The sequence below is a fragment of the Escherichia sp. KTE31 genome (assembly GCF_000407925.1).
In the GTDB taxonomy this organism is placed as follows: domain Bacteria; phylum Pseudomonadota; class Gammaproteobacteria; order Enterobacterales; family Enterobacteriaceae; genus Escherichia; species Escherichia ruysiae.
Map to the genome: position 1 here is coordinate 385975 of NZ_KE136725.1, position 57671 is coordinate 443645.

At 50.8% G+C, this 57671-nt stretch carries 48 protein-coding genes (2 of these 48 only partly in view); 17 read left to right on the top strand and 31 right to left on the bottom strand.

All coding sequences use genetic code 11. The features are described from left to right. On the top strand, positions 1-670 hold the end of the coding sequence (acrD, locus tag WES_RS06105; RefSeq protein ID WP_016158763.1) for a multidrug efflux RND transporter permease AcrD. It extends 2444 nt beyond the left edge of the window; 670 of the gene's 3114 nt are visible here — the last part of the coding sequence; the start codon falls outside the window, past its left edge; the stop codon is at positions 668-670. Between the two features lie 98 nt (positions 671-768). Here the strand turns inward: acrD and ypfM are convergent, their stop codons facing one another. After that, positions 769-828: a protein YpfM gene (ypfM, locus tag WES_RS23750; RefSeq protein ID WP_001386977.1), complete on the bottom strand. Its 60-nt coding sequence runs from the start codon at positions 826-828 to the stop codon at positions 769-771. Positions 829-1206: 378 nt separating this feature from the next. Between ypfM and WES_RS06100 the strand changes: the two genes are divergently transcribed. The 3 genes from WES_RS06100 to WES_RS06090 are packed head-to-tail and all read left to right on the top strand — an operon-like array spanning position 1207 to position 2923. Further along, entirely contained in the window at positions 1207-1557 is a 351-nt protein-coding gene (locus tag WES_RS06100; protein ID WP_000258261.1) for an ArsC family reductase, read from the top strand. Between the two features lie 10 nt (positions 1558-1567). Next, the gene (dapE, locus tag WES_RS06095; RefSeq protein WP_001277781.1) at positions 1568-2695 is read left to right on the top strand and encodes a succinyl-diaminopimelate desuccinylase; all 1128 of its coding nucleotides are present in this window, start codon (positions 1568-1570) and stop codon (positions 2693-2695) included. Between the two features lie 27 nt (positions 2696-2722). Continuing rightward, positions 2723-2923, top strand: coding sequence for a YpfN family protein (locus WES_RS06090; protein WP_000383836.1), 201 nt, complete (start codon positions 2723-2725; stop codon positions 2921-2923). 128 nt (positions 2924-3051) lie between these two features. Here WES_RS06090 and ypfH read toward each other — a convergent pair whose 3' ends face one another. The 8 genes from ypfH to dapA form a co-directional block, all read right to left on the bottom strand. Next, positions 3052-3750 (bottom strand): esterase, encoded by a 699-nt coding sequence (gene ypfH, locus WES_RS06085; RefSeq protein WP_016158764.1) that lies wholly within the window; start codon positions 3748-3750, stop codon positions 3052-3054. 73 nt (positions 3751-3823) lie between these two features. After that, positions 3824-5839, bottom strand: a complete 2016-nt coding sequence (gene tmcA, locus WES_RS06080; protein ID WP_016158765.1) for a tRNA cytosine(34) acetyltransferase TmcA — start codon at positions 5837-5839, stop codon at positions 3824-3826. A gap of 14 nt (positions 5840-5853) precedes the next feature. After that, a complete protein-coding gene (locus WES_RS06075; protein ID WP_001267512.1) occupies positions 5854-6717 on the bottom strand; it encodes a KPN_02809 family neutral zinc metallopeptidase in 864 nt (287 codons plus the stop codon). Between the two features lie 146 nt (positions 6718-6863). Then, the gene (locus WES_RS06070; protein WP_016158766.1) at positions 6864-7262 is read right to left on the bottom strand and encodes a type II toxin-antitoxin system tRNA(fMet)-specific endonuclease VapC; all 399 of its coding nucleotides are present in this window, start codon (positions 7260-7262) and stop codon (positions 6864-6866) included. Beyond that, positions 7262-7489, bottom strand: a complete 228-nt coding sequence (gene vapB, locus WES_RS06065; RefSeq protein ID WP_000450525.1) for a toxin-antitoxin system antitoxin VapB — start codon at positions 7487-7489, stop codon at positions 7262-7264. Before vapB ends, WES_RS06070 begins: the two co-directional genes overlap by 1 nt. 153 nt (positions 7490-7642) lie before the next feature. Continuing rightward, positions 7643-8356 carry a phosphoribosylaminoimidazolesuccinocarboxamide synthase gene (gene purC, locus WES_RS06060; RefSeq protein ID WP_001295467.1) on the bottom strand — a complete coding sequence of 238 codons (714 nt, stop codon included), beginning with the start codon at positions 8354-8356 and terminating at the stop codon, positions 7643-7645. 212 nt (positions 8357-8568) lie between these two features. Continuing rightward, positions 8569-9603, bottom strand: coding sequence for an outer membrane protein assembly factor BamC (bamC, locus tag WES_RS06055; protein ID WP_010349872.1), 1035 nt, complete (start codon positions 9601-9603; stop codon positions 8569-8571). Positions 9604-9619: 16 nt separating this feature from the next. Beyond that, positions 9620-10498, bottom strand: a complete 879-nt coding sequence (gene dapA, locus WES_RS06050) for a 4-hydroxy-tetrahydrodipicolinate synthase (RefSeq protein ID WP_010344577.1) — start codon at positions 10496-10498, stop codon at positions 9620-9622. Positions 10499-10644: 146 nt separating this feature from the next. Between dapA and WES_RS06045 the strand changes: the two genes are divergently transcribed. Together WES_RS06045 and bcp are read left to right on the top strand one after the other, a co-directional pair. After that, positions 10645-11217, top strand: a complete 573-nt coding sequence (locus tag WES_RS06045) for a glycine cleavage system transcriptional repressor (protein ID WP_000176182.1) — start codon at positions 10645-10647, stop codon at positions 11215-11217. After that, complete coding sequence (bcp, locus tag WES_RS06040) at positions 11217-11687, top strand: thioredoxin-dependent thiol peroxidase (RefSeq protein ID WP_001068679.1); 471 nt, start codon at positions 11217-11219, stop codon at positions 11685-11687. Before WES_RS06045 ends, bcp begins: the two co-directional genes overlap by 1 nt. A 75-nt stretch (positions 11688-11762) precedes the next feature. On the opposite strand, the gene WES_RS06035 is transcribed toward bcp, so the two are convergent. After that, the gene (locus WES_RS06035; protein ID WP_000892035.1) at positions 11763-12824 is read right to left on the bottom strand and encodes an AI-2E family transporter; all 1062 of its coding nucleotides are present in this window, start codon (positions 12822-12824) and stop codon (positions 11763-11765) included. A gap of 212 nt (positions 12825-13036) precedes the next feature. On the opposite strand from WES_RS06035, the gene bepA reads away from it, so the two are divergent. Beyond that, a complete protein-coding gene (gene bepA / locus WES_RS06030; protein WP_016158768.1) occupies positions 13037-14500 on the top strand; it encodes a beta-barrel assembly-enhancing protease in 1464 nt (487 codons plus the stop codon). A 20-nt stretch (positions 14501-14520) separates the two neighbouring features. Beyond that, positions 14521-14880, top strand: coding sequence for an arsenate reductase (glutaredoxin) (arsC, locus tag WES_RS06025; protein WP_000166460.1), 360 nt, complete (start codon positions 14521-14523; stop codon positions 14878-14880). A 137-nt stretch (positions 14881-15017) separates the two neighbouring features. On the opposite strand, the gene WES_RS06020 is transcribed toward arsC, so the two are convergent. The 3 genes from WES_RS06020 to upp form a co-directional block, all read right to left on the bottom strand. Beyond that, entirely contained in the window at positions 15018-15719 is a 702-nt protein-coding gene (locus WES_RS06020) for a DnaA inactivator Hda (protein ID WP_071599018.1), read from the bottom strand. Positions 15720-15813: 94 nt separating this feature from the next. After that, the gene (uraA, locus tag WES_RS06015; RefSeq protein WP_010354882.1) at positions 15814-17103 is read right to left on the bottom strand and encodes a uracil permease; all 1290 of its coding nucleotides are present in this window, start codon (positions 17101-17103) and stop codon (positions 15814-15816) included. A gap of 85 nt (positions 17104-17188) precedes the next feature. Beyond that, positions 17189-17815, bottom strand: coding sequence for a uracil phosphoribosyltransferase (upp, locus tag WES_RS06010; RefSeq protein WP_001295473.1), 627 nt, complete (start codon positions 17813-17815; stop codon positions 17189-17191). 325 nt (positions 17816-18140) lie between these two features. Here upp and purM point away from each other — a divergent pair, with 325 nt between their 5' ends. The 4 genes from purM (at position 18141) to ppx (ending at position 23600) form a co-directional block, all read left to right on the top strand. Then, positions 18141-19178, top strand: a complete 1038-nt coding sequence (purM, locus tag WES_RS06005; protein WP_016158769.1) for a phosphoribosylformylglycinamidine cyclo-ligase — start codon at positions 18141-18143, stop codon at positions 19176-19178. Continuing rightward, positions 19178-19816 carry a phosphoribosylglycinamide formyltransferase gene (purN, locus tag WES_RS06000; protein WP_001028604.1) on the top strand — a complete coding sequence of 213 codons (639 nt, stop codon included), beginning with the start codon at positions 19178-19180 and terminating at the stop codon, positions 19814-19816. Before purM ends, purN begins: the two co-directional genes overlap by 1 nt. Before the next feature lie 171 nt (positions 19817-19987). Continuing rightward, a complete protein-coding gene (ppk1, locus tag WES_RS05995) occupies positions 19988-22054 on the top strand; it encodes a polyphosphate kinase 1 (protein ID WP_010344570.1) in 2067 nt (688 codons plus the stop codon). 4 nt (positions 22055-22058) lie between these two features. After that, complete coding sequence (ppx, locus tag WES_RS05990) at positions 22059-23600, top strand: exopolyphosphatase (RefSeq protein ID WP_001121373.1); 1542 nt, start codon at positions 22059-22061, stop codon at positions 23598-23600. Between the two features lie 44 nt (positions 23601-23644). Here ppx and WES_RS05985 read toward each other — a convergent pair whose 3' ends face one another. Both WES_RS05985 and WES_RS24280 read right to left on the bottom strand, forming a co-directional pair. Next, on the bottom strand, positions 23645-25888 hold the full coding sequence (locus WES_RS05985; protein WP_016158772.1) for a bifunctional diguanylate cyclase/phosphodiesterase: 2244 nt from the start codon (positions 25886-25888) through the stop codon (positions 23645-23647). A gap of 181 nt (positions 25889-26069) precedes the next feature. Beyond that, a complete protein-coding gene (locus tag WES_RS24280; RefSeq protein WP_000019882.1) occupies positions 26070-26222 on the bottom strand; it encodes a hypothetical protein in 153 nt (50 codons plus the stop codon). A gap of 17 nt (positions 26223-26239) precedes the next feature. Between WES_RS24280 and WES_RS05975 the strand changes: the two genes are divergently transcribed. The 4 genes from WES_RS05975 to WES_RS05960 all read left to right on the top strand — a co-directional run bounded on the left by WES_RS05975 (position 26240) and on the right by WES_RS05960 (position 28540). Further along, on the top strand, positions 26240-26431 hold the full coding sequence (locus WES_RS05975; protein WP_000075999.1) for a YfgG family protein: 192 nt from the start codon (positions 26240-26242) through the stop codon (positions 26429-26431). 309 nt (positions 26432-26740) lie between these two features. After that, on the top strand, positions 26741-27259 hold the full coding sequence (locus tag WES_RS05970) for an outer membrane lipoprotein (RefSeq protein ID WP_010344568.1): 519 nt from the start codon (positions 26741-26743) through the stop codon (positions 27257-27259). Between the two features lie 15 nt (positions 27260-27274). Continuing rightward, entirely contained in the window at positions 27275-27814 is a 540-nt protein-coding gene (locus WES_RS05965) for a DUF5384 family protein (RefSeq protein ID WP_000756784.1), read from the top strand. 99 nt (positions 27815-27913) lie between these two features. Continuing rightward, a complete protein-coding gene (locus WES_RS05960) occupies positions 27914-28540 on the top strand; it encodes an SMI1/KNR4 family protein (protein WP_016158774.1) in 627 nt (208 codons plus the stop codon). Between the two features lie 87 nt (positions 28541-28627). On the opposite strand, the gene guaA is transcribed toward WES_RS05960, so the two are convergent. Continuing rightward, positions 28628-30205, bottom strand: a complete 1578-nt coding sequence (gene guaA / locus WES_RS05955; protein ID WP_000138265.1) for a glutamine-hydrolyzing GMP synthase — start codon at positions 30203-30205, stop codon at positions 28628-28630. Positions 30206-30273: 68 nt separating this feature from the next. Beyond that, complete coding sequence (guaB, locus tag WES_RS05950; protein ID WP_010349860.1) at positions 30274-31740, bottom strand: IMP dehydrogenase; 1467 nt, start codon at positions 31738-31740, stop codon at positions 30274-30276. Positions 31741-31901: 161 nt separating this feature from the next. On the opposite strand from guaB, the gene xseA reads away from it, so the two are divergent. Further along, the gene (gene xseA / locus WES_RS05945) at positions 31902-33278 is read left to right on the top strand and encodes an exodeoxyribonuclease VII large subunit (RefSeq protein ID WP_016158775.1); all 1377 of its coding nucleotides are present in this window, start codon (positions 31902-31904) and stop codon (positions 33276-33278) included. Positions 33279-33346: 68 nt separating this feature from the next. On the opposite strand, the gene WES_RS05940 is transcribed toward xseA, so the two are convergent. The 14 genes from WES_RS05940 to yfhM form a co-directional block, all read right to left on the bottom strand. Beyond that, positions 33347-39805: an adhesion domain-containing protein gene (locus WES_RS05940; RefSeq protein ID WP_016158776.1), complete on the bottom strand. Its 6459-nt coding sequence runs from the start codon at positions 39803-39805 to the stop codon at positions 33347-33349. Positions 39806-39920: 115 nt separating this feature from the next. After that, positions 39921-40886, bottom strand: a complete 966-nt coding sequence (locus WES_RS05935) for a SinI family autotransporter-associated protein (RefSeq protein ID WP_000683614.1) — start codon at positions 40884-40886, stop codon at positions 39921-39923. Positions 40887-40941: 55 nt separating this feature from the next. Continuing rightward, complete coding sequence (gene sinH, locus WES_RS05930) at positions 40942-43122, bottom strand: intimin-like inverse autotransporter SinH (RefSeq protein ID WP_016158777.1); 2181 nt, start codon at positions 43120-43122, stop codon at positions 40942-40944. A gap of 211 nt (positions 43123-43333) precedes the next feature. Then, the gene (locus tag WES_RS05925) at positions 43334-43549 is read right to left on the bottom strand and encodes a zinc ribbon domain-containing protein (protein ID WP_000422360.1); all 216 of its coding nucleotides are present in this window, start codon (positions 43547-43549) and stop codon (positions 43334-43336) included. Positions 43550-43611: 62 nt separating this feature from the next. After that, positions 43612-45084, bottom strand: a complete 1473-nt coding sequence (gene der / locus WES_RS05920; RefSeq protein ID WP_016158778.1) for a ribosome biogenesis GTPase Der — start codon at positions 45082-45084, stop codon at positions 43612-43614. Positions 45085-45201: 117 nt separating this feature from the next. Then, positions 45202-46380 (bottom strand): outer membrane protein assembly factor BamB, encoded by a 1179-nt coding sequence (gene bamB / locus WES_RS05915; protein WP_001177079.1) that lies wholly within the window; start codon positions 46378-46380, stop codon positions 45202-45204. Positions 46381-46390: 10 nt separating this feature from the next. Next, positions 46391-47011, bottom strand: a complete 621-nt coding sequence (gene yfgM / locus WES_RS05910) for an ancillary SecYEG translocon subunit YfgM (RefSeq protein ID WP_000409213.1) — start codon at positions 47009-47011, stop codon at positions 46391-46393. Between the two features lie 17 nt (positions 47012-47028). Continuing rightward, complete coding sequence (hisS, locus tag WES_RS05905; RefSeq protein ID WP_016158779.1) at positions 47029-48303, bottom strand: histidine--tRNA ligase; 1275 nt, start codon at positions 48301-48303, stop codon at positions 47029-47031. 110 nt (positions 48304-48413) lie between these two features. After that, positions 48414-49532 carry a flavodoxin-dependent (E)-4-hydroxy-3-methylbut-2-enyl-diphosphate synthase gene (ispG, locus tag WES_RS05900; protein ID WP_000551807.1) on the bottom strand — a complete coding sequence of 373 codons (1119 nt, stop codon included), beginning with the start codon at positions 49530-49532 and terminating at the stop codon, positions 48414-48416. Between the two features lie 26 nt (positions 49533-49558). Beyond that, a complete protein-coding gene (gene rodZ, locus WES_RS05895; RefSeq protein WP_016235250.1) occupies positions 49559-50569 on the bottom strand; it encodes a cytoskeleton protein RodZ in 1011 nt (336 codons plus the stop codon). A 284-nt stretch (positions 50570-50853) separates the two neighbouring features. Beyond that, on the bottom strand, positions 50854-52008 hold the full coding sequence (locus WES_RS05890) for a dual-specificity RNA methyltransferase RlmN (protein WP_000003311.1): 1155 nt from the start codon (positions 52006-52008) through the stop codon (positions 50854-50856). Positions 52009-52157: 149 nt separating this feature from the next. Continuing rightward, a complete protein-coding gene (gene ndk / locus WES_RS05885; RefSeq protein WP_000963837.1) occupies positions 52158-52589 on the bottom strand; it encodes a nucleoside-diphosphate kinase in 432 nt (143 codons plus the stop codon). A 148-nt stretch (positions 52590-52737) separates the two neighbouring features. Continuing rightward, positions 52738-55050 (bottom strand): peptidoglycan glycosyltransferase PbpC, encoded by a 2313-nt coding sequence (gene pbpC, locus WES_RS05880; protein WP_016158782.1) that lies wholly within the window; start codon positions 55048-55050, stop codon positions 52738-52740. Further along, on the bottom strand, positions 55051-57671 hold the 3' portion of the coding sequence (yfhM, locus tag WES_RS05875) for an alpha2-macroglobulin (RefSeq protein ID WP_016158783.1). 2341 nt of this gene lie beyond the right edge of the window; 2621 of the gene's 4962 nt are visible here — the last part of the coding sequence; its start codon lies off the right edge, out of view — the gene reads right to left on this strand; it ends in the stop codon at positions 55051-55053. It lies immediately after the preceding gene.

Here is a 57671-nt window from a genome sequence, read left to right on the forward strand (position 1 = left end):
ACGTTATAACGGCTATTCCGCAGTGGAAATTGTCGGGGAGGCCGCACCGGGCGTCAGTACCGGTACGGCGATGGATATTATGGAATCGTTAGTGAAGCAGTTGCCAAACGGCTTTGGCCTGGAGTGGACGGCGATGTCGTATCAGGAACGGCTTTCTGGCGCGCAGGCTCCGGCGCTGTACGCCATTTCATTACTGGTGGTATTCCTGTGTCTGGCGGCGCTGTATGAAAGCTGGTCGGTGCCGTTCTCCGTAATGCTGGTCGTGCCGCTGGGGGTCATCGGCGCGCTGCTGGCAACCTGGATGCGCGGGCTGGAAAACGACGTTTACTTCCAGGTGGGTCTATTAACGGTCATTGGTTTATCGGCGAAAAACGCCATCCTCATTGTCGAGTTCGCTAACGAGATGAACCAAAAAGGTCACGACCTGTTTGAAGCGACGCTTTATGCCTGCCGCCAGCGTTTACGCCCGATACTGATGACCTCGCTGGCGTTTATCTTCGGCGTACTGCCGATGGCAATCAGCAGCGGTGCTGGCTCCGGTGGTCAACATGCGGTGGGTACTGGCGTAATGGGGGGAATGATCTCCGCCACCATTCTGGCGATTTACTTCGTGCCTCTGTTCTTTGTGCTGGTACGCCGTCGTTTCCCTCTGAAGCCACGCCCGGAATAAGCAATAAAAAAGGCGACATGCCAACGTGTCGCCTTTTTCAACTTTCTGATAAAGAACCTGTTCATCAGGTTCTTTCATTTTACCTTCTGTCCTGGCAATTACTTGCGAAGCATAACTTCGATAAAGTCTTTCCAGTTCCCCAGTTCACGTTCAATCATAACAACCTCTCTTATAATTATGGGTATTCTACGGAAACAATATACCGTGGTGAAGCTAATTTATTCGATTGCAGTGATTACTACCTCCGGGGCAAAACCTATGTAAATACTATGGCCCTGAGACAGGGATTTTTATGTGATGCAAAGCAACATTTCAACAGATTCATACGGATTCTAATACTTGCTTAATTCTGTTTGAAATACATACAGATACCTAGGGGAATATTCTTAATAATTGCATTCAAAATGCTCACAATTATTTAATAATTGTTAAGTGAAACACCTTAATAATGTTATATTCCCTGATATTCATTTGCCGGGAAAATGTATTGACCGTTAAATGAGTATTTATTCTTATAAATCGAAAAAGGATTCATTATGGTTACACTTTACGGCATTAAAAATTGTGACACCATTAAAAAGGCTCGCCGTTGGCTGGAAACCAATAACATCGACTATCGTTTTCATGATTATCGCGTTGATGGGCTGGACAGCGAATTATTGAACGGTTTTATCAACGAATTAGGTTGGGAAGCGTTACTCAACACCCGTGGTACTACCTGGCGTAAACTGGATGATACCACGCGCAATAAAATCACCGATGCGGCTTCTGCGGCGGCATTAATGACTGAAATGCCTGCAATTATCAAACGCCCATTGCTCTGCGCGCCAGGGAAGCCTATGCTGCTGGGTTTCAGTGAATCCAGTTATCAGCAATTTTTCCTATGAGGTGTAGTCTATGTCGTGTCCGGTTATTGAGCTGACACAGCAGCTTATTCGCCGCCCATCCTTAAGTCCTGATGACGCAGGATGTCAGGCAATCATTACCGAACGTTTACAGGCGATCGGTTTTACCATCGAACGCATGGACTTTGCGGATACGCAGAATTTTTGGGCGTGGCGTGGACAGGGAGAAACGTTAGCCTTTGCCGGACATACCGACGTTGTACCGCCTGGCGATGCCGACCGTTGGATCAATCCACCATTTGAACCGACCATTCGCGACGGTATGTTATTCGGGCGCGGCGCGGCAGATATGAAAGGGTCGCTGGCGGCGATGGTGGTAGCAGCAGAACGCTTTGTCGCGCAACATCCCAACCATAAAGGTCGACTGGCGTTTCTGATCACCTCAGACGAAGAAGCCAGCGCCCACAACGGCACGGTCAAAGTCGTCGAAACTTTAATGGCGCGCCGTGAACGGCTGGATTACTGCCTGGTTGGCGAACCGTCGAGTATCGAAGTGGTCGGTGATGTAGTGAAAAATGGCCGTCGCGGATCGTTGACCTGTAACCTTACTATTCATGGCGTGCAGGGTCATGTGGCCTACCCACACCTTGCAGATAACCCTGTGCATCGCGCAGCCCCTTTCCTCAATGAGTTAGTGGCTATCGAGTGGGATCAGGGCAATGAATTTTTCCCGGCAACCAGTATGCAAATAGCCAATATTCAGGCAGGTACTGGCAGTAATAATGTCATTCCGGGTGAGCTGTTTGTACAGTTTAACTTCCGCTTTAGCACCGAACTTACTGATGAGATGATCAAAGCACAGGTGCTTGCCCTGCTGGAAAAACATCAACTGCGTTATACGGTCGATTGGTGGCTTTCCGGGCAGCCATTTTTGACTGCACGCGGTAAACTGGTGGATGCGGTCGTCAACGCGGTTGAGCACTATAATGAAATTAAACCGCAGCTACTGACCACTGGCGGAACGTCCGATGGGCGCTTTATTGCCCGCATGGGGGCGCAGGTGGTGGAACTTGGGCCGGTCAATGCCACTATTCATAAAATTAATGAATGTGTGAACGCTGCCGACCTGCAGCTACTTGCCCGTATGTATCAACGAATCATGGAACAGCTCGTCGCCTGATGAGTGGTTCTGCAAGAGGAAATAAGCATGGACTGGCTGGCTAAATATTGGTGGATTCTGGTGATTGTCTTTTTGGTAGGCGTCCTGCTGAATGTGATCAAAGATCTCAAGCGCGTCGACCATAAGAAATTTCTCGCCAACAAGCCGGAGCTTCCCCCACATCGTGATTTCAACGATAAATGGGACGATGACGACGACTGGCCGAAGAAGGATCAACCGAAGAAGTAAGCTGGAGGGGCCGGATAATGTCTGGCGCTCAACCGTAGGCCTGATAAGACGCGTCAGCGTCGCATCAGGCATCATAGCCGGATGCGGCGTGAACGCCTTATCCGGCCTACGCATCCGGCACCTGTCTTTTACATCATTTCAATCACATCATCATCGCCGGGCTTACCGCCGCTTAACGCTTCGTCGAAGTAATGTTTCGGAATGGTATAACGCAAGTGATCCAGGGCAAATTGCATACTGCGATTATCGATCGCATGACCTAAATCCTCCACGATATCCAGCGTCACATCTCCACCGGCGTTAATTAACGCTTCCTGTGCCGCGACCGCATGAGCCAGATCGATAACCGGATCTTCACCACCGTGGATCAGGTGAATTGTTGTAGCAGTAGAAGCTGTTTCCGGCAGGCTGGCATAGCGTCCGTTAAAGGCGATGACGCGTGAGGTAAGACCCGGTTCGGCTTTAATGCTCTCCAGCGCCATAATCGCGCCTTGTGAGAAACCGATCAGCGCCGTAGCGTTAGCCCCTACTCCGCTCTGTTTCTGCCAGTAGCGTACCGTCTCAATAAACGTCGGCATGATGGCATCCACCCGCGCCTGGCGATTCTCTTCCGTTACGCCCTGCACCGAAAACCATTGACGCCCCGCCGGATTACCGCTCGGCTCAGCACCACCGACACTTACCACCAGCGCATCTGGAAACAACGGTGCAAACCAGCTACCGATTTCCCCCATTGCCACCGGATTATCCCCGACACCGTGGAAAAGCAGTAACAACTGTTGGGCAGGTTTATCCGGGCTTTGAACAACAAAATGGTCATGTTTCATGGCGAACTCCTTAACTGATGTCATTAATTTTACGCCGCTGACTCACAATGACCATGGGATAAAATTGAAGGAGTCAGTGAAAAAATTGCCATTGTGTTATGCGATTGCGCAGGCGTTCAGTGCGGACATCATCAAGTGCGAATAGCGCCTGCGCGGCTTCTTCGCGTTGGCGAACCAGCAATGCCTTACGGCCTGAAAGTTTAAGTGTGGTACATAACTGCGCGTCGCTGATGTTTTTCTGCAACCGTCCTCGCAGCGCCGGTAATGCCAGTTCACTGGTTTGCAGCAGGCGTGTTAAACAACCTAACGACGTTAAAAGGGGACGATGAGCGAAAGCAAAACCGGTCAGTTCAAGCCAGTCATCATCAGAAAGCATGATGTCGTTTAACGGATCAACCGGGATGCTTTCACCATTCCACTGCATGAGAATTTGCACGTCGCGGCGTAAACGATAATGCTCACGTTGTGCCAGTTGTTTACCCGCTTCGCTCATTGGTAACAGCGCCATCGCCGTATAACAGCCGCTGCTGGCTTCGCGATGATTGCCCATCCGTACCAGCACAAAACCGCAGCGTTGCCAGAAACGCCATAATTCCTCGGTGTAGCCAAAACTCACTGAAAGATAGTCGAAGCTATGCATGTATTGCACTGCGTCAGCAATAAGTTGCTGCCCTGTGCCTTCCCGCTGACGCGCCGGATGGACTGCAATGCGGCTGACACGCCGCCCGCGTAACGTCGCCGCCAGTGGATTGCTGCCGTGTGCCGCCAGCGACTGAGCTACCAGGTTGCCACGCGGGCGACGAAAACCTGCCCAGACCGCCTGACTCAGTTCTTCAGATAATCCCCCTTCATCCACCAGCCACAGCGCCCCGGCAATCTCGTTTTCGCCTGCTGCCTGTAAAAAATGTTGCCCCGGCGCGTCCATCATCCGTCGTAAATCCAGCGGTGAAGTCCGGTAGTGCGCACCAGATAATAACTGGTAAACCTTTAACGGCGTTTCTGGCTCGCTTCGCCATAAAGTCTGTTCAAATGCAGAAATGACGATGTTGCCTTGGGGTACGCGCGTGAAGGTTTCATCGTCAAAAACCAGTGCCTCGCTAACCACTTTTTCCAGCGGGCATCCCTGTGCCCAACGGATCGGCTGTTGCAATTCAAAATGCTGCAAATGCGGGAAGCGGGCGCAAAATTTCAGCAAAAAACCCCGTCCGGTGCCTTCATAGCCCTGCACCGTAGTGGTTAACAAAGTACGCGGAAAGCGTGATACCAGTTGATGTAATAGTGGGGCGGGTATTGCAGCAGCTTCATCGATAACCAGCCAGTCGGCTTTTTCTTCACTGAACAGCAATGCATCCGGCGCAACAAAACGAAACTTATCTCCGGCAAACTGGGCCAGCACATCCGTTGCGGCTCTCGCAGGCGCAGTGACTATCGCACTGCCCGCAATACGGGAAATGAGTTGCCCTGCCAGCGCCGACTTACCGCGTCCGCGCGCAGCAGTTACCGCTGCCACGCCCGGTGGCATAGTCAGAAGCTGCTGTAGTATCTGTTGTTGTTTCGGTTGCGGTGCGCCGGTAGCGGATTGCCAGTCAGAACGGGGAACAAAATCCGCCAACATTAGTGGCTGGTCTTGTCGCCAGAGAATAGCGTCGTCATCTGCCGCAAGTACGCGTTTGAGATGCTGGACAAAATGCGGTGTAGCGATGGGACTGGCGCAATCACTCCAGCGCAGCGAATCAGCATCGGGATGGTTTTCCCATTCTTCCCATACAGGAAGTAACAAAACCAGCCAACTGCCCGCTTTCAGCGTTCCACCAAGCGCCGCAAAGGCTGCGGCATCAAAGCCCTGGCGGGCATCGAATACCGAATGCTGGAACTCGCGCCCAAGTAAAGTTTGTAGCGCCGCTGGCGTACAGTGGTTTTCAGAAGTTGGCTGCGGCGATACCCACAGCCAGTCGCCAGGTAATGCGTCACGCAATTTGAGCGCATGTTCACAACACCAGCACGCATCCCCGCTCAACACCAACAGGCGGCGAATCCCTTCGCGTTTCATTTGCGCTGTTAATGTGTGTAGCGCGGTCAGTTCAGCCATCCCTGCCCCGAAAGTTAAATGCTTTTACCGAAAGTATTGCATTGTGCCGGATCGCCGCTGTCGAAACCACGTTTAAACCAGCTATAGCGTTGTTGAGATGTACCATGAGTAAAGCTGTCCGGCACTACCCGCCCCTGACTTTGCTGCTGTAAGCGGTCATCGCCGATGGCTTGCGCCGCATTCAGCGCCTCTTCCAGATCGCCAGTTTCCAGAACGCCTTGTTGCTGCATACTGTGCCCCCAGACACCGGCAAAGCAATCAGCCTGGAGTTCCATACGCACAGACAAGCGGTTCACTTCCGCCTGCGTCGCGTTTTGTTGCAATTGACGAACTTTCGGCTCAATGCCTAACAGTTTCTGCACATGATGACCGACTTCATGGGCGATAACGTATCCCTGAGCGAAATCACCATCCGCACCCAGTTTGTCTTTCATGTCATCATAGAAAGAGAGATCGATATAGACCGTACCATCCGCCGGGCAATAGAACGGCCCCATAATGGACTGTCCGGCGCCGCAACCGGTGCGCGTCATTCCGCGATACATCACCAGCTTCGGTTGCTGATAAGTCTTACCCATTTTCTCGAATTGCTGCCCCCAGGTGTCTTCCGTGGTTGCCAGAATTACCGAGGTGAATTTTGCCGCTTCGTCTTCATTTGGGCTAATTGAGCGCGTTGATTGCTGTTGGGAAATCGGCTGTCCGGTCATCAACCCAGTTAAATCAACACCATAGTAGCCAGCGACCAGCACCACTACCAGTAAAATCAGCCCACCTTTACCGCTTGGCAGACGGAAACCGGGACCGCCCATTGACGGACCACCAGAGCTGTTTCGCCTGTCTTCAACATTGTCACTTTCACGACGCCCTTGCCAGCGCATAGATACCTCAACAATATATTCATTATAGTGATGATCGTAGGTGCTTCAGAGGAAGATTACCACAGAAAAACGGGAGGAAATGATGGAGGAATTAAGGCTTCATTCCTCGTTATATAATTTACGAATGTTAGAAGTAAAAGATAACGTTAGCTCCAGTCTTCTAGTCTGATTCCCGCTACTCGCTCAAACTCTCGGGTATTGTTGGTAACCACAATCAAACCGCGACTGCGAGCATGTCCCGCTATCATCTGGTCAAAAGGTCCAACGGGCCTTCCCTGCCGGGCAAGCTCGGCTCTGATTTGCCCAGTATGCGTCGCAGCAGCACTATCATAATCAAGCACTTCCAAACGAGATACGAAACCTTCAATCACCGCTAAATTGCGTTCTGGCATCTGACTTTTTTCTGCCCCATAGATAAGCTCCATCAATGTTACAGAACTTATACACATCCGGCCAGAATTCAGGTTAAAGCGATCCCTGACATGTACTGGTTTATTCTTAATAGTGAAAATACAGATATTGGTATCCAGCATGAATTTCAGCATCAGAATGATTCCCTTTCCTGCATTGCGGGTTGATCACGGATATCCATAAAATCCGCACTCACATTTTCACCATCAAACCAACTGTCCCAGGACTCACCAACGGGAGTAATGATTCTTGTACGACCAATCGCAATAATTTCTACTTTCTTAACGTCTTCTGGCAGAGCGACCGCTTTAGGTAATCTGACAGCCTGACTGCGATTACTTAAAAATACAGTAGTTTCCATAGCCCCCCCTTCTTTGGGATATACGTTATGTATATACATATTGGCTTGGTATTACTTTTCTGTCAAAGGGAGATAATGCGAAGTATTGTAGCGGGAGTAACGAAGACATTTAGCCGGAGCATCCTCCGGCTGAAAAATAAGCAATCAGAAAAATCAGTCCAGCTGTACACCCAGGCGGCGGGCGACGGCTTCATAGGCTTCAATCAGGCCACCGAGGCTCTGGCGGAAACGGTCTTTGTCCATTTTCTCCAGCGTTTCTTTGTCCCACAGGCGGCTACCGTCCGGGGAGAACTCATCGCCCAGCACGACTTCGCCTTTGTACAGACCAAACTCCAGCTTGAAGTCGACCAGAATCAGACCGGCATCATCGAACAGTTTTTTCAGCACGTCGTTCGCTTTGTAAGTCAGCTCTTTCATACGCGCCAGATTCTCTTTGCTTACCCAGCCAAAAGTTTCGCAATAAGATTCGTTAACCATCGGGTCATGCATGGCGTCGTTTTTCAGGAACAGATCGAACAGCGGCGGGTTCAGCTCAATACCTTCTTCAATTCCAAGACGTTTCACCAGAGAGCCAGCAGCACGGTTACGTACGACACACTCAACCGGCACCATATCCAGCTTTTTCACCAGACATTCGGTATCGGAGAGCAGACGCTCCATTTGAGTCGGGATACCCGCTTCAGCCAGTTTGCTCATAATGAAGTAGTTGAACTTGTTGTTCACCATACCTTTGCGATCAAACTGCTCAATGCGCGCGCCATCACCTGCTGACGTATCATTGCGGAATTCGAGCACCAACAGATCCGGGTTCTCCGTGCTGTATACGGTTTTCGCTTTACCACGATACAACTCAGCTTGCTTTTGCATCTTTATCACTCCTGGGTGTGAATTAACGTTTTAAAATCTTTTGCTGTCTGGTGTGCCGGATGTTTTGCCGAATGCGGCGCGAACGCCTTATCCGACCTGTGTCCGACAAACAAATTTCGTGCGAATTAACGCTAAAATCGCGTTTTTCTGCCGACGCACACGTTTGCGTATCATATCAGAAAAAAGGGCCGGATTACTCCAGCCCTGTATTTTTACTTGCTAAACGCTGCCTGGAAGACAGATACCAGTGCGTCGTTTTGGCTTTGAGTCAGCGTATGACCTTTCGGATCGATGAACTGCAAGCTGCTGCGGTTATCTAAATCACCGACCTGCAGTTTATAGTCACCGGATGCAAGACCTGGATCGCTCGCGCCCAGTTCCTGCCAGTCGTTGTCAGACAACGGCTTATAGGTCACGGCCATACTGCCCTGCGAACGGGTGCTGTCGGTCACTTTCATGCCCACTTTTTCCAGCGCCGCTGGCAGACGTTGCCAAACCACGTTGAACGGCCCGCGAACGACCAGCATTGGTAAGCCTGTGTCATCAGCAGCACTTTGTACGTCCATGGTGGTGGAAGCACGGTTTTGCGCCGCATTAGCCGCGTCGGTCACGGATTTATCCAGACCGGCAGAAATGACGTTCATCATCTCCGTGCTGTAACGCTGCATGGAAGCCGCGTCTGCAACCGGTTTGCCCGCCTGCTCCAGGTTCAGCAGTTTCACCGTTACCGCCTGCTGATAACCCTGCGGTTTAACAGAGATTTGATAACGACCGCGATACTGCTCGTCTTCGTCCAGACGGTTCCATTGCACCCAATCGGTAGTCAGCGTCTGACCAGCATCATCGCGTTGGGTAATGGTGTAGTTTTTCGCCTGCAGCACGCTAACAACCTGAGGCCACAAAGTATTGCCACGACCATTTTCTACCAGCAGCGAGGCGGTGTCGCCCGTAAACTGGGTACGTGCGCCGGAAATCAGCGCCAACGGCTGGGCTGGTGGACGAATGTCCAGCGCCTTACCGACAGCACCGCTACCGTTGGTCACCGGTATTGCATAATCACCGGAGGTCACCGGCAAAATCATTCCTGCCGGGGCATGAAGCTCCGCAAGCGGTGCCGCTTCCAGATAGGCTTCATCACCACTCACCTGACGCTTATAGCGTGAGTCAGAACTACAGGCTGCGAGTAACAGAACAAGCGATACACCCGCAACCTTTGCCAGGCGCGACTTTTGAACAGAGTAAGCCATCAAATCTCCCTAAACTTTACAGCAAACCGGCATACTTAAGCGCCGCTCTGACCGTCTCACGACCACTGTCGGTGATTGGAGTCATTGGCAGGCGCAGCGTATCGGTCGCCACAAGACCCAGTTCCTTACATGCCCATTTCACCGGGATTGGATTGGGTTCGACAAATAGTTTGTTGTGTAATGGCATCAGACGCTGGTTAATAACGCGTGCCTCGGCAAAATGCCCTTCTGCCGCCAGTTTGCACATCTGAGCCATATCACGCGCTGCGACGTTAGCCGTAACGGAAATAACGCCATGACCACCTAACTGCATGAAGTCCAGCGTGCTCGCATCATCGCCGCTCAGCAGAACAAAATCGTCTGAAACCAGCTCTTTGATCTGGTTAACACGCGTTAAGTTCCCTGTTGCCTCTTTGATTCCGATAATATTTTTTACTTTCGCCAGACGGCCCACCGTTTCTGGTAGCAGATCGCAGCCAGTACGGGACGGCACATTATACAGGATTTGCGGCAGGTCAGTATGTTCAGCGATGGCTTTGAAATGCTGATACAGACCTTCCTGCGACGGGCGGTTGTAATAAGGGGTCACCGTCAGGCAGCCAGCAATGCCACTGTCATTGAAACGCTGTGTCAGGCTAATGGCTTCCGCAGTAGCGTTAGCGCCAGTTCCGGCAATTACCGGAATACGCCCATCAGCCAGCTCCAGGGTCATCATCACCACATCAACATGTTCGTCATGATTCAGGGTAGCGGACTCACCAGTGGTGCCAACAGAAACAATCGCCGAAGTACCGCTGGCGACATGATAATCAATCAGTTTTTTTAAGCTAGCCCGACAGACATTACCTTTTTCATCCATCGGAGTAACAATCGCGACAATACTTCCCGTGAACATGGGCCATCCTCTGTGCAAACAAGTGTCTCAATGGTACGTTTGGTATGGCATTAAAAGCAAGCAGACAGAACCGTTCTGATTGTTGTATGCATGTTTTTTTTATGCTTTCCTTAAGAGCTACTCTCCCCCTTGAAGGAATAACCGGTTTGACACTGTCATCGCAACATTATCTGGTGATCACTGCGCTGGGTGCCGATCGCCCAGGAATTGTGAACACTATCACCCGTCATGTCAGTAGTTGCGGCTGTAATATTGAAGACAGTCGCCTGGCGATGCTGGGAGAAGAGTTCACCTTTATCATGCTGCTTTCCGGTTCATGGAACGCAATCACCTTGATCGAATCAACGTTACCGTTGAAAGGTGCCGAACTGGATCTTTTAATCGTGATGAAGCGCACGACGGCTCGTCCGCGTCCGCCGATGCCCGCATCTGTCTGGGTTCAGATCGATGTGGCAGATTCACCGCATTTAATTGAACGCTTTACCGCACTTTTTGACGCGCACCATATGAACATTGCGGAGCTAGTGTCTCGCACGCAACCTGCTGAAAATGAACGAGCTGCGCAACTACATATTCAGATAACCGCCCACAGCCCGGCGTCTGCGGACTCAGCAAATATTGAACAAGCCTTCAAAGCACTATGTACAGAACTCAATGCGCAAGGCAGTATTAGCGTCGTCAATTATTCCCAACATGATGAACAGGATGGAGTTAAGTAATGAATCCACTGAAAGCCGGTGACATCGCACCGAAATTTAGCTTGCCGGATCAAGACGGAGAACAAGTTAATTTGACCGACTTCCAGGGACAGCGTGTTCTGGTTTATTTCTACCCGAAAGCCATGACCCCCGGCTGTACCGTACAAGCTTGTGGCTTACGCGATAACATGGATGAGTTGAAAAAAGCCGGTGTTGATGTACTGGGTATTAGCACCGATAAACCCGAAAAACTCTTCCGTTTTGCGGAAAAAGAGCTGCTCAACTTTACGCTTCTGTCTGATGAGAACCACCAGGTGTGCGAACAATTCGGCGTCTGGGGAGAGAAGTCCTTCATGGGCAAAACTTACGATGGTATTCACCGCATCAGCTTCTTGATCGATGCTGACGGCAAAATCGAACATGTATTTGACGATTTCAAAACCAGCAATCACCACGACGTAGTGATTAACTGGCTGAAAGAACACGCCTGATTACTTTGCTCCATTCCGTGCTGGCTGCGCTTGCGGCCAGCACACCTCACATCCGGCGATGTAGCGGAATGAAGGTTAATCTTGCGCGATTTGGCCATCGGGCCAGGCATGGATTACCGCTTTAATTAGCGTAGCCAGAGGAATGGCAAAGAACACGCCCCAGAATCCCCACAACCCACCGAAGATCACCACCGATAAAATAATCACCAGCGGATGCAGGTTAACCGCTTCGGAGAACAACACCGGTACTAACAGGTTGCCATCCAGCGCCTGGATAATCAGATATACCGCGAAACAGCTCCAGAATTCAGTGCCAGCACCAAACTGGAATAGTGCCACGCCGACCACCGGAATAGTCACCACAAATGCGCCAATGTACGGAATAAGCACTGAGAAGCCGACCAGCACCGCCAGCAGCAGCGAATAGTTCAGTCCGAAAAGCAAGAACCCCAGCCAGGTGGCGATCCCCACCACAATCATCTCCAGCACCTTGCCACGGATGTAGTTGGTGATTTGCTGGTTCATCTCCTTCCAGACCTGACCTGCCAGCCCACGGTTACGCGGAAGCACCCGACGGACAGCATTCAACATTTGCTCTTTATCTTTCAGAAGGAAAAAGACCATCAGCGGCACCAGCACCAGATAGACGGCAATGGTCAGCAGGCCCACCAGCGAGGCGAGAGAGATTTTCACCACCGAATCGCCCATGGTGAGCATCCGACTGCGCATATTGTCGGCCATCGCATCAATAATGCCCGCATCCATTAACGCCGGATAACGGCGCGGCAACGTGGCGGCAAAATCAGACAGTTTATTGAGCATCCCCGGCATATCGCGGATTAAATAGATGCCCTGCTGCCAGGCGATAGGCAGTACCACGAACGCCATCAGCAGCAGAATGCCAACAAACAGAACCAGCACAATCGACGTCGCCCAACGACGGGAACAGCCAATAGATTGCAGGCGCACGGTTGGCCATTCCAGCAAATAGGCCAACACAATAGCCACCAGCAACGGCGCGAGCAGGCCACTAAAGAAAAAGATAATGCCAAATCCGGCAACTAAAATAACCAGCAAGGCAATCGCTTCCGGGTCGCTAAAACGGCGGCGATACCATTGCATCAACATTTCGAGCATAAAGACCTTCCCTGAACCTCAAGAGCGGGATTGCGATCCGCAATTGTATCGAAATGTCACAAAAAAGACTTCGCTTTTTATGACGGATTCAGGAAACTGAAAAGCCATTTGAGTGGGCTAATCTTCGCCGTTACACTCAAAGGCGGCGCGGTGGGAACGATATTTCACAGTATCGGTCAAATGACTATCTCCAGAAATACAGGACAGAGGTTATGTTCAGGCAGTTGAAAAAAAACCTGGTTGCAACCCTCATTGCTGCTATGACCATCGGTCAGGTAGCCCCGGCGTTTGCCGATAGCGCAGACACTTTGCCGGATATGGGAACCTCCGCAGGAAGCACGCTTTCCATTGGCCAGGAAATGCAGATGGGCGACTATTATGTTCGCCAGCTACGCGGCAGCGCGCCGTTAATTAATGACCCGCTATTAACGCAATATATTAATTCACTGGGGATGCGCCTGGTTTCACATGCAAACTCCGTTAAGACGCCGTTCCATTTCTTTCTGATCAATAACGACGAAATCAACGCCTTTGCTTTCTTTGGCGGCAACGTGGTGCTGCACTCTGCCTTGTTCCGTTATTCCGATAACGAAAGTCAACTGGCTTCGGTCATGGCGCACGAAATCTCCCACGTCACCCAACGTCACCTGGCGCGAGCGATGGAAGATCAGCAACGCAGCGCGCCGCTTACCTGGGTCGGGGCGTTAGGTTCTATTTTACTGGCAATGGCCAGCCCGCAGGCGGGGATGGCGGCGCTGACCGGTACACTGGCGGGAACGCGCCAGGGGATGATCAGTTTCACCCAGCAAAATGAACAGGAAGCGGACCGCATTGGTATTCAGGTGTTGCAACGCTCGGGGTTCGATCCGCAGGCGATGCCGACCTTCCTCGAAAAATTACTCGATCAGGCGCGCTACTCTTCGCGTCCGCCGGAAATTCTGCTGACTCACCCGTTACCGGAGAGCCGCCTGGCAGATGCCCGCAACCGTGCTAATCAGATGCGCCCGATGGTGGTGCAGTCGTCGGAAGATTTCTATCTGGCAAAAGCGCGCACACTGGGGATGTACAATTCCGGACGTAACCAGCTCACCAGTGATTTGCTGGATGAATGGGCGAAAGGTAACGTTCGTCAGCAACGGGCGGCGCAATATGGTCGTGCTTTACAGGCGATGGAAGCCAATAAATACGACGAGGCACGGAAAACGCTGCAACCGTTACTGACGGCAGAACCCGGCAACGCGTGGTATCTCGATCTGGCTACCGATATCGACCTTGGGCAAAACAAAGCCAATGATGCGATCAATCGCCTGAAAAATGCCCGTGATTTACGCACCAATCCGGTGTTGCAGCTCAACCTGGCAAACGCTTATCTGCAAGGTGGGCAGCCACAGGAAGCGGCTAATATTCTGAATCGCTACACTTTTAATAATAAAGATGACAGCAATGGCTGGGATTTGCTGGCACAGGCAGAAGCCGCGCTAAATAACCGCGATCAGGAATTGGCAGCGCGAGCAGAAGGTTATGCACTCGCAGGGCGACTCGATCAGGCCATTTCCTTGTTGAGTAGCGCCAGTTCGCAGGTGAAATTAGGCAGCCTGCAACAAGCGCGTTACGATGCACGCATCGACCAGTTGCGCCAGTTGCAGGAACGCTTTAAGCCTTATACCAAGATGTAATTTGCATTAAAGGAAGAACAATGACCAAACAGGTAAAAATCTACCATAACCCACGCTGTTCAAAGAGCCGTGAAACGCTGAACCTGCTGAAAGAAAACGGCGTGGAGCCAGAAGTGGTGCTCTACCTTGAGACACCCGCCGATGCGGCAACGCTGCGCGATTTGCTGAAAATGCTGGGGATGAATAGCGCCCGTGAATTGATGCGCCAGAAAGAGGAGCTTTATAAAGAGCTGAACCTGGCTGACAGTTCGCTTAGCGAAGAGGCGCTGATTCAGGCGATGGTGGATAATCCGAAGCTGATGGAGCGCCCGATTGTGGTCGCCAATGGCAAAGCGCGCATTGGACGTCCACCGGAACAAGTGCTGGAAATCGTGGGTTAAGATGTGCCCCATCGCTAGTTAAGGCACATTGCCGGATGCGACGCTTGCCGCGTCTTGTCCGGCCTGTGATTGCATTGGACGCGCTTCGCATAGATCGGATAAGGCGTTCGCGCCGCATCCGACAATAAACACCCTGCCTACAGCTTCAGAATCTCTTTCACAAACGGAATGGTCAGTTTACGCTGTGCGGTAATCGACGCATGATCCAGCTGATCCAGTGTCATAAATAGCGTGCGCATCTCTCTGTCGAGCCGCTTCAGCAAGAAGCGTCCCACATCTTCCGGCAGTTCAAAACCACGCAAACGCGCGCGTAACTGTAGCGCCTGCAACTTATCTTCATCAGAAAGTGGCTGCAATTTGTAGATCTGCCCCCAGTCAAGACGCGACGCGAGATCCGGTAATCCCAGATTCAACTGACGCGGTGGACGATCGCCAGTGATCAACAACCGTGTTTTACCCGACTCCAGAATCCGATTGTAGAGATCGAAAATCGCCATCTCCCACAACTCATCGCCGGCAATACACTCAATGTTGTCGATGCAAACCAGCGACAAATGCTCCATACCGTCGAGCACTTCAGGTACAAACCAGGTGCGTTTATCCAGCGGGACATAGCCCACCGCATCGCCACGCTGCGACAATTCCGCGCAAGCCGCGTGCAGCAGATGGCTGCGCCCCGCGCCTTCGCGTGCCCAGAGATAGATGTAACCGCTATGTTCCTGACGCAGCACGTTTTGCAGCGCGGCCAGTAGAGAGGAGTTATCCCCCGGCCAGAAACTTGCGAAGGTTTCGTCGTCAGGAAGATAAAGTGGCAAAGAGAGCTGTGCCGGTGTGTTCAGAGATACCTCAACCAGGATTTCACAAAATCGCGAGAAGTTTACCACAGAATCCCATGATGTTTGAACCGGGCAGCAACACTGCCCGGTCAGTACATTATTTGTCTGTTATATCCGCGTCTTCTGCGTCCAGCACCACTTCTTCAGGGCGCAGCACGCTAATCAGTTTGAAGATCAGACTTAAGCCGATACCGACGATAGTCGCCAGCGCCATGCCTTTCAGCTCTGCCGCGCCAATGTTTACCTTCGCGCCACTGACGCCGATGATCAAAATCACGGAAGTCAGGATCAGATTCTGTGCTTTGTTGTAATCCACTTTCGATTCGATCAACACACGAATACCGGAAGCACCGATGACACCGTAAAGCAGCAGCGAAACACCGCCCATTACTGGCAGTGGGATCATCTGGATAGCGGCAGCCAGTTTACCTACACAGGAAAGCAGGATAGCGAGAATCGCCGCGCCGCCGATAACCCAGGTACTGTAAACGCGAGTGATCGCCATAACGCCAATGTTTTCCCCGTAGGTGGTGTTTGGCGTGGAACCAAAGAAGCCGGAGATCACGGTCGACAGGCCGTTAGCAAACATCGAACGGTGCAGACCCGGATCGCGCAGCAGATCTTTTTTGACAATGTTAGCCGTTACTACCAGGTGCCCTACATGTTCGGCAATAACCACTAACGCCGCTGGCAGAATAGTCAGAATGGCGAACCACTCGAAGCGCGGCGTATAGAGAGTTGGCAGAGCAAACCAGTGAGCATTAATAATCGGCGTGGTATCGACAATTCCCATTGCGAAAGAGAGCGCGTACCCCACCAGCACGCCAATTAAAATCGGGATAATGGCCAGGAAACCACGGAACAGCACGGAACCTAAAACCGTGACCGCCAGCGTGGTAATAGAAATGATGATGGTTTTGGAATCTGGCGTTTGCCCTTCAGCCGGGAGTAAACCGGCCATACCAGCAGCTACGCCCGCCAGCTCCAGACCAATGACGGCAACGATTGCGCCCATTGCCGCAGGTGGAAACAACACGTCCAGCCAGCCAGTTCCCGCTTTCTTCACGATGAAAGAGACCAGACAGAACAGCACGCCACACATAATAAAGCCGCCCAATGCGACTTCATAACCCAACGGCAACAGTAACAATACCGGTGAAATAAAGGCAAAGCTGGAGCCGAGATAAGCCGGGATTTTACCTTTACAGATGAAGAGATACAGCAGCGTCCCGATACCGTTAAATAACAGTACGGTCGCCGGGTTAATATGAAATAAGACGGGCACCAGGACGGTTGCACCAAACATGGCGAACAAATGTTGCAAACTAAGCGGGATTGTCTGTAAAAGTGGCGGTCTTTCACTCACCCCGATAGCACGGCGCGTCATAGTATATTCCTCTGTATTATGTGTTATAGGCGCTTTACTCAAAAAAAAGCCGACTCTTAAAGTCGGCTTTAATTATTTTTATTCTTTATTTTGTACCAAAGATTTTGTCACCGGCATCGCCAAGCCCCGGAATAATGTATCCGTGCTCGTTCAATCCCTGGTCAATTGATGCGGTATACAGCTCGACGTCCGGGTGCGCTTTTTCCAGCGCAGCGATACCTTCTGGCGCAGCCACCAGCACCAGCACTTTAATGCTGCTGCAGCCCGCTTTTTTCAGCAGGTCGATGGTCGCGATAACGGAACCACCAGTTGCCAGCATTGGGTCAACGATCAGCGCCATACGCTCATCGATGTTAGAAACCAGTTTCTGGAAGTACGGTACTGGTTCCAGCGTTTCTTCATTACGGTACATACCGACTACGCTGATGCGCGCGCTCGGAACGTTTTCCAGCACGCCGTCCATCATCCCCAGACCGGCGCGCAGAATTGGCACCACGGTAATTTTCTTACCTTTAATCTGGTCGATTTCCACCGGGCCATTCCAGCCCTCGATGGTTACTTTTTCAGTTTCGAGGTCAGCGGTCGCTTCGTAAGTCAGCAGGCTACCCACTTCGGAAGCGAGTTCGCGAAAGCGCTTGGTGCTGATATCTTGCTCACGCATCAGTCCCAGCTTGTGTTTGACGAGTGGGTGTTTGACTTCCACGATCTTCATACTCTTTCTCCTTTGAGGGGCAGCCACAAAAAAAATCGACGGATTATACCTCCTTTCTTTAAGGCGGCAATATTATTTTCGTTGATTTTAGTCAAAACCATAAAAATTTTAGATAAAGTTATTTCATAATCAAACAGTTAATAACGATAATTATCCTGGAAAAAAATCATTCATCCCCTCTATGTACACCTTTTTTTGTCACTCTCTCGGTAAAAAGAGGTTAAAAAAGGTTGTGTAAAGCAGTCTCGCAAACGTTTGCTTTCCCTGTTAGAATTGCGCCGAATTTTTATTTTTCTACCGCAAGTAACGCGTGGGGACCCAAGCAGTGACCGATAAAACCTCTCTTAGCTACAAAGATGCCGGTGTTGATATTGACGCGGGTAATGCTCTGGTTGGAAGAATCAAAGGCGTAGTGAAGAAAACGCGTCGCCCGGAAGTGATGGGCGGTCTGGGCGGCTTCGGTGCGCTGTGTGCGTTGCCGCAAAAATATCGCGAACCCGTGCTGGTTTCCGGCACTGACGGCGTGGGCACTAAACTGCGTCTGGCGATGGACTTAAAACGTCACGACACCATTGGTATCGATCTGGTCGCCATGTGCGTTAATGATCTGGTGGTGCAAGGCGCTGAACCGCTGTTTTTCCTCGACTATTACGCAACCGGAAAGCTGGATGTTGATACTGCTGCATCAGTGATCAGCGGCATCGCCGAAGGTTGCCTGCAATCGGGCTGTTCGCTGGTGGGGGGCGAAACGGCAGAAATGCCGGGGATGTATCACGGTGAAGATTATGACGTTGCTGGTTTCTGCGTTGGCGTGGTAGAAAAATCAGAAATCATCGATGGTTCTAAAGTTAGCGACGGTGATGTGCTGATTGCGCTCGGCTCCAGCGGCCCGCACTCGAACGGCTATTCGCTGGTGCGCAAAATTCTCGAAGTCAGCGGTAGTGATCCGCAAACCACAGAACTTGATGGTAAGCCATTAGCCGATCATCTGCTGGCACCGACCCGCATTTACGTGAAGTCAGTGCTGGAGTTGATCGAAAAGGTCGACGTGCACGCTATTGCGCACCTGACCGGCGGCGGCTTCTGGGAAAACATTCCGCGCGTATTGCCGGAAAACACCCAGGCAGTGATTGATGAATCCTCCTGGCAGTGGCCGGAAGTGTTCAACTGGCTGCAAAGGGCAGGTAATGTCGAGCGCCATGAAATGTATCGCACCTTCAACTGCGGCGTCGGGATGATTATCGCCCTGCCTGCTCCGGAAGTGGACAAAGCTCTCACTCTGCTTAATGCCAACGGTGAAAACGCGTGGAAAATCGGTATCATCAAAGCCTCTGATTCCGAACAACGCGTGGTTATCGAATAATGAATATTGTGGTGCTTATTTCCGGTAACGGAAGTAATTTGCAGGCAATTATAGACGCCTGCAAAACCAACAAAATCAAAGGCACCCTACGGGCAGTTTTCAGTAATAAGGCCGACGCGTTCGGCCTTGAACGCGCCCGCAAAGCCGGTATTGCAACGCATACGCTCATCGCCAGCGCGTTTGACAGTCGTGAAGCCTATGACCGGGAGTTGATTCACGAGATCGATATGTACGCTCCCGACGTGGTTGTACTGGCCGGTTTTATGCGCATTCTCAGCCCGGCGTTTGTCTCCCATTATGCCGGGCGTTTGCTGAACATTCACCCTTCCCTGCTGCCAAAATATCCCGGTTTGCACACCCATCGGCAGGCGCTGGAAAATGGCGATGAGGAACACGGTACATCGGTGCATTTCGTCACCGATGAACTGGACGGTGGTCCGGTTATTTTACAGGCGAAAGTCCCGGTATTTGCCGGTGATACGGAAGATGACATCACCGCCCGCGTACAAACCCAGGAGCACGCCATTTATCCGCTGGTGATTAGCTGGTTTGCCGATGGTCGTCTGAAGATGCACGAAAACGCCGCGTGGCTGGATGGTCAGCGTCTGCCGCCGCAGGGCTACGCTGCCGACGAGTAATTCCCTCGTAGTTAAAGCGCCAGCCCTGCCGTTGGCGTTTTTCAATTCACCTGTAAATCGCAGGCTCCAGCAGTTTTTTTCTCCCTTTTCTGGCATAGTTGGACATCTGCCAATATTGCTCGCCATAATATCCAGGCAGTGTCCCGTGAATAAAACGGAGTAAAAGTGGTAATGGGTCAGGAAAAGCTATACATCGAAAAAGAGCTCAGTTGGTTATCGTTCAATGAACGCGTGCTTCAGGAAGCGGCGGACAAATCTAACCCGCTGATTGAAAGGATGCGTTTCCTGGGGATCTATTCCAATAACCTTGATGAGTTCTATAAAGTCCGCTTCGCTGAACTGAAACGACGCATCATTATTAGCGAAGAACAAGGTTCCAATTCTCATTCCCGTCATTTGCTGGGTAAAATTCAGTCCCGCGTGCTGAAAGCCGATCAGGAATTCGACGGCCTCTACAACGAACTGTTGCTGGAGATGGCGCGCAACCAGATTTTCCTGATTAATGAACGCCAGCTCTCCGTCAATCAACAAAACTGGCTGCGTCATTATTTTAAGCAGTATCTGCGTCAGCACATTACGCCGATTTTAATCAACCCTGACACTGACTTAGTGCAATTTCTGAAAGATGATTACACCTATCTGGCGGTAGAAATTATCCGTGGTGATACCATTCGTTATGCGCTGCTGGAGATCCCCTCAGATAAAGTGCCGCGCTTTGTTAATTTGCCGCCGGAAGCACCGCGCCGACGCAAACCCATGATTCTTCTGGATAACATTCTGCGTTACTGCCTTGATGATATTTTCAAAGGCTTCTTTGATTATGACGCGCTGAATGCCTATTCAATGAAGATGACCCGCGATGCCGAATACGATTTAGTGCACGAGATGGAAGCCAGCCTGATGGAGCTGATGTCTTCCAGTCTGAAGCAGCGTTTAACCGCAGAACCGGTGCGTTTTGTTTATCAGCGCGATATGCCCAGTGCGCTAGTTGAGGTGTTGCGCGAAAAACTGACTATTTCCCGCTACGACTCCATCGTACCCGGTGGCCGTTATCATAATTTTAAAGACTTTATTAATTTCCCCAATGTTGGCAAAGCCAATCTGGTGAATAAACCACTGCCGCGTTTACGCCACATTTGGTTTGATAAAGCCCAGTTCCGTAACGGTTTTGATGCCATTCGCGAACACGATGTGCTGCTCTATTACCCTTATCACACTTTTGAACATGTGCTGGAACTGCTACGCCAGGCCTCGTTCGACCCAAGCGTACTGGCGATTAAAATTAATATTTACCGCGTAGCGAAAGATTCGCGCATCATCGACTCAATGATCCACGCCGCTCACAACGGTAAGAAAGTCACCGTGGTGGTTGAGTTACAGGCGCGTTTCGACGAAGAAGCCAACATTCACTGGGCAAAACGGCTGACTGAAGCGGGCGTACACGTGATTTTCTCTGCGCCGGGGCTGAAAATTCACGCCAAATTGTTCCTGATTTCACGTAAAGAAAACGGTGAGGTTGTGCGTTACGCGCATATCGGAACCGGGAACTTTAATGAAAAAACCGCGCGTCTTTATACCGACTACTCGCTGCTGACCGCCGATGCGCGCATCACCAACGAAGTACGCCGGGTGTTCAACTTTATTGAAAATCCATACCGTCCGGTAACTTTCGATTATTTAATGGTGTCGCCGCAAAACTCCCGTCGTTTGCTGTATGAAATGGTTGACCGCGAGATAGCCAACGCTCAACAAGGGCTGCCTTGCGGTATTACCCTGAAACTGAATAATCTGGTCGATAAAGGTCTGGTCGATCGTCTGTATGCGGCCTCCAGTTCCGGCGTGCCGGTGAATCTCCTGGTACGCGGGATGTGTTCGCTGATCCCCAATCTGGAAGGCATTAGCGACAATATTCGTGCTATTAGTATTGTCGATCGTTACCTTGAACATGATCGGGTTTATATTTTTGAAAACGGCGGCGATAAAAAAGTTTACCTTTCTTCCGCCGACTGGATGACACGCAATATTGATTATCGTATTGAAGTGGCTACACCGCTGCTCGATCCCCGACTGAAGCAACGGGTGCTGGACATCATCGAAATTCTGTTCAGCGATACAGTCAAAGCGCGTTATATCGATAAAGAACTCAGTAATCGCTACGTCCCCCGTGGTAACCGCCGCAAAGTACGGGCGCAATTGGCGATCTACGACTACATCAAATCACTCGAACAATCTGAATAACCCTATGCCAATACACGACAAATCCCCTCGTCCGCAGGAGTTCGCTGCGGTCGATCTTGGTTCAAACAGTTTCCACATGGTCATTGCCCGTGTGGTGGATGGCGCAATGCAGATTATTGGCCGCCTGAAACAACGGGTGCATCTGGCAGATGGTCTGGGGCCAGATAATATGTTGAGTGAAGAAGCGATGACGCGTGGCTTAAACTGCCTGTCGCTGTTTGCCGAACGCCTGCAGGGGTTTTCTCCTTCCAGCGTCTGTATTGTCGGAACCCATACGCTACGTCAGGCGCTGAATGCCACTGACTTTCTGAAGCGAGCAGAAAAGGTTATTCCCTACCCGATTGAAATTATTTCCGGCAACGAAGAAGCGCGTCTGATTTTTATGGGCGTGGAGCATACCCAGCCGGAAAAGGGCCGCAAACTGGTTATTGATATTGGTGGCGGCTCAACAGAACTGGTGATTGGTGAAAATTTCGAACCGATTCTCGTGGAAAGTCGCCGGATGGGTTGCGTCAGCTTTGCCCAGCTTTATTTCCAGGGCGGCATCATCAATAAAGAGAATTTTCAGCGCGCACGCATGGCGGCAGCGCAAAAACTGGAAACCTTAACCTGGCAATTCCGTATCCAGGGCTGGAATGTGGCAATGGGCGCTTCCGGCACCATTAAAGCTGCTCATGAAGTGTTGATGGAAATGGGCGAGAAAGACGGGATAATTACCCCGGAACGTCTGGAAAAACTGGTAAAAGAAGTTTTACGGCACCGTAATTTCGCATCGCTGAGTTTACCGGGTCTTTCCGAAGAGAGGAAAACTGTCTTCGTTCCAGGACTGGCGATTTTATGCGGTGTGTTTGATGCCTTAGCCATCCGTGAACTGCGACTTTCTGACGGGGCGTTACGCGAAGGCGTGCTGTATGAAATGGAAGGACGTTTCCGCCATCAGGATGTGCGTAGCCGCACCGCCAGTAGTCTGGCTAACCAGTATCACATCGACAGTGAACAGGCCCGACGGGTGCTGGATACCACCATGCAGATGTACGAACAGTGGCGGGAACAGCAACCGAAACTGGCGCATCCACAGCTCGAAGCATTGCTGCGATGGGCCGCTATGCTGCATGAAGTCGGGTTGAATATCAACCATAGTGGTCTGCATCGACATTCTGCATATATTTTACAAAACAGCGACTTACCGGGATTTAATCAGGAGCAGCAGCTGATGATGGCGACACTGGTACGCTATCACCGTAAAGCGATTAAGCTCGACGATCTGCCGCGCTTTACCTTGTTTAAGAAGAAACAGTTCCTGCCACTGATTCAGCTATTGCGCCTTGGCGTATTGCTCAACAATCAACGTCAGGCGACTACCACGCCGCCAACATTAACGCTGATTACCGATGACAGCCACTGGACCTTGCGTTTTCCGCATGACTGGTTTAGCCAGAACGCGCTGGTATTGCTTGATCTGGAAAAGGAACAAGAATACTGGGAAGGCGTGGCTGGCTGGCGGTTAAAAATTGAAGAAGAAAGCACGCCTGAAATTGCGGCTTAATATGAAATGAAAACGGGCCAACATGTTATGTTGGCCCAAATAAATTACGCGCTTTCCCGGACCGGTTCTCTTTCACCCAACATCGCCACTAACGGCTGCGGTTCACCAATCAAAAAGCCTTGCAGGTAATCAATACCCAAAGAGTGAACCGCCTGGCGAATCTCTTCATTTTCAACATATTCCGCAACCACTTGCATTTTCTTCATTCGCGCCAGATGACAAATTGATGCCACTATCTGGTAATCCAGACTATTCGAGACAATATTGCGTATGAAGCTGCCATCAATTTTTAATAAATTGGCATTCACATTTTTTAGCCGCGCATAACTGGCGTAGCCAGTGCCGAAATCATCAATTGCAATTTGGCATCCTAACTCCTGAAGATGCTGCAGCGTATTCTGTGCCTGCTTAACATTGGTCAGGGTATTACTCTCGGTTACCTCAAAGATAAGCTGCCACGCTTCTATTTGATATTTATTCAAAAATTTACTGACATCTAAAGGGAAACTCGCCTGACAAACGGAAGTGGGCGACAGGTTAATAGCAAATCGGCGAGCAGGCATTTTTTCTCTATTTTCCGCCATAAATTGCAGTGTATGCTCGATAACCCACATGTCGATGCTGGACGATAAGCCAAATTCATGCGCGACCGGTAAGAAATTGTCAGGATTGATGAGTTCGCCATTCTCTCCTTTCATGCGCAGCAGAATTTCATGATAAACATCACCGCGCACCCCTGTAATCGGCTGAGCCATCAGGCAAAAATCGTTATGCTCGAGCGCCTGTTGTAGCCGATTCATCATCGCCACCTTGTCTTTCAATTCACGTTGTAAATACATTGCCCCGCGACGCTGCATATTTTCCGGGGTATTGGTCACGATAGAAAGTTCGGCAACCGTATTTAGCTCCCCCAGCAGCAGATATATATGATTAACCGGTGAGCGGACATAGCAATAACTGACGCCAATCTGAGGCTGTAACGGCATTCCATCCCAAAAGAAACGAAACTGCTTCAGATGATTATCCAGCGTGGTAATGCGCTCCTGGTATGATTCTGTATTCAGTCGCAACGCAAGGTCGTTACCGGAAAGCTGATAAACAGCTTCGCCCGGTTCCAGCAACGGTGTCAGCCAGTGTGAAAGTTTTTGTTTATATTGAATGCGTAGCATGATGCCATAGTTCTTTACCAGCATTTCCATGCCAGGGATGCGTAAATAACATAGCGCGGACCATGGTGCATCACGCAACGCACGGTTCAGGGCGCGAATATTTGGCAGATGAACAACCGGATCCACATATGCAAGCCGCTGAATGCGTCTGACCACCGCTCGCTGACGGGTTGCCAGAACAGCCATGTAATTGACAATAAAAGAAAATACCAGATAACTGGAGGAAGTTATGGTCAGTTGCGTGGTATATCCAGGATAAAGGGGAATGTAGTTCTGATAGCTGTGAATGCTGATCATCAGCACTACCGCCCAGAGCAGCGATATAAACTTATAGCCATAGCGCATTGCTCCCCACATCATCAGCGGTAGCAATAACGATAACGTATAGTTGGTGCTAAAAATTGTGCTTTTTTCATTTAACGGCATACATAGCAACAACAACAACGCACCCAATGCAAGCAACCAGATCGCAAATTCTTTTTTGGTAACCTTTTTGTCAACCTGCTGTTTTAATTGCGAATAATAGCTACGTAAATAAAACGGATTCCGCACCACCCGAATGATGAAGTAGCACAATGGGACGCCGATAAGATTACCTACCAGCAAGGCCTGGTAATTGATTAATGTCCCGAGGTTAAAGGGCATAACCCCTACCAGATTGTCTCTGCTTGCCAGTAACCCTACAAACGCAGCAAACTGGAAAAGTACCAGGAACAACGTTGCCGGAAAAACAATCTGCCAGAAAATTCGCTGGGAAATTAAGCGGGTATCCCCATGTGCAACGTTGTTACGCCGGGGAGAAAAAACTCTGTAACCACCCCAACAAATAATGACAATGATAATAAAATTAGTCGTTAACGAAAGCGTTTCATACAGGCCAAGCTCCGCATACTTACGAACAAAAATGCCTAATGCTATACCCGGTAATGCTGCCCAGTTAAAAAACATCATCATGCTGATCATCAGAGCCAGGGGCAGATAAAAGAGAAAAACTTCACCGGAGGAAATATGCGCAAAAGTATTTATTTGTGCGAAAACGGGCAAGATTAAAGAAGGCAGGATCAGCGGAAGCCCCCACCATTTATCACGTATTTTTATATAAGTTGCATTCAGTTTCATAGATGCTCAACAGAATTCCCCACATCCTGAAAGGGGTGTATTCAGACAGGCATCCCACCTGAATTCGACGGATGATTATTCATCACTATAGAGAGTATCGATTCTAAGTGTCATATGAAAGTTCCAATTGATATATATCAAACAAAACAACCCTGACTAATGAATTATTACGTTTATCATGTTAAGCCATCATTATTACATCATTATTGTAAATAATTAAATTAACTTCCATAACATTGGAATATGTATCCACTGACGCTTTTTTACATAATGAAGAATTGACCATTTTGCCCAGGTGTGCCTTAATGTAAGTACCGTCCACAGAGTGGGACATACTTCAAGGAACCTTTTGTGAGTCAGGCAACCAGTATGCGAAAACGACACCGATTTAACAGTCGCATGACCCGTATCGTACTACTCATCAGCTTTATCTTCTTCTTTGGTCGCTTTATCTACTCGTCTGTTGGTGCCTGGCAGCATCATCAGAGCAAAAAAGAAGCGCAGCAATCCACACTCTCTATCGAATCCCCGGTACAACGTTAGCGGTTACCTTCTCCATTTTAACTTAGCAAGACGGCGCATTGCTGCCCGATGTTTTTGCTCTTTGTAGTTAACAAAGCGGCAGGCATTCTTTCACCTTAAATTTCACCCATTGTCCTGACTGACGTAGATCCTGCCTAAGAAGTAATACGCTCTAAATTAATACATATATTTAAATTATATTTCTTTAATAATTTATTTTCCGCGTGAATTTTAATAAATTTAATCTATTAGTTTATACACAATACATTTACTTTCCTCTTTTGATGATCTTAAATATCTTATTTTTCGTAATGTGTATAACAAGGAATAGTGATGAAATTCAAAAAATGTCTTCTGCCTGTGGCAATTTTAGCGTCATTCACCCTGGCAGGATGCCAGTCAAATGCTGACGATCATGCCGCCGATGTTTATCAAACCGATCAACTGAATACAAAACAAGAAACCAAAACCGTTAATATTATTTCCATTCTTCCCGCCAAAGTTGCCGTAGACAACTCACAAAATAAACGGAACGCACAAGCCTTCGGCGCACTTATTGGGGCCGTCGCTGGCGGCGTTATCGGCCATAACGTCGGCTCCGGCAGTAACTCCGGAACGACGGCAGGTGCAGTTGGCGGCGGAGCCGTAGGTGCGGCGGCTGGTTCTATGGTGAATGATAAAACATTAGTGGAAGGTGTTTCTTTAACATACAAAGAAGGCACCAAAGTGTATACCTCCACCCAGGTGGGTAAAGAATGCCAGTTCACGACGGGTTTAGCCGTTGTTATTACCACTACGTATAACGAAACGCGTATTCAGCCAAATACAAAATGTCCTGAAAAAAGCTAATAATCAGGAGGATTCATGAAGAAGGTTTTACTTTGCGCCATCTTAGCCGCCTTAAGTAGTTCAACTTTCGCCTCTTCATTACAGGATCAACTCTCTGCTGTCGCAGAAGCGGAACAACAAGGTAAAAATGAAGAGCAAAGGCAGCATGACGAATGGGTAGCGGAGCGCAACAGGGAAATCCAGCAAGAGAAGCAACGGCGTGCAAATGCGCAGGCTGCAGCAAATAAAAGAGCGGCAGCAGCAGCAGCGGATAAAAAAGCTCGCCAGGATAAACGGGACGCCGAGGCCACTGCGGATAAAAAGCGCGATCAAAGTTATGAAGATGAGCTACGCAGCTTAGAGATTCAGAAGCAAAAACTGGCGCTGGCAAAAGAAGAAGCCCGCGTTAAGCGTGAGAACGAATTTATCGATCAGGAACTGAAGCACAAAGCCGCGCAAACCGATGTTGTGCAATCTGAAGCTGACGCTAACAGGAATATGACTGAAGGCGGCCGCGATTTGATGAAGAGCGTGGGTAAAGCAGAAGAGAATAAATCGGACAGTTGGTTTAATTAATTGATGTCAGTAACTTCAAGCCTATGATTTGTGAGGATTATGGGCTTTTTTATTGCAATATACGTTTCTAACTCTCCTTCATTTAGAGCAGGGTATGACATGGATACAAATGCTACAACTCCACAATTTGACAATGATATACCTCCTCTGATTTGGCCCGAATTTATTGATCTTAAAGCACGCATAGGCTGGTGGCGCGCCTGTGCCCTTGCCTGGAGTGCAGAGTGGAACCGACTCTCGCCCATTTCCCCTGTTCCCGCCAGTGAAATTGATTCACTCGAACAACGCTTGGGTTGTGCAATCCCCCCATTACTTCGCACGTATCATGAACACATTGGCACTCTTGAACTAGCGGAAACGCTTTGCAGTGTACAACCTGCCTCTTATGTGGCAATTGAACCATTAATCGACGCGTACCCAGGGATTACAGATCTTCTGGAAGATCTTCCTGATAGTGATGAACTGAGGAATCTTGTCGACCAACTTATCGCTTTTGGCGACTATTTGGGGAATGGAAATTTGTGGTGTTTTCACCGGGTAACAGGCGAAGTCTGGTATTTTGATCACGACTGTCCACCGATGCTGACACAAATGTTCAGTGATGTTGGTCAGTATCTCGACCTGGTCATGTTTAAATGTCTGCTCACAGTGCATGGTGAGGAAGATAATGAAGAAATGTTACGCGAGAAATTAGGTGATGCGTTGGTGGAAAAATGGATGTATTAAGACAGAGTAGTATCTTAATTCAGATGTGAAGAATATTTAATAATGGCACTTATCCTTGTGCCATTATCATTAATCAATATAGGGAAATCATTCCCACTCAATAGTCGCTGGCGGCTTGCCGCTGATGTCATACACCACGCGGGAAATGCCGTTCACTTCATTGATAATTCGATTGGAAACGCGGCCGAGGAAATCGTACGGCAGGTGCGCCCAGTGTGCGGTCATAAAGTCGATGGTTTCGACAGCACGCAGAGAAACAACCCAATCATACTTACGACCATCGCCCATTACGCCAACGGAACGTACTGGCAGGAAGACGGTGAACGCCTGGCTGACTTTGTCGTACAGATCTGCTTTACGCAGCTCTTCAATGAAGATGGCATCCGCACGGCGCAGCAGGTCGCAGTACTCTTTCTTCACTTCGCCCAGCACGCGCACACCAAGGCCTGGTCCCGGGAACGGATGGCGATACAGCATGTCATACGGCAGACCCAGCTCCAGACCAATCTTACGCACTTCGTCTTTGAACAGCTCTTTCAGCGGTTCAACCAGGCCCATCTTCATCTCTTTCGGCAGGCCACCCACGTTGTGGTGAGACTTGATAACGTGCGCTTTACCGGTCGCAGACGCGGCAGATTCAATAACGTCAGGATAGATAGTTCCCTGCGCCAGCCACTTGACGTCTTCCAGTTTCAGTGCTTCTTCATCGAATACTTCAACGAAGACGCGACCGATGATTTTACGTTTTGCTTCTGGATCGTTTTCGCCAGCCAGTGCTGACAGGAAGCGGTCTTCTGCCGGAACGTGAACAATGTTCAGGCCGAAGCGATCGCCAAACATATCCAGAACCTGCTCTGCTTCGTTGAGACGCAGCAGGCCGTTGTCGACAAATACGCAGGTCAGGTTTTTACCAATTGCACGGTGCAGAAGCATTGCGGTTACGGAAGAGTCCACGCCACCAGAGAGGCCAAGGATCACTTTATCGTCGCCCACCTGCTCGCGGATGCGGGCTACCGCGTCGTCGATAATTTTCGCCGGAGTCCACAGGGCTTCACACTGGCAGATATCACGCACAAAACGCTCCAGCATACGCATACCCTGACGGGTGTGAGTCACTTCCGGGTGGAACTGCACACCGTAGAAGCGTTTTTCTTCGTTAGCCATAATGGCAAACGGGCAGCTTTCGGTGCTGGCTACAGTGACGAAATCTTGAGGAATTGCAGTTACCTTATCACCGTGGCTCATCCACACGTCAAGCAGTGGCTTGCCATCTGCGCTTAATGCATCTTCGATACCATGAATCAGCGCGCTATCAGTTTGGACTTCAACCTGCGCATAACCAAATTCACGTTCATTAGAGGCTTCAACATGACCACCTAACTGCATCGCCATAGTCTGCATACCATAGCAAACACCGAATACCGGTACGCCTGCTTCAAAGACATACTGCGGCGCACGCGGGCTGTTTTCTTCGGTGGTACTTTCCGGGCCGCCGGAAAGAATAATGCCGCTTGGATTGAAGTCACGAATTTGTGCTTCTGTCACATCCCACGCCCACAGTTCGCAGTAAACACCCAGTTCACGCACGCGGCGCGCAACCAGTTGAGTGTACTGAGAACCGAAGTCCAGAATGAGGATGCGATGCTTATGAATGTTTTCCGTCATTGACGCTTATTCCGAGGCAAGTGAAACAGATAATATAAATCGCCCGACATGAAGTCGGGCGAAGAGAATCAGGAGCCCAGACGGTAGTTCGGGGACTCTTTAGTAATGGTCACGTCGTGAACGTGGCTTTCCTGAATGCCCGCACCGCTGATACGTACAAACTCCGCTTTAGTACGCAGTTCGTCGATAGTACCACAGCCGGTCAGCCCCATACAGGAGCGCAGGCCGCCCATCTGCTGGTGGATGATCTCTTTCAGGCGGCCTTTGTACGCTACGCGACCTTCGATACCTTCCGGCACCAGTTTGTCAGCGGCGTTGTCGCTCTGGAAATAACGGTCAGAAGAACCTTTGGACATCGCGCCCAGAGAGCCCATCCCACGGTAAGATTTGTAAGAACGCCCCTGGTAGAGTTCAATTTCACCCGGAGATTCTTCAGTACCTGCCAGCATGGAACCTACCATCACCGCGCTTGCACCAGCAGCGATAGCTTTCGCAATATCGCCAGAGAAGCGAATACCACCGTCAGCGATAACCGGAATACCGGTGCCTTCCAGGGCTTCTACTGCGTCAGCAACGGCGGTGATCTGCGGAACCCCCACACCAGTAACGATACGAGTCGTACAAATAGAGCCAGGGCCGATACCGACTTTAACCGCGCTGCAACCTGCTTCTGCCAGCGCGCGGGCACCAGCAGCCGTTGCTACGTTACCGCCAATGATTTGCAGATCCGGATATTTAGCGCGAGTTTCACGGATACGCTGCAGAACGCCTTCAGAGTGACCGTGAGAGGAGTCGATCAGCAGAACGTCAACGCCTGCGGCAACCAGTGCATCAATACGCTCTTCGTTTCCAGCACCCGCGCCAACCGCTGCACCAACACGCAGACGACCTTGTTCGTCTTTACACGCGTTCGGTTTACGTTCCGCTTTCTGGAAGTCTTTCACAGTGATCATGCCGATCAGGTGGAATTCGTCATCAACCACCAGCGCCTTCTCAACGCGTTTTTCGTGCATTTTTGCCAGCACAACTTCGCGGGCTTCGCCTTCACGCACAGTCACCAGACGCTCTTTCGGCGTCATGTAAACGCTAACTGGCTGGTTCAGGTCGGTCACAAAACGCACGTCACGACCGGTGATGATGCCGACCAGTTCGTTTTCTTCGGTAACGACCGGGTAGCCCGCAAAGCCATTACGTTCAGTCAGTTCTTTCACTTCGCGCAGTGTCGTGGTTGGCAGAACTGTCTGTGGGTCAGTCACCACGCCAGATTCGTGTTTTTTCACACGGCGAACTTCTTCAGCCTGGCGTTCAATAGACATGTTTTTGTGGATAAAGCCGATACCGCCTTCCTGAGCCAGAGCAATAGCCAGGCGCGCTTCCGTTACGGTATCCATTGCTGCGGAGAGCATAGGGATATTCAGACGAATAGTTTTCGTCAGCTGGGTGCTGAGGTCAGCAGTATTCGGAAGAACGGTAGAGTGAGCAGGAACGAGGAGAACGTCGTCAAATGTGAGAGCTTCTTTAGCGATACGTAGCATGGGCAATATCTCGACCAGAGTGGTTAATAAATATTGCCGTGGCATTATACAGAGCGTAACCGATTGCATCTACCCCTTTTTGCAAAAAATGCTTGCTATCCCCAGAAGGCGGGTTACTATCGATTGAATAACCTGCTGATTTAGAATTTGATCTCGCTCACATGTTACCGTCTCAATCCCCTGCAATTTTTACCGTTAGCCGCCTGAATCAAACGGTTCGTCTGCTGCTTGAGCAGGAGATGGGACAGGTGTGGATCAGCGGTGAAATCTCGAACTTCACACAACCGGCCTCCGGTCACTGGTACTTTACACTCAAAGACGACACCGCCCAGGTACGCTGCGCGATGTTCCGCAACAGCAACCGCCGGGTGACCTTCCGCCCACAGCATGGGCAACAAGTTTTAGTTCGCGCCAATATTACGCTCTACGAGCCGCGCGGCGACTACCAGATAATCGTTGAGAGTATGCAGCCGGCCGGTGAAGGGCTGCTGCAACAGAAGTACGAACAGCTCAAAGCTAAGTTGCAGGCTGAAGGTTTGTTCGATCAGCAATACAAAAAACCACTTCCCTCTCCTGCGCATTGCGTTGGTGTGATCACCTCAAAAACCGGTGCTGCGCTACATGATATTTTGCATGTGTTAAAACGTCGCGATCCTTCTCTGCCGGTGATCATCTACCCCACCGCCGTTCAGGGCGATGACGCGCCGGGGCAAATTGTTCGCGCCATTGAACTGGCGAATCAGCGCAATGAGTGCGACGTGTTGATCGTTGGGCGCGGCGGCGGTTCGCTGGAAGATTTATGGAGTTTTAACGACGAACGCGTAGCGAGGGCGATTTTTGCCAGCCGAATTCCGATTGTCAGCGCCGTCGGTCATGAAACCGATGTGACGATTGCCGACTTTGTTGCCGATCTGCGCGCACCAACGCCCTCTGCCGCCGCCGAAGTGGTGAGCCGCAATCAACAGGAGTTACTGCGCCAGGTGCAATCTGCCCGCCAGCGGCTGGAGATGGCGATGGATTATTATCTCGCCAACCGTACCCGGCGCTTTACGCAGATTCATCACCGTTTACAGCAGCAACATCCGCAGTTACGTCTGGCGCGGCAGCAAACCATGCTGGAGCGACTGCAAAAGCGGATGAGCTTTGCGCTGGAAAACCAGTTGAAGCGGGCAGGTCAGCAACAGCAACGGCTTGAACAACGTCTGAATCAGCAAAATCCTCAACCACGCATTCATCGCGCGCAGACTCGCATTCAACAACTGGAATATCGCCTGGCGGAAACTCTGCGAACACAGCTTAGTGCCACGCGTGAACGCTTTGGTAATGCAGTGACACATCTGGAAGCCGTGAGTCCACTGTCCACGCTGGCGCGTGGCTATAGCGTCACCAGCGCCGCCGATGGGACAGTGCTGAAGCAAGTTAAGCAGGTAAAACCCGGTGATACATTGACCACGCGTTTGAATGATGGCGTGGTGGTCAGCGTGGTGAGCGACGTGACGAAAACACGCAAATCACGCAAAAAAGCGGTGAACTCGTAGGCCGGATAAGCTGCGCCTGCATCTCATCCAGCAATATCACCATGCCAGCACCAGATGCAACCAGGCCATTATTGGAAACAGGTGGCAAAACCTGGTGTTTTACCCGCCTCAATACCACAATCCTGAGTACTATTTTGTTCAAACATGCCGCAATATAATACCCCGGCTCGATCGGTTGAAAAGTAAGGGAAGTTTTTAGGGGATGAGGGCCACCCTAACGAATTAAAGCTGTTAGATAACACCTCTAACTCGTTATATGTCGGCGCACTATCCATGCTACCGCACTGTTTCTTGATATCCCATTTTGACGAATCAACGACATGAGCAAGACCCCACGTTTCGTTATTGATATCAGGTGTCCCGGCTGCTTGTGCCCCAGAGGGTAATTCCGTCGACAGCAATGGTCGATGTAATGTTTTTCCATTCACCCCCACCGTATCCGCCATATGTCCCCAGAAATGAGCCGAGGAGACGTTCGGGCTGGTGATAACAGTGAAAATAGTGTCCATCGTCGCGTTGATGCTGGTGTTATCGGTCAGCGTCACCGTCAGCGGCGTTTTATATCCAGGCGTATTATCCTGTTTAATCATAAATGTCGCTGTACCGTCGGAACCGGTGGTTCCCTGGAGTGAATTACCACTATCAGTCATTATGACCGTCGCGCCAGTTGGCGGCTGAACGGTCAGATCATCCATTGCCGCCACATCGCCATATAAAGTCGCACCTGGGTTGCGCGGCGCTGCATCACCGCGTTTCAGGCTAAAGGACACGTTTGACACTGGGTTCCCGGCGTTGTCTCTCACGGTGACAGTCACAGGCATAGATTCCCCTTTCTTCACTTTCGCAGCCTGAGTAGAAGAATCAAACGCTGGTGAGGTAAGTGTTACCGCAGACACCGAAGCGTTAGGGTTCAGCAGGCAAGCCTGCATTGCACGAGTTCTCTGAGGTTCAACGGCTCCGGTATAGAGACTCACCGATTCGCATGGAGGTGCCTCCTTAGTCGCGTCACAGCCTGCTTTTGACGTCCACCAGTAATATCCACTTTGCTCTACCGGCCAGCCCGTTTGAGCCATCATTGTTCCATTGGGGTAACGGTTGTAGAGAGAGACAAGTTGATCAGCCGATGGATAGCGCGCATCCTCACACGCCTGCGTGCCGCTTCTTTCCCTTTGCTGCACCGTCGGCATAATCCAGGTCTCACTATTGATAATCTTACTGTTCACACCCGCTGTATTCGAGAGTTCAGCCTGGATTTTTGGTCGCACAAATACAGAGCCATCCGCCGCTGTCAGCGTTTCCCCCATATGTCCCCACATATTCGCCACGCCGACATCCGGGCTGGTGATAACCGTGAAAATCGCGTCCAGCGTGGCTGTTGGCATAGGGCTGAAGCCCAGTGCTTTTACGGTTATCGGCGTTCTAAGACCGGTCGTACTATCCTGGTGAAGATTCAGCGTCGCTTTACCCTGAGCATCAGTCTGAATAACCAGATAACTGGTATTACTACGACCATTCATGCTGGCGCTTTGTATGGTTTGTGCTGGGTTGAACGTATCAGCCACCAAATCATCCGTCGTTACCGTTTCGCTGAGCGATGTGCCCGCACGATTGTAGCTGGCGGCACGCAAAATCCCTACCGACTCAAATGGTGCAGGCGAGCCATCCGCACGGGTCACAGTAATCGTCAACGGAAGCGGTGAGCCTTTATGTGCTTTCCCGGCCGGTAACGAACTATCCCAGTTTTCCTCCGCAGTGGTCAGGGTAATATTGCCCACCGACTCCACACTTTCCAGACAGGTCTGGAAGTTGAGATCTGCAGAATCCGACGCGACATGTCCAGTATTCCCCACCTTGAGGTTAATATACTGATAATTAGGATTAACAGCGCCTGAACTGGAGACAACGCTTCGTGACCAGAAGTACGGCTTTGGCGCTGTTGACTTGTCAAGCGGCCAGCCCTGTGCCGTTTCAATCGTTCCTGAAGGGTATGCCTCATATAACGATTGCAGATCGCCAATAGACGGCAGTTTATCTTTACAACCTCCCTGCATACCACTCAGCGCATTATTGATAGTCAGTCGCTGCCAATATTCATTGTTAACAATAAGCCCATTGGAAGAACCGACTTCATCTTTTAACTGTGGGCGATGGAAGACTTTGCCGTTTTTAGCCGTTAAGGTCTCCGGCATATGACCCCAGAAGTTAGCTTTTGGCGTATCCGGGCTGGTAACGGTCGTGAAAATCGCGCTCAGCGTATTCGAGATAATGCCGTTACCGTCATCAATTTCTGCGGTGAGCGGGATACGCGTACCGTCTCCCTTATATATCTGGCGTAGTATAAAAGTGACCGTACCGTCACCACTGGTCATGCTGTAATATTTATTTCCGTCATCAAAATAACCGTTGGAATTATTGTAACTGTCTTGCACATAAATCAGCCGTGACTGATTGGTAATCTTGCCGTTGTTGGTCGCATTTGAGGTTCGAGCCACGGTGAAACCATGATTCAACGTAATCGGCACATAACCTTTCGGATTTCCCTGGGCGTCGCGAGTGGTCACCGTCATGGTGATTTGATCCCCGGTATTGCTGTAGTCTGTTCTGACTTTTACTGCATCAAGGTTGTCATACTTTGCCATTTTATCAGACGTTAATTCGATGGTGCTCACCTTCGGATTTGCCGTTGTCTGGCAGGTCAGATACCCTAACTCCGTGGATGCCAGACTGTAGCTGGTCCCGTCGCTCAATTGTACGCTTTTATATTTGCGATCCTCGATACTGTCTTTTTCCGGTGTGCTGGAGTCGTAACCTTTTTTTAGCAAGACAGGCCAGCCATCTACCGCATGTCCACGCCATTCACTGGCGAGTGTGAGTAACGCGTCCTGAGTCGGAATATAATCCGCGCCACAGCCGCCATTACTGGCCTTCGTCGCCTGATCTTCGGTAAACAGAGCCCAGCTTTCGTTATCCTCTACATCAGACTTACGTTTGGCGGCAGGGCTATCGGTTAGTTCCGTAAACAGAATCGGCCGTTTAAATGTCAGTCCACCTGCGCTCAACGTTTCCGGCATGTGGCCCCACATATTCGCTTTATCGGTATCCGGACTGGTAACCACGGTGAAAATGGTATCCATTGCAGCCTTTTTTGTCGGATCGGAATAGAGCGCGGCGGTGAGCGCCGTTTTCGTGCCGTGGGTATCCGGACGCGTAATATTGAGAATTTTACTTCCGTCGCTACCGGTTAGTGCCACATATGCTGTCGCTGTATCGTTGAGCACCATCTCATCAGGCAGACCCGCATCAACCACCACCGATGAAACAATCCCATCACCGCTACCTGCCGTATGACGTTCACCAGAACGGGTATATCCATCGCCACGTTTCAGGGTAAATGGCATATCTGCCATCGGGTTACCGGCAACGTCTTTGACCGTCACCTTCACCTGTAACGTCTCGCCCTTTTTCAGCTTTGCCGCATTAAGCGAACTATTCCACTGCGCCTGATCCACCACTTCCAGTGTAATGATACTTGCGGGAGGGTTAGCATCTTTCAGACAACTCATATAAATCGAGTCATCGGCAGCATTCTGTACGTTCCCGTTATTCAACCAGACGGAGGCAAGGTGCGGAACTTTATCCATCGGCGTACCGCTCCAGTATTGTTCACGCAAGGTGGGCCAGCCATGAACGGTTTGAATCGTATTGTTACTGTTGGCGTTGTACAGAGCGGTAAGCTGTGACTGGCGTGGCACTTTATTTTTCTCGCAACCGCCAGCCGCGATATTTTCGATATCAGACTGCGCCACACGCACCCAGGTTTCGTTATTTTCCACTAGTGAACGGTTTCCTGCGCTCACTTCAGAGAATAATTTCGGTCGCTTAAAAGTTATAGAATCCACAGTGATGGATTCGTTCATGTGACCCCACATTTGCGCGCTGGCTACATCCGGGCTGGTGGGGGTAGTAAAAATCACGTTGTAGTTAACGGTATTGGGAACATAAGAGTTAGTCGGCGTGATATCCAGAGGAGTCCCCAGCCCAACGCCTTGCGGCTGCTCAATGTCCACCGTTGCTATACCTCGAGCGTCGGTTGTACCGGAATAGACAGTTGTGGGCTGAGAAGTACCGTAGAAAGTACCGTTCATCTCTATCGCGCCGCTGGTTGGATCATCAAACCCGGTAACCTGCCCTGGACGGTTATACCCCATGCCTTTGGTGATGGTGAAATTTGTAAACGGCACCGCCGCGTCATTTAATGCATTATAGGTTCGCACTGTCATGACAATTTTTTCACCGACTTTAGCCTGCGCCCGGCTTCCAATAGCAACATCATGATCGGTCGTGACCGCCACCTGCGCGACCATTTCATTACCTGAACAGGAAAGGTAATTTCGTTTAAAGCCAGAGTAACTATCGACCAGCCCCGTTTTGAAACTGACCGATGAATGCGTCGCCTGCTCCACCGCGCTTAAGTAATCTTGTTTTGCCGTTGGCCAACCGTATTTTGTGCCTATAACATTAGCAGGATAAGCGTTGTACAGGCTTTCCAGCGAACTCTGGCGCGGAATATGTCCAGTTCTACATTCCGCCTGCATAGAGCCATTTTGGTCAAACAGTGCCCAGTCTTCGTTATTTTCCCGCATAGAACCCAGTTCATGAGCAGTTTCATCCGCCAGCAGCGGGCGTTTAAAGACGCTACCAGATTCGATAATCCCGAGCATATGCCCCCACATTCTGGCCTTATCGCTGTCCGGACTGGTTACTACTGTGAAAATGACATCTTTCGCATCAGACGCAGTGAAGTCACTACGCATTCTCGCCGTAATATGGGTTTTAACGCCAGCGCCATCGGGCTGACTCAACCTCAATGAGGCCTGACCGTTAACATCTGTTATCCCTTCATAAGTATGCGCATCAACCTGGTGAAAATTGGCTCCTCCCGTTATTTGCACCGGATGCGCTTCCCATGCGTCGTCGGATTGATTCTTTCGGTTGATGCCATCATCCAGATGCAGCGAGAAATAGTAGTAAGCCAGCGGCTGACCATTATTTTTGTTATCGGTGATTGTCAGTCGCATAGAGGCATCTTCACCCACCTTAACCTTCATCGCCTGTACCGTTGAGTCATAGCTTGCAGGTGTGAGAATCAGTTTTGGTTCAACGTCCGGTGCCTCTTTATCCACACAGCTAACAATAAGTTTTGTATCGTCCAGTTTTTGCGCTTCGCTACGGTTAGACACATCTGCCGCATGATGCTGCCCGGCCATGCCCGCGAGGGATGACCAGTAATAATCTCCCTGCATCGGCCAGCCAGTGACTTCCTGAATTGATGTAGGAACCACCGTCGCCATCGCGCCAAACTGGCGCATACCAGGCAAAATATCGCAGTGATTATCTGCGCCACTCCAGGTGAAGGTTGACCAGGTTTCATTATGATCGTCGACGCTGCCTGCTTCATTATCGACTTCAGCCGCCAGTTTCGGACGGCTGAAGGTATAATCCCGAGCCTTGAGCGTATCCGCCATATGACCCCACATTTTTGCCTGTGGTACGTCCGGGCTGGTGAGAACGCTAAAAATGACCGCCGTTTCGCTGGTTTGGCTAATGCCAGACAGGCTTACGACCAGCGGCGTTTTTACGCCTTGCCCGTTCGGTTGAGCCACCGTTACCGTCGCCGTACCATTTTCATCCGTCGTGCCGTGATATTCCGTTGCCGTGGTGGTAAGTTCCGTACTCCCCAGTTTTACCGGACCGATGTTATTCACCACGCCCTGACGGTTTTCTGCATCCCGACGTTTGATAATAAAAGGAATATTTCCTGCCAGATTGCCCTGACAGTCTTTCGTCGTCACCGTTAGCGTAATTGAACCATCTACGGTCGTTTTTGCCGCTTTCAGCGTATCGTCATATCCGTTAGCGGTAATGGTAACCAGATCACCCTGTGCAGCCGCGATGTTCAGCGTCACTTTATTATCAACCAACGGCACTGCCCCCTGATTAGGTACGCCCGTTAAGGTAAAGAGATAAAGTAAAGGTATCGTTTGTTGTTGGTCAATTCGCGGCCAGGCAACCAGAGAATGTCCAGCCAGATCCTGGGCACAAAATGACCTGTCTGGGCGCGGCTGTGGATCTAACGGCGTATCCGGCGTGGCGGCCTCAGCCCACACCAGAGAAACAGAAGGTGGATTTTGATTTTCCCAACGCAGCAGCGGTGGCGTGGAGAAAACGTCCCCTTCAGTATCCAGAGGGTTCTGTAAGATCATCTGCGTAGCCGTATCATCTACGCTAAATTCACTGGGTTTTGCAAAGGCCTGAACATCGTGAAGTTCTGTCGGTTCAAGCAGGGTGCTGCCCTGATAAACGGGTATACTGGCGCTCTCTGCCCCAGGCACAGTGCCATTGATTGCGTCGGTCGAGATACCCGTTTGTTGCCACTGGCCACCTTTTAACACTGCCGCTACCTGAAAAGAAAGGGAGAGCAGTAAAACCGCCGTTATCGCTTTTATCAGTTTCAAAGCCCCGCCCATAATTGAAACCTGCCCGTTTAAAGTTACTTTTTCACCTCAACCCACTTTGCTTAACGCAGGTTAAGCAAAGTGCGCGGAAAAGCACCATTCCCCTGGGGAATGGTGCCGGTGACGATTATTTTCTCTGGTAGTCGATGGACAAACCGTAGCCCTGAACACCATCTGCGCCAATTGTGAGGCCGCCTTCGCTGTAGTCGAACGCAGTCTTCGCTTCGGCATTGGTAACCGGGATAACCAGGTCGCTGTTGTTGTAGCTCGGGTTGACAATCCCCCCCGCCGTCCGCAACTGCAAACTGGTGCCGGTAAAGCGCCAGCGGTAGTTGTACTGGCTGGTAACCTCTTCACCCGTATCGTAGGAGCCGTTGCTGTTTTTATCTTTCCACAGCATGACCTGATAGGTGGTATTCGTTTTAAGTTTGGTATCTTTGCCCAGCAGGTTGGTATTGATATCCTTCTCGTGAATGACAACTTTAACTGCGTCATCAAATACTGGCCCTTCAGGAATATCATCGCTGTCAGAACCACCGCCTGCGTTAGTAGAGAGATCCAACAGCACCAGTTGTTCTGCGACGTTAGGGTCGCCGGTTGTCGTGGTTGGGGTAATTTTCAAACCGATATAGCGGTCAGCATCTGCTGCGGCAATGGTGTAAGTATCACTGCCAGCAGTACCGATCTCCTTCGGATCGCCCCCCGCCTGGTCACTAAAGCTCATCCATTGCAGCGTCGCTTTTGTCGCGGTGTTGTTGTCATCAAGATCGCCCTGGGTATCGCCAATGGCCCAGTTTGCCGTTAACTTATCGCCAACATGAAATTGCTTTTCGCCATCCGTAGATGCAGTACGACCACCGCGATCAACGGTTATGGACACATGAGATTTATCGGCGTCGGTGATTTCTGTCGCGCTACGGGTTATCCATGGCACTGTACCCTGAATCGTTCCGGTTGATTGCGTCTCTGATTGCCACTGGCCAGCTCTTAGATTGCCCTGCCCTTCTGCCATGGCGGCAGGTACTGCGCAGTACCCTGCCAGAGCCAGTGCCAGCGCGACTTTGGTCATCGGTCGCTTTAAATAATGTTTCATTCAACTCTCTCCTTGATTAATTTCCAGCGGCTGGCCGATCGGCCATTACGCCGATCTAGTGCTTGCTGTAAACCACACGTAATCCATATCCCTGCACGCCATCTTCTTTTTGAGCACCGAACTTCTGCACGGCCTCGTCGTTGGTGGCAGGGATGACAATATCTTCATTACTGGTATTCGATTGCGCACCGGTGTAGCCATTAACGCTGTGCCCGGTAAATTCCCACTGGTAGTCGTATTGCGCCATCTCTTCTTCCGTCAGTTTTTCCGACTGCTGGAAAACACCATCTTTATTGGCGTCACGCCATAAGACAAAACGGTAGGCGTTATCCACAGGTAAATGTTCTTTCTCATTGTCGATAAGATTGACGGGGTTAGTCGCAGATACACGGTAGATAAACGCATTAACATCATTCCCCCCCGCACCAAGGAATGTCACATCCACATAGTTGCTGTCGTCATACGGAGCAGCTTTTGCTTTCCAACGGAAAGTGCCGGGTAACGTACTGGAGAGGGTGACAGTTCCTTTCTCTTTATCTTGCTTCGCGATAAAGACACAGGGGTTATCGGTTGAGCAGGGCTTATTGGCGAGCGTGACTTTTTTGTCTTGTGCATCATAAAGTTGTGGACTCAGACCATTGTCTGGAAGCGGATCACCGTTACGATCCGTGTCATCACCAAAACTGTCAGTGATATCAAGATCCATCACCACGCCATCGACACCATCAGCCTGGGCGCTGGCTTCATGGCTGTGATTGTTTTCTTCAGGCACGTTAGCAATGTTATTGACGATCAGCTCAATTTTACGATCCTGCTGTACGGTGATTTCTACCACACCGGAGTTTTGCCGATGACCCTTTTCATCTTCCAGCGCCAGACGCACTCGCCAGGTGTTGAGCTTTTCTTGTTCGGCTTGATCAGAGCTGTATTGCCAGGCAGGCAACACCAGATTCCAGTGATTATTGTTACCCTCGGTGATGGTGTTGGCTTTCACCACAGGCATCACTAGCGTGCGGGCGGCATTGTTTTTCGCCTGCCAGGAGGCGGCGACAATTTTATAGTGATGGTTGATCAGCGCATTAATGGTCCACTTACATTTTTCCAGTCCCACCGCAGCTTCCGGGGTGTCCTTGATAACACATTCCGGATGTTCGTTAGTGGAATCAGCCTTTAGCCAGAGCGTAACATCGAGAGGGTCTTTTTCTTTATATTCCAGAACAATAAAATTATTTCGCTCAACAAAGTCATGTCGGCTACCCATCAGCGAGTGGGCTGCTTTGACATTATCGCTATTCAGTTGATCTTTAAGTGGTACACCGAACTGATAGTTAACAGTAGCGTTAATACTAAGATCACTGTTATCTCCAGTGCCTGCTTTATATTCCGTCCCGACTGTCAATAACGGAACTGGTTGATAGTTAACTCCAAGCGTCACCGCATACGGATCTTTCTCTAAATTATCAGTGCCGAACAGCGCAACTTCGTCACCATAATATTGCTCGAAAACAACTTTGCCCCCCAACTGTGGATAAGAAGGTAGCCAGGCTTCCGCACGCACATCCCAACCACGCGCAGGTCGTTCTAAATAGAAGTCGAAATCTTTTGAGTCTTTCCAGTCAGAAAGTGGATGGTAATAGTTACCAGAAAGTTTTAAATAATCCGTCCAGGCTTCAGTCCCTAACCCTAAACGGCGATGTCCGCGAGTGAAATCATAATCGTAAAATATATTTCCACCCAGAAGCCATTTATCAAAATTATGCCTCACCCCAAAACCTATATTACCTATCGTGCGTTCCTCTTTACGTTGAGCGGATAACTGGCTGAAATAAACGCTTTTTTGATTGTCATATAAAGGAACAAAATAGTCGATTGAACTACCGTCCAGCGAGCCATCCTGACCGAGAGAAAGATTTGAGCGGACTTTACCATATGGAGAAAGCGCGCCTTCAATATAAGACTGCGCAGATGAGGTAATTTGCCCTTGCAGGTAGCTTCTGGCCTGGGATTCCAGAGCTTCTGGGGTCAGGTTCTCAAACCCCTGCTGGGCGGATTCGGCGACGTAGTTGGCACCACGCTCTTTGAAGGATTTACCTTTATTATTTTGTTCTTCTTGTAAGGCAGCTTCGCTTCCCAAATCCGGTAATGAAGAGTCACTTTTCTTAACATTTATCTCTGGCTCCGCATAAGCAGCACCAGAGATAAAAATTAGCATAAAATAGCGTATCCATCGCAACATGCCTTTTCCCTGTAACGATTTTATAATCTGAAATTAGCTTCGGCATTGTATTCCAGATAGTTCAGAGATTGCACACCAGAAATGCTAAATATATTCTTAAAATTATAATAATGGGAGTTTGTTCACTCTAATTACGTGTTAGACTAATAGAAATTAACTCATAATATTTATGCTGGGAATATATAAAAGAAAAACATATATTCCCGTGATATTAAGCAGTGGTAAATTCAACGCGTTTTTTAGAAATTAAACCGTGTCCATTCTGGCAGAAATAATCCACCGCGCCACAGGCTTTTAATACCTGTAACGGCTGATGACAGTCAGGGCAAAGCGCCTGAACAGTGAAATCTTTATCGCAAGTTGTGCAGTGGGCCGTCTCGCCATTGCGTTCGAGAGGGCTTTGGCAGACTGGGCAGTTGAGTTCCATATTTCTTCCTCGCGATTGGTTGGGTTTCCCTTCCTGGATGGCAAGAGAAACCCAATAAGTAATTACTTACTTTTCTTAATGTGCTTCATCAGACGCTTACGTTTACGCATCTGGGTCGGCGTCAGAGTGTTACGCTTGTTCGCATACGGGTTTTCCCCTTCCTTGAACTGAATACGAATCGGCGTACCCATCACGTCCAGAGATTTGCGGAAGTAATTCATCAGGTAACGTTTGTACGAGTCAGGCAGGTCTTTCACCTGGTTGCCGTGAATCACCACAATCGGCGGGTTGTAACCACCAGCGTGGGCATATTTCAGCTTCACACGACGCCCGCGAACCAGCGGCGGCTGGTGATCTTCAACAGCCATGGTCATGATACGCGTCAGCATAGATGTCCCCACGCGACGGGTAGAGCTGTCATATGCTTCACGTACTGATTCAAACAGGTTACCAACACCGCTACCGTGCAATGCAGAGATAAAATGCACACGAGCGAAGTCGATAAAGCCCAGACGGAAGTCCAGCGTCTCTTTCACCTGCTCTTTCACTTCCTGGCTCAGGCCGTCCCACTTGTTCACCACAATCACAAGTGAGCGCCCACTATTGAGAATAAAGCCAAGCAGGGAGAGATCCTGATCGGAAATACCTTCGCGTGCGTCAATCACCAACATCACCACGTTGGCATCTTCAATCGCCTGCAACGTTTTGATTACGGAGAATTTCTCTACAGCATCGGTGATTTTGCCGCGTTTACGTACGCCAGCGGTGTCAATGAGCACATACTCACGTCCATCGCGTTCCATCGGAATGTAGATACTGTCACGCGTCGTGCCTGGCATGTCGTAAACCACGACGCGCTCTTCACCCAGGATACGGTTAGTGAGTGTAGACTTACCGACGTTTGGACGACCAACAATCGCCAGTTTGATCGGCAGACTTTGCGGATCAAAGTCGTCTTCCTCTTCTTCTTCGCCGTTCTCTTGCGCTTCAAATTGCGCCCAGTATTCAGCGTCTTCGTCGACTTCTTCTTGCGGCGCGATATCTTCCATCCACGGCAGCAGCACGTGCTCCAGCAGACTTAATACGCCACGACCATGCGAAGCGGCAATTGGGTAAATTTCACCTAAACCAAGTGAATAAAAATCAACGATTGCTTGATCCGGATCCAGTCCATCGGTTTTGTTCGCCACCAGGAAGGTTGGCTTTTCGCGAGAACGCAGATGTTTGGCAATGGCTTCATCCGCAGGCATCAGACCCGCGCGCGCATCCACCATAAACAGCACCACATCCGCCTCTTCAATCGCCAGCAGCGACTGTTCCGCCATACGAGTTTCTACACCGTCTTCCGTACCGTCAATCCCGCCGGTATCAATACAGATAAACTCGCGGCCTTCAATTTCCGCACGACCGTACTTACGGTCACGAGTCAGACCCGGGAAATCCGCAACCAGCGCATCTCGGGTGCGAGTTAGACGGTTAAATAACGTGGATTTTCCTACGTTAGGGCGCCCGACAAGCGCGACCACAGGTACCATGTTTAAAGCCTCATTTTTATAAATCATCAGACAACGCACGCTATTTTCGCGTCGTTGTTAAAAACAGGAAAACGGCTCCTGTCCAGGAGCCGTTTTCAAAGTGAACGACAGAGACGATTAACGTGTAATGGAGTACACGGTCCCGTCTTTTGCCTGGATCAGCAGTTTGCCATCAGCGGCAACCGGGTCAGTCTGGAAACCGGAGCTATCAACTTTTTGTTGGGCAACGAAACGTCCATCTTCCACATTAATCCAGTGCAGATAACCTTCGCTATCACCCACCACCAGGTTGCCATTATACAGCACCGGAGAAGTCAGCAGGCGGTGCAGCAGATCGCTTTGTGTCCACAGCGTCACGCCACCATCGATGGTCAACGCCATTACCCGGTCATTTTGATCAACCAGATAGATACGGTTACCGTCGACAATGAAATCATTCACCGAACCCAGTTCGCGTTTCCACATAATCTGACCACTGCGCAAATCAAGCGCCGTCAGGTTACCATTATAGGCCAGCGCGAAAACAACACCGTTCACAACCACTGGCGTAGTATCAACATCGCTCAAACGGTCAATTTCGGTTGAACCGGTCGCCTGGGAGATACGCTGCTGCCAAATCATCTGTCCCTGCTGCATCAACACAGCACTGACGCGACCATTATCGCCACCGACGACTGCCGCACCAAATGCAGTTGCTGGCGCAGACTCGCCACGCAGAGAAAGCGAAGGCATATCAAGGTTAACAGTCCATTTAACAGCGCCGTCAGCTTCGTTCAGCGCCTGCAGCTGACCGTTGCTGGTGTGAATTAACACCAGACCGTCGCTGACCACCGGGCGAGAAAGTGCTTCACCCGCTACTTTGGTTTGCCATGCCACAGTGCCATCGCTGGTGTTCAGCGCGTAAACCTGCGCTTTTTCACTGCCAATATAGACATGACCACCTGCGACGGTCACACCGCCAGAAAGTAATGCCGGCTCTTTAGATAACCAGCCATCTTTCTCAGCCAGGCTGACAGACCAGATTTCTTTACCGTCATCCGCATTCATCGCCTTTACCAAACCAGCGCGATCGGCTGCATAGACAACGTTATCCGCCAGTGCCGGATGAAGATTAGAGTAGAAGTTACCAATGCCGCTACCAACAGAAGTGCTCCACGCCGTGGTCGGCGTAAACTGGTTTTCAACGGTCGGCAATGGGGACATCTTGACCACATCTTCTTCACTGTTAAACAGCGAACAGCCGCTTAAAAGGGTAACGGAAAGCACTCCTGGCAGCAGTAATTTACGCAATTGCATCGGGTCCCTCTCAGATGGACAAATTATTAATTTTCATCTGCATCATTTCACTCAGTGCCGGGGTCACATCGCTTTTCACGCCTGCTTCCCATGCACTACGCGCACCTTGCTTATCACCTTTGCTCAGTAATGCTTCACCACGCAAGTCGGCAACAATGGCAGCCCACCCTTCACCTTTTATGGTATCAAGGGTTTTCAGCGCAGCATCAGTCTGCTTGAGCTGCACCTGAACTCGGGCAAGACGCAGATTTATCACGGCTTTGAGATTTTCATCGCTCGTGTCCGCCAACCCTTGTTGCAATTGAGCGGCGGCTTTCTCTAGTTCATTTTTGTCAACAAATTGCTGCGCAAGTTCCAAAGAAGCCAGCGCGCCGTAAGTATTTTTATTTTCAGCAGCAAATTTTTCCGCCGCTGGGATGCTGTCCGGTTTGCCTTCGCTAACTGCGGTAACCGCATTTTGATAGGCAAGAGAAGCGGAGCGTGCGGACTCAACCTGATGGCTGTTCCAGTAGCGCCAGCCAATCAGTGCGCCAACGCCTAAAATCACCCCAACAGCCAGTGCTTTGCCATTTTCAGCAAAAAAGCGTTTAACCGCTTCAACCTGGTCGTTTTCGTTCTCGTAAATTTCCACGCTGTCCTTCTCCTTCCTTAACCCAGTAACGTGTGCAAATGCGCGGCTACGCTATCCTGCGCAACTGCCGTTTGCTCACCAGAGCGCAAATCCTTCACTACTGCCGTGCCATTAGCTACTTCAGACTCACCCAGCACCACAGCAACGCGGGCACCCCATTTATCAGCACGGGCAAACTGTTTCTTAAAGTTGCCGCCACCGTGGTTGGTCATCAGTTTCACGCCTGGTAATTCATCACGCAGACGCTCAGCTAATGCCATAGCCGCAGATTGTGTATCAGTACCCGAAGCCACCAGGTATATATCGACAACGGGATCGGCTTTAAATTCCGGGTTAACTGCCTGAACTAACAACACCAGACGTTCGAGGCCCATCGCAAAACCGACTGCCGGTGTGGCGCGACCGCCCAGTTGTTCCACCAGACCGTCATAACGACCGCCTGCGCACACTGTGCCCTGAGAACCTAGGCTGTTAGTGACCCACTCGAAAACGGTACGGTTGTAGTAATCCAGACCACGCACCAGACGCTGGTTTACGGTGTAGGCAATGCCTGCGCTCTCAAGCAGTTTGCACAGACCGGCAAAATGCTCGCGAGACTCTTCATCCAGATAATCGCCCAACGCCGGAGCGTCGTTGAGTAACGCCTGCACTTCCGGATTTTTAGAATCCAGCACGCGCAACGGGTTGGTGTACATACGACGTTTACAGTCTTCGTCCAGCTTTTCTTTATGCTGTTCAAGGAACGCAACCAGCGCATCGCGGTAATTGGCGCGAGCTTCCAGCGAACCAATAGAGTTCAGTTCGAGAGTAACGTGCTCAGAGATACCCAGCGCACGCCACCAGCGGGCGGTGAGCATAATCAGTTCGGCATCAATATCCGGGCCTTGCAGACCGAAAACTTCGCAGCCCAACTGATGGAACTGACGATAACGTCCTTTCTGCGGACGCTCGTGACGGAACATTGGCCCGATATACCACAGACGCTGTTCCTGATTGTACAGAAGACCATGCTCGATGCCGGCGCGTACACAGCCCGCCGTCCCTTCAGGACGCAGAGTCAGGCTGTCGCCATTGCGATCCTCAAAGGTGTACATCTCTTTTTCAACCACGTCGGTGACTTCACCAATCGCACGTTTGAATAGCGGGGTCTGCTCTACAATCGGCAAGCGGATTTCACTGTAACCGTAGCTGCCGAGCACGTTTTTCAGTGTGCCTTCAATGCGCTGCCAGATGGCTGTTTCGCCAGGCAGGTAATCGTTCATGCCGCGAATGGCTTGAATGTTTTTTGCCACGTTTATTCTCTTTCTGAATATAAAAATGAACCCTCAACGCTTCCCTCAATATTTCGGGAGCCATGCGGGTTCAATCATACACGGGAAGCGAGGCGCTTCCCATCACGTTATTATTTTTCAACCTGCTGAACGTCAATTCGACGCGCTTCGTCCAGTTGGCTGGCTTTCGCACGAATGCGTGCTTCCAGCTGATCGATCATGTCGTTATTGTCCAGACGGTCTTTGCGCACGCCATCTTCATAGAGGCCGCTTTTCTTGTTGCCGCCCGTAACGCCAAGCGTAGAAACCAGCGCCTCGCCTGGGCCATTCACCACGCAGCCAATAATCGAAACGTCCATCGGGGTGATGATATCTTCCAGACGTTGCTCCAGCGCGTTAACCGTACCGATAACGTCAAACTCCTGACGTGAGCAGGTCGGGCAGGCGATGAAGTTGATGCCGCGCGAACGAATACGCAGCGATTTCAAAATATCAAAACCGACTTTGATCTCTTCGACCGGGTCAGCCGCCAGCGAGACGCGCAGCGTGTCGCCAATGCCTTCCGACAACAGCAGACCTAAACCAATGGCCGATTTCACCGCCCCGCTGCGTGCGCCACCGGCTTCGGTGATCCCCAGGTGCAACGGCTGATCGATCTGTTTTGCCAGCAGACGATAAGACTCAACCGCGAGGAAAACGTCAGATGCTTTCACACTGACCTTGAACTGATCAAAGTTCAGACGATCGAGATGATCAACATGGCGCATGGCAGATTCCAGCAACGCCTGCGGCGTCGGTTCGCCATACTTTTCTTGCAGATCTTTTTCCAGCGATCCGGCGTTAACACCAATACGAATCGGAATGTTTTTATCGCGCGCACAGTCAACCACCATGCGAATGCGTTCTTCATTACCAATATTGCCTGGGTTAATGCGCAGACAGTCAACGCCGTATTCCGCTACTTTCAGTGCAATGCGATAGTCGAAGTGGATGTCGGCCACCAGCGGTACGTTAACCTGCTGCTTGATGAGCTTGAACGCTTCTGCCGCGTCCATCGTCGGTACAGAGACGCGAACGATATCAGCGCCGACACGTTCCAGCGCCTTAATTTGATTGACCGTTGCTTCGACGTCTGTCGTACGCGTATTGGTCATAGACTGTACGGCGATGGGAGCACCATCGCCAATCGGCACATTCCCAACGTAAATACGTGTTGATTTTCTACGTTGAATTGGAGCCTGGTTATGCATGAAAAATCTCCCGCGTTACCCGTCTGTTACTGCGCCGGTGATTGTTCGGCATTGAGGGTCAGACGCGCAACCTGGTTAGTTCTGATAAAACGACTCAGATCGACAGGTTTCCCTTGATACTGGATCTGTACTGCGGCTGGTGCACCAATTTTCAGTTTATACGGTGCCTGACCGCTTAAATTCAAATTACCGCCTTTACGCTGCATCCCGCTAAACAGTTTTTTGCCGGTAGAATCGGTGACTTCCAGCCAGCAATCAGCAGTAAAGTTCATCACCAGCGCATTAGGATCAGCCGCTGGAGTGGTCACGCCAGCCTGATCGATTGGCAACGGCGCAGCGCCATCTGGCGTTGTTGTTGCAACCGGCGCCGCTGGTGTAGTAGTAGCCACGATATCAACATTTGCCTGTGAAGGAGGAACAACCGCGTCCTGCTGCGGCGCTACAGCGGGTGCTGGCGTCGTCAAGGCTGGTGTTTGCGTGTTCGTGGCGGTGGTATCTACAGCCGCAGGCGATGTAGTCGTCTGGGTTTCGGTAGCAGATGTATCTAACGGTACACTCTGGCTCTGGTTATTATTCAGCTCCGCAGTGGATTGATCAGCCATGGTGCTAATCTCTTCCTGCTGGGCTTTGTGATCCTGCCACCACCAGGCGCCGCTCAGGCCAATCACCACAAACAGCACCAGCCAGGTGAAAGTCATCAACCAGCCATCGCGTTTTTTGCGGCGTTTGCCGAGGGAAAAACTCTGCATTGGCGCAACTTTTGCGGCTCGCAGTGGAGCCTGCTTTTCCAGTCCCGGCAGCAGTTCTTCTTCCGGAATATGGACCAGACGCGCATAAGAGCGGATATACCCGCGCAAGAATGTTGAAGCAAGATCGGCGGGTGCCTTATCTTCTTCAATATCGCGTACCGTGGAAACCTTCAAACAAAGTCGTTCGGCAACGGCTTGCTGGCTAAGTCCAAGTTGTTCACGGGCATTACGCAAGCGAGCGCCGGTGGTAAGTGCTTCATTTTGGTCGTGCGTGGCTTCAGTATTCATTCGCTGCAGGTACGTTTAAAAGAGAATTGGGATGCCGGTGAACCATCACGCCCACCCACACCGCGAAACATCCGTAAAGTTAACCTTTATCATACAGTATAAGACTGTCTGTGTGCTCGTGACAAAGCCCACATGAATCAAAGCTAACTTACTGTTGCATCGTTACATACTGCCTTAAAGTCAGCAAAAACGCACCGTTAATATTGATCAGACAATTGCAACTTAATGCTACATTCATAAAACATTACGCCACGGTACATAAAGTAACCATGGCGTAATAACTATCAGACCGTTTTAATATCGATGGCTTCACCCTGCATCCGTTTACGCAGAGTACGTTTAGTACGGTCGATGACATCTCCCGCTAACTGACCACAGGCGGCATCGATATCATCACCACGAGTTTTACGCACAATGGTGGTGAAACCGTAACTCATCAGCACTTTTGAGAAGCGGTCGATACGGCTGTTCGAACTACGACCATACGGCGCGCCCGGGAACGGGTTCCATGGGATCAGGTTAATCTTACACGGCGTATCTTTCAGCAGCTCCGCCAGTTGGTGCGCGTGTTCAGTGCCATCGTTAACGTGGTCAAGCATCACGTACTCGATAGTGACGCGCCCCTGATTAGCATTGGATTTCTCCAGATAACGGCGCACTGCAGCAAGGAACGTTTCGATATTGTACTTTTTGTTGATTGGTACAATTTCGTCACGAATTTCGTCGTTCGGCGCGTGCAGGGAAATTGCCAGCGCAACGTCAATCATATCGCCCAGTTTATCCAGCGCCGGAACCACACCGGAAGTGGAAAGCGTCACGCGACGTTTAGACAGACCAAAACCGAAATCATCGAGCATGATTTCCATCGCCGGAACGACATTGTTCAGGTTGAGCAACGGCTCGCCCATGCCCATCATCACTACGTTAGTGATCGGACGCTGACCGGTGATTTTTGCTGCGCCGACGATTTTCGCCGCACGCCACACCTGACCGATAATTTCCGACACCCGCAGATTACGGTTAAAACCCTGCTGGGCAGTGGAACAGAATTTACACTCCAGCGCACAACCTACCTGCGAGGAGACACAAAGCGTGGCGCGGTCGTCTTCCGGGATATACACCGTTTCGACACGCTGATCGCCAACAGCAATCGCCCATTTGATGGTACCGTCGGATGAACGCTGTTCTTCAACCACTTCCGGTGCGCGGATTTCCGCCACCTCTTTCAGTTTGCCACGCAACACTTTGTTGATGTCGGTCATCTCATCAAAGTTGTCGCAGCAATAGTGATACATCCACTTCATCACCTGATCGGCGCGGAAGGGTTTTTCACCTAAATCTTTAAAAAACTCCCGCATCTGCTGACGGTTGAGATCCAGCAGGTTAATTTTTCCATCTTTCGTGGTGACGTTTTCAGGTGTGACTAATTGTTCAGACATATGCTATTCCGGCCTCGTTATTACACGTTATGGCCCCTGGAGGGTTGAAAAAAGAAACGCCCCGGTGAGCGGCTGCTCGTCCGGGGGCGCTGCATTGTACAAATTCTGGCGCACGGATGCCACGTTTGCACGCGGCATTTACGAAATTATTAACGGGTGCGCGGGCACACTTCGCCTTCACCGAAGAAATAAGCGATTTCGCGAGCGGCAGATTCTACGGAATCAGAACCGTGGGTGCCGTTTTCAGTCAGGCTGTCAGCGTAGTCTGCGCGCAGAGTTCCCGCCAGAGCGTTCGCCGGGTTGGTCGCGCCCAGCAGATCGCGGTGACGCTGAACGGCATTTTCACCTTCCAGCACGGAAACGACGATCGGACCAGAGGTCATAAACTCAACCAGACCATCAAAGAACGGTTTCCCATCGTGTTCAGCATAAAAGCCACGAGCCTGCTCAACGGTCAGGTGCAGCATTTTGGTGCCGACAATTTTGAACCCTGCAGCTTCAAAGCGCGCAAAGATATTACCAATGACGTTTTTTGCTACCGCGTTCGGTTTGATGATGGAAAAAGTACGTTCAATAGCCATTTTTACCTCTGTAAATTATTCTGTTGTTGTCTGTACCAGCGTACGAGATGGCGCGGATTATAATGAGCAACAGAGCCGTTGACTATTGATGAAGGTAACATTTTTTTAAAATAAACCTAGTTTAAGCAACAAACATGGTGGAAACAGACTATTGCATAACAAATTTCACTGTCGCTACCTGCCCCACTTCATCCATTACCAGCAATTGATAATCACCTTTTTCCGTTAAATGCAGAGTCACACTACGCCCGCGTTCAGCTAACGGTTCGCCATTCAGAAACCACCAGCGTTCTCCGGCACCACCGTTGGATTGCACCGGCAAAGTCGCTTCCGCCGCACCAGGTAAACGCTTGATAATGGTGCCATCACGAACGCCAGTCAATTGCAGCGGGAGCTGAGCGTCGTGACCGTACGGTGGGCAAATTGTCGAGGCTGGTGGCAAGCGCACAGCGCGGCGTTCTGATGCAGGCAACCAGGGTTCCAGTGGTAGTGGCCAGACATTCATCATTTCTTGTCGCGCCTGTGGGCAATCGGCGGCGACGCGTTTGCCATTTTCATCCAGCCAGATGGGAAAACGGATGCCATTAATCCCTTCTTGCTCTGGCAGTAACAGGGTTGGCGGCTGGCTTCCATCCAATAACCAGGTTGCCAGACGACGGCGACAGTTACTGTCACCTTCTGGTAAAGACTGCCCGCCAGGCCAGCAGATAACGCCACGAGTGACTGAGTTCGGGCGCGGATCTTCCGGCAGATTTGCACTGCGCGACAACAAAATATTATTAACCTGATTCAACAACGGTACGGCGCTGGCAAAGCCAAACTGACCGACAACGGGCGTGCCGTCCGGTCTGCCAGTCCAGATGCCAATCACATAGCGAGCGTTTACACCTATCGCCCAGGCATCACGATAGCCGTAGCTGGTGCCCGTTTTCCACGCCAGGGGTACGACGCGCGGCAAGGCACCGTCCGGCAAGGGCTGCGCTTCATCAGCCATGATTCGGCGGATGATCCATGCGGCGCCCGGCGACATTAAGGGGCGTTCAAGCAGCGGATCGTCAGGCTGTAAGCGCAATTTGCCTGCCTTACCGTGGCGGGCAAAAGCGGTGTACGCTGCCGCCATATCCTCCAGTTTTGCGCCAGCACCGCCGAGAATGAGCGAAAGATTCGGCACAGCACCATTGGGCAGATACAACGGCAATCCAACATTGCGTAATTTTGCCGCAAACCGTTTCGGGCCATAGGCTTCCAGCACCTGCACAGCAGGTAAGTTCAGCGAGCGAACCAGCGCCTCACTCATGCTGATCGGGCCATGAAAACCGCTGTCAAAGTTACCAGGCCGGTAATCACCGGTGCGTCGTGGGACGTCTTGCAACAGCGATGCCGGATGGATCAATCCCTCATCCAGCGCCAGACCATAAACAAAGGGTTTGAGCACCGATCCTGGCGATCGGATCGCATTGACCATATCAACATGACCAAAGCGTGAATCATCGTTGAGATCGACCGATCCCACCCAGCCGCGAACACGCATATCGGTATGATCAATCACGATCATCGCGAGTGAACTGCGCGGTGGCAATCGTCCTTTCCAGTTTTGCGCCAGTTCTTCCAGGCGCCGCTGAAGACCGGCATCCAGCGTAGTAACAATTTTGTCGCTTTTACTTTTACCGAGCATCATCCGTGAAAACAGCGGTGCCAGTTGCGGCATTTGTCGGGGTGCCAGCCAGATGGGTTCTTCCCTTGACTCTTTTACCTGCTCGCGGGACCACACACCTTGCACAGCCATCCGTTCGAGCACTTTATTACGCGCGGCCTCAGCACGCTCCGGCCAGCGATCCGGGCGCAGTCGGCTGGGCGCTTGCGGTAACACAGCCAGCATTGCTGCCTCGGAATAGCTTAAATTCGCGGGCGATTTTCCAAGATAAGCCCAGCTTGCCGCTCCAATCCCCTGCAACGTGCCACCAAACGGGGCGCGATTAAGATACAGGGTCAGAATGTCACGTTTAGACAGATGCCACTCCAGTTGCAACGCGCGCCAGAGCTGGCGAATTTTACCGCCAAACGTTTTGGGGTGAGGATCAAGCAAACGAGCAACCTGCATGGTGAGCGTGCTCCCGCCGGAGATAACCCGACCAGAAGTTAGATCCTGCCAGGCGGCGCGCATCACCGAGAACGGGTTTACGCCCGGATGCTTCCAGAACCAGCGATCTTCGTAATTGATCAGTGCTTCAAGGTAACGCGGAGAAACATCTTCGATAGTCACTGGATAACGCCAGATACCGTCAGCATCGGCGAAGCGCCAGAGCGGCGTTCCATCCTGCGCCACGACCACACGTGCGGGATTGACTTCATGCAGCGGCAGAGGCCAGAGTTTATCTGCTCCCCACGCCGCCAGAATGATAATAAAGGGCGCAGCTGCCAGCGTTATCCAGCAGCCGCGTTTACTTAACAGACGAGGCATTTACGGTCTGACAATCAACAGATCTTCAGCCGCGCCGGTCGCCCGCCATTGAGGAACATACATCGATTCCACCATCGGCTGCGGCACCTGATACGTTCCCGGCGTCACCGCCCGCGCCAGATATACCAGCGTAACCGGCTGGTATTCATCAACGGCAACCGCCGCCACAAAGCGATCGTCACGAAACTCAATGTGCTTAATGCTCGCCTGCTGCATTTGATTAAGCAGGTTTTGCACTTCGCTACCACTTTGCTCCAGACTGGCGTTGCCGTTAGCCAGGTTCTGGTTTTCCAGCTCCAGACCCGCTGGCAGCAAATCAACCACCAGCGCATCTGGCACGCTGTTATTGGCTTTTACCTGCAACCAGACCAGTACCAGATCGCCGCTACGTAACGAGTCCAGCGATTTGCTCTTACCGTCAGTACCAAGAATATGGCGCTCGATTTGCAGCACATTACTCGCAGGTAAAGGTGCGGATTGCGGATAACCGCTGGCATCCACACGCAGCCATAACGGCTGGGTGCCACTGTTAGTTACCTGCAAAGTTGCCAGTTGATCGCTATTCAGATTGCTGTTTTGCGCTTTCTCGCCAGTCAGCGGCTCGGCAGAGAAAGAGGTTTGCGCCTGCCATTTACCCGGTAAATCCTGAATCGTACGGGCAGCAAGGAACAGCGCGTTACTTTCCTGAGTTGATAGCCAACGTTCACCAAACGCCTGCTGCGAAAGTGTATTCAGCAGGGTGTTCTGCTCATCTGGCAACAGTTTGTTCTCTTCCAGTAAGGAGAGCATCAACGCGTTGTCGCGCAGTGGGCTACCGTAATCGCCAAGCCATATCCGCTCATCATTATTACGCGGCGTTTTCAGCGCCAGCGCAATTGCGTCTACACTCCGCGTCGCATCACCCATGGTTTTCAGCGCAATGCCAAGTTGCAGTAGCGGTAAACCAGAAGCGGCATCTGCACGACGCTCCCAGATTTCACGCAGCGCACCCAGCGGTGCCTTTTGCTGACGAGCCAGCACCAGCGCAGCGTAAGACTGTACTGCGAATTTACTGGCTTTGAGATTATCGGCATACGGGATCGACATCATGCCCGGATCTTGTAAATAGCGCAGCAGACGCTCATTACCCCGGTTAATAGCTTCTGTCGGCACGCTGTAACCCTGCTCACCTGCGCGAACCAGGAAATCCATCACATAAGCCGTCAGCCAGTACTCTTCGTCACTGTATTTATCCCATAGCGCAAAACCGCCATTATCGCGTTGCATTTGCAACAAACGGGAAATGCCGATATCGACTGCCGCACGGCGTTTATCATCACTGTCGCCTTTGATGCCCAACGCCTGTAGCTGGGCTGCATTGGTATAGAGCGACGGGAACAGACCGCTGGTGGTTTGCTCCAGACAGCCGTACGGATATGCTTTTAACTCTTTGATATAACGTGCGATGTTCAGCGGTGGCTTGCCGCTCAACAACAATTGCCCTTCCAGCGTAACAGGCGAGAAGTTTTGCAGTCCGCCAGCCGGTATCGCCCATGTTTCACCAGGCTGCAACACCGTACCATAATTGACGGTTTGCGCCGGGAATGCCGGACGGACGCCAATTTTCCACTGCTTATGCTGATCGGCAACGGTTTCTCCTGGCAAATTCAGGCCACTGATAGTCGCCTGAATTTCACCATCGCCATAACCCGGCAATGCTCGCACCGGGATAAACAGCGTAGTGCGCACGCCTGGCGCTAATTCAACAGGTGCGGGTGAATCGCTTACTAGTTCAACCAAACCGCTGGCGGTCAGGGCAACGTTCAGTTTTTGCGGTTTATCAGTAAGATTAGTGATATCCAGCGTCAGACGCGAAGTGTCGCCACGCGCCATAAAGCGCGGCATGTTCAGTTCGGCTATCACTGGTGCAGCAACAATCACTTTGCTTTCGTTGCTGCCGAAGTCATCTGCCGTCCAGGCTTGCGCCATGACGCGCAATTCACCGTTAAAATCGCCAATCGGCAGTGTAACCGTACCTTCGCCCTGTTCATTGAGCGTTACCGGCTGTGCCTGTTGCGCGACAATATTGACGTGATTGACCGGCGGCTTACCACCACGTTTCAGTTCATCGCCATCGCCACCAAAACGCAGTGCTGCCAGGCGTCCCTGTCCTTCAATGACCTGACCGTAAATATCGTATATGTCTGCGCCATAGCGTTTCTGACCGAAGAACGCCTGCCACGGATCTGGCGTAACGTAATCAGTAATATTCAGCACACCGCTATCAACGGCAGACACCAGCACATTCACCTGTTTTGGCATATCACCATTTTTATTGCTGGCTTTGATTTTCACAGTTAATGGCTGATTGGGGCGCATTTTTGCCGGTGTTTCCAGCGCCAGACTGAGACGACGGTTTTCATCGCCAAGCGGCAAATGCAACACGCCAACCGCGCGTTTTGGCGTCGCAGAGCGAGATTTATCGCCAGGACGCACCACCAGCGTACTTAAATAGAGGTCGTGCCGATTCCAGGTTTTATCGACCGGAATCGTTAAATCCAGCCCTTGTGCCGGAACATCAATCTCTTGCCACCACAGCGGCCCTTCACTGGACTCGACCATCGCATAGCCTTTACCCGCCG

Bases quoted from the DNA above. Each gene is read 5' to 3' on its own strand.
- WES_RS05965 (WP_000756784.1), top strand. From the start codon at position 27,275: ATGAAGAAGGTTTTACTTTGCGCCATCTTAGCCGCCTTAAGTAGTTCA.
- WES_RS05940 (WP_016158776.1), bottom strand. From the start codon at position 39,805: ATGGGCGGGGCTTTGAAACTGATAAAAGCGATAACGGCGGTTTTACTG.
- purC (WP_001295467.1), bottom strand. From the start codon at position 8,356: ATGCAAAAGCAAGCTGAGTTGTATCGTGGTAAAGCGAAAACCGTATAC.
- bamB (WP_001177079.1), bottom strand. From the start codon at position 46,380: ATGCAATTGCGTAAATTACTGCTGCCAGGAGTGCTTTCCGTTACCCTT.
- WES_RS05985 (WP_016158772.1), bottom strand. From the start codon at position 25,888: ATGAAACTGAATGCAACTTATATAAAAATACGTGATAAATGGTGGGGG.
- arsC (WP_000166460.1), top strand. From the start codon at position 14,521: ATGACCAAACAGGTAAAAATCTACCATAACCCACGCTGTTCAAAGAGC.
- guaB (WP_010349860.1), bottom strand. From the start codon at position 31,740: ATGCTACGTATCGCTAAAGAAGCTCTCACATTTGACGACGTTCTCCTC.
- pbpC (WP_016158782.1), bottom strand. From the start codon at position 55,050: ATGCCTCGTCTGTTAAGTAAACGCGGCTGCTGGATAACGCTGGCAGCT.
- ppk1 (WP_010344570.1), top strand. From the start codon at position 19,988: ATGGGTCAGGAAAAGCTATACATCGAAAAAGAGCTCAGTTGGTTATCG.
- WES_RS05935 (WP_000683614.1), bottom strand. From the start codon at position 40,886: ATGAAACATTATTTAAAGCGACCGATGACCAAAGTCGCGCTGGCACTG.
- WES_RS05925 (WP_000422360.1), bottom strand. From the start codon at position 43,549: ATGGAACTCAACTGCCCAGTCTGCCAAAGCCCTCTCGAACGCAATGGC.
- tmcA (WP_016158765.1), bottom strand. From the start codon at position 5,839: ATGGCTGAACTGACCGCGCTACACACATTAACAGCGCAAATGAAACGC.
- dapE (WP_001277781.1), top strand. From the start codon at position 1,568: ATGTCGTGTCCGGTTATTGAGCTGACACAGCAGCTTATTCGCCGCCCA.
- vapB (WP_000450525.1), bottom strand. From the start codon at position 7,489: ATGGAAACTACTGTATTTTTAAGTAATCGCAGTCAGGCTGTCAGATTA.
- sinH (WP_016158777.1), bottom strand. From the start codon at position 43,122: ATGTTGCGATGGATACGCTATTTTATGCTAATTTTTATCTCTGGTGCT.
- WES_RS06090 (WP_000383836.1), top strand. From the start codon at position 2,723: ATGGACTGGCTGGCTAAATATTGGTGGATTCTGGTGATTGTCTTTTTG.
- ppx (WP_001121373.1), top strand. From the start codon at position 22,059: ATGCCAATACACGACAAATCCCCTCGTCCGCAGGAGTTCGCTGCGGTC.
- dapA (WP_010344577.1), bottom strand. From the start codon at position 10,498: ATGTTCACGGGAAGTATTGTCGCGATTGTTACTCCGATGGATGAAAAA.
- bcp (WP_001068679.1), top strand. From the start codon at position 11,217: ATGAATCCACTGAAAGCCGGTGACATCGCACCGAAATTTAGCTTGCCG.
- WES_RS06070 (WP_016158766.1), bottom strand. From the start codon at position 7,262: ATGCTGAAATTCATGCTGGATACCAATATCTGTATTTTCACTATTAAG.
- upp (WP_001295473.1), bottom strand. From the start codon at position 17,815: ATGAAGATCGTGGAAGTCAAACACCCACTCGTCAAACACAAGCTGGGA.
- ypfH (WP_016158764.1), bottom strand. From the start codon at position 3,750: ATGAAACATGACCATTTTGTTGTTCAAAGCCCGGATAAACCTGCCCAA.
- guaA (WP_000138265.1), bottom strand. From the start codon at position 30,205: ATGACGGAAAACATTCATAAGCATCGCATCCTCATTCTGGACTTCGGT.
- rodZ (WP_016235250.1), bottom strand. From the start codon at position 50,569: ATGAATACTGAAGCCACGCACGACCAAAATGAAGCACTTACCACCGGC.
- WES_RS05960 (WP_016158774.1), top strand. From the start codon at position 27,914: ATGGATACAAATGCTACAACTCCACAATTTGACAATGATATACCTCCT.
- der (WP_016158778.1), bottom strand. From the start codon at position 45,084: ATGGTACCTGTGGTCGCGCTTGTCGGGCGCCCTAACGTAGGAAAATCC.
- bamC (WP_010349872.1), bottom strand. From the start codon at position 9,603: ATGGCTTACTCTGTTCAAAAGTCGCGCCTGGCAAAGGTTGCGGGTGTA.
- WES_RS05890 (WP_000003311.1), bottom strand. From the start codon at position 52,008: ATGTCTGAACAATTAGTCACACCTGAAAACGTCACCACGAAAGATGGA.
- purN (WP_001028604.1), top strand. From the start codon at position 19,178: ATGAATATTGTGGTGCTTATTTCCGGTAACGGAAGTAATTTGCAGGCA.
- xseA (WP_016158775.1), top strand. From the start codon at position 31,902: ATGTTACCGTCTCAATCCCCTGCAATTTTTACCGTTAGCCGCCTGAAT.
- uraA (WP_010354882.1), bottom strand. From the start codon at position 17,103: ATGACGCGCCGTGCTATCGGGGTGAGTGAAAGACCGCCACTTTTACAG.
- ndk (WP_000963837.1), bottom strand. From the start codon at position 52,589: ATGGCTATTGAACGTACTTTTTCCATCATCAAACCGAACGCGGTAGCA.
- bepA (WP_016158768.1), top strand. From the start codon at position 13,037: ATGTTCAGGCAGTTGAAAAAAAACCTGGTTGCAACCCTCATTGCTGCT.
- WES_RS06100 (WP_000258261.1), top strand. From the start codon at position 1,207: ATGGTTACACTTTACGGCATTAAAAATTGTGACACCATTAAAAAGGCT.
- ispG (WP_000551807.1), bottom strand. From the start codon at position 49,532: ATGCATAACCAGGCTCCAATTCAACGTAGAAAATCAACACGTATTTAC.
- WES_RS24280 (WP_000019882.1), bottom strand. From the start codon at position 26,222: ATGTCCCACTCTGTGGACGGTACTTACATTAAGGCACACCTGGGCAAA.
- WES_RS06075 (WP_001267512.1), bottom strand. From the start codon at position 6,717: ATGCGCTGGCAAGGGCGTCGTGAAAGTGACAATGTTGAAGACAGGCGA.
- WES_RS06035 (WP_000892035.1), bottom strand. From the start codon at position 12,824: ATGCTCGAAATGTTGATGCAATGGTATCGCCGCCGTTTTAGCGACCCG.